The following is a 57,671-nucleotide window of genomic DNA, read 5'->3' on the forward strand; positions in this document are numbered from 1 at the left end:
CTACGGCAACCCGGACTTCGTCAAGTATGCCGAAGCCTACGGCGCCAACGGCCACCGCGTGGAAAGCGCCGAAGGCCTGCTGCCGCTGCTGGAGCACTGCATCAAGACCCCAGGTGTGCACGTGATCGACTGCCCGGTCGATTACAGCGAGAACGACCGCATTCTCAACAGCGAGCTGCGTGAGCGCGCGCTGGCGGTGTAAGCCCTGACAGGCCGGCGCCGTCTTTTGGCCGGCGCGGCCTGGTGCTGCAAAGAGGCCCGTATAGCCGACGGTAATGTGTCGGCTTTACGGGCCTTTTCGCAATACAAGGCTGCTTCTGTATCCCATTCACCCCAGCTCAAGCAGACCTTGCAGGCTGGCCAGAATGGCATTGGCGTCATAAGGCTTGCGGGTGATGGGCACATGCTGCAAGTGCTCGGGAATGCTGAGGCCGTCGCCATAGCCGGTGGCAAAGAGGAACGGGACCTGCCGGCGAACCAGTTCATCTGCTACGGAAATGGATGTTCCGGTGCCCAGGTTGACATCCAGTATTGCCGCGTCCGGTTTGTGGCTACCAAGCAGTTGCATGGCTTGGTCCTCGGAGCTGGCGGTGATCACGTCCTCGATTTGCGCATCGTTGAGAATTTGCTCCAGGCCTACTGCAATCACCAGTTGATCCTCGAGTATCAGCACACACAAGCCCGAGCGCGCTGCAAGCGCACCGTTTGCACGGGCCAGAGGCGTGGCCGGGAGAGCGGTTTCTGCCGTTTCGGCTACGGAAAGGTGCTTGGCCGGGATTCTGAAAAAGCCTTGCAGGCCTTCGGGGTGATATTCCACTGCGCTGGTGCCACCCAGGTCGAATGGGATGCTGCGGTCGATCAGCACCGTGCCGAAGCCGCTGCGGCTGGGCGGGCGTACCGTTGGCCCACCCATTTCCCGCCAACTGATGGCACAGGCGTTGCTGGCGTCGATTGCCCAGCTCACCGAAAGCTTGCCGCCAGCCCGCGATAGCGCACCATACTTGGCCGCGTTGGTGGCCAGTTCATGCAGCACCAGCGCCATGACCGAGTACGCGCGCGCATCGAGGATGACGTTCGGGCCCTGCAACTCGATCACGTCGGCAGCCGTGCGATAGGGAGAAAGCTCGGCCTCCAGCAGCTTCGCCAGGCGCCCGCCACCGTCACCGCGCACCACCTGGTCATGGGCCAACGACAAGGCCTGGATACGCCCTTTGAGCGTTGCCACATAGTCCTGCAGGGTCTGGCTCTCCGGGGTCGGATGGGCAACCAGTGCACCAATCAGCGACAGGATGTTCTTGACCCTGTGGTTGAGCTCTTCGTTGAGCATGCGCTGGCGCACGTCGGCTTTGGCGCGTTCACTGGCGAGCAGTTCGCTGTTGTGCAGTACCACTTCGACGATAGCGGTACGGATGGCATCGCCAAACTGGCGGTCCTGCTCGGTCCAGGGTAGCGACTGCTGGTGAACGGTTTCTTTCCAGATGGCGAAGCTCTTGCGGGGCGTCAGGCGGTCGCCCAACGCGCCGCTGTCATAGGTCTTGTTCGGGTCCCCGGCCCAATCGAGTGTCTCGACCACCTCCTTGCGGAAGAAGATCAAGTAATCCCTTGGGTGTTGCGACATCGGGACGATCAGCACACCCGACACATCATTAAAATACGCCTGGGCCGACGGAAGCACCGTCGACAGGCGATTGGACGCCCAGATTCGGCCTTCGCTGACCATGTCTGCCAGGCGCAGCAGATCAGGCACGGCCGTTTGGGGCGGCGCGAGCCCTGCGCACGACCAGCGGCCTAGCAGCGACATGCCGATGCCGTCGCAGGGAATCAGCGACATCAACCGGGGCAGGCGTGCGTGGAAGAACCCATCAATGTCCGCCGCCTGGTTGGCGTCGCGCAGCAGGCTGTCCAGGGCTTTGTGGATGCGCACGGCAGCTTCGAGTTTTTGCCGGCTACGCAGGGTCTCGATATGCAGGGAGAAGAACTCACCGAACATCTCGGCGGCCACACGTTGCCCCATGGCCAGCGTGCGCGGTGCGTAGTGATGGCAGGCAATCATTCCCCACAGCTCGCCATTGACGATGACGGAAATCGACATCGAGGCGCCCACGCCCATGTTGCACAGGTATTCGCAATGGATCGGCGAGACGCTGCGCAGGTGCGCGTAGGACAGGTCGAGCGGTTCGCCCGAGGGGTCGAGCACCGGGTTGATGGCGACCGTATTGAACTGGGCGTCGGAGATTACCCGGATCGGGTTGCGCAGGTAGAGCGCGCGGGCCTGCTGGGGGATATCGGAGGCGGGGAAGTATTGGCCCATGAAGCTTTCGAGGTCGCTACGCTTGGACTCGGCAACCACCTTGCCGGCACCGTCGGCTCCCAGCTGGTAGATCATCACCCGGTCGTAACCGAGCACCGCCCTGACAAAGCGGGCGGCGTCGCGGAACAGCTTGTGGGTCTGGTCGATTTCGCGCAGTTGGGCAATCAGTGTGCGGGCCAGCTCGATCGGTTCGGCGATGCTCGCCCCGGCGGGCTCGAATTCGAGGATTGCCGTGCCTTTGTACAAGTGGGCGGCGATGTCGACGGCCGCGCCGTTGGGCAACGTCACGCCGAAACTGAGCGCGGGCCGCGAGGCATCCCGGGTACGGGCAAGTGCGTTGCGAAGCGTATGCGTGACCTCGTCACCCAGCACCGCGTGCAGTTTCTGACCATTGATATCGTTTGCTACACCCAGCATCTGTGGGGCGTTGACCGAATGGCGCAGCACCACGGTCGCCGAGGCATCACAGGCCAGCAGGCAGCCATGGGGCTGGATGCTCCCGGGAATCTGGATGGGCTCCCGGTCGCAGTTGGTCAGGTTAACGTGGGGGTTGTAGGTCATTGGCCCGTGCCTGTGGGTAAGGGGAGGCGGGCTGCAGGTCCGCCATCGTCCGTCAGCCTAGCAGGCATTGCACGCCTTGGGGATGGCGGGTCGGGCAATGCCGGTCCATTCCCAAGGCAATGCTTTGATCACAGCATGGAGTACGGATGTACTCCCGTCGAGAATCGCTTGAACGCAGCTACGATCAATGGTCTTATCCCGCGCTTGAGCCAACTGGTATTGCAAGATGAACCGCCCGCTGTTTATTTCCATCGATGGGCCCAAGGGTACCGGCAAGACCACGCTGCTGGAGGCTGTCACTCAAGCGTTACGGCTGGACGGGAACAAGGTGATCCGCCTTTGCGAAAGAAAGAATGATCCTCACCGGGGCGAGACCATGGCCCTGGTCAACCAGCTTTCCAGAAGCCCTTGCCAGGACCTAGAGTTCAAGGTTTGCGAACGCTTCGCTGAAAGCCGAGCCTGGATTTCCCGACATGTACTGCCCAGGCAGCCCGCTGACAGCATCATCCTGATTGACCGCTGGTACCCCTCTGACGCTGCGTTTCGCCGCACAGTGCCGTTTGACAAGATCCTGCGCCTGAACCTCGAACGAAACGTGCAAGTGCCCGATTTGCATGTCGGGGTTGTCACAACGCCTGAAACCTCGTGGGCGAGGGCCGCGGCGCGCACGCGTGGGCTGGGCAGTACGGTGATCCATAACCTGGATGAACAGGTTGCCTGTACCGAGGCGTTCGAGCGTGCGGTTGCGGAGCAAGGCTGGGTGCTGTGCCGTAATGAAGGGACCGTCGACGAGGCAACGCGGCAGGTCGTTCGCGAGATTCAGGGCGTGCTTCGACACCTGTGAGGCTTGGGTGAGTATGGCCTGTCTACTGCCTCTGCAGGTATCAGGCGCCCTGGCGGTCGATATCACGGCGCAGGACTACCGACGTGGTAATGTCATCCACTGATTCGTGACGTGCCACGTTGTCGCGTACCTGGTTGAGGTCGTCGATCGTTCGGGTCTCCACTTCAACCACCAGGTCGAGCTGACCGCTCACCGACGACACCCGCCGTACGCGCGCGTCCGTTGCCAACTGGTCGAGCAGCCCCATGGCAGGCGTGCGCTGCAACGTCACCAGCAAGATCGCGCGTATCACGTTGGCGTCTATTTCGCCGATGTCAGCGCGATAACCGCGAATGACTCCGCTGCGTTCAAGGTTGGCGACACGCTCGGTGGTGGCACTTCGGGAAAGGCCTATGCGGCCGGCTAACGCCTTGAGCGCAATACGCGCGTCCTTCGAAAGTACCTCAAGAATCTCACGATCTTTAGCGTCCAGGTCACGCATTGCAGCCCCTTGATAAGCTTGCCGTCATTATGCCGGTCGGAACCGGCATAATGCCTGTTGCGCCCGACCGTATGCAGGGTGTCCGTTTCGGCGGCGCATGACAAGCTATTGAAAAACAATCAGCGCGCTCGGAACCTGATGATATGACAGACCTTTCCCACCCGGCACCTCGGTTTTCGGCAAGCGATGCAGAGGGCCTTGCAAAAGATTTCTTCAATGTCACCGGCACTGCAACGCCCCTGGATGGGGAGCGTGATCGCAATTATCGCCTGGAGACTGGCGTAGATGCAGGCTGGATACTGAAAATCGTCAATGCCAGCGAGCCCAGGGTAGAAAGCGAGTTTCAAACCGCGCTACTCGACCACCTGGGCGTGCATGGCGCGCATTTGGGCGTACCACACCTGCGGGCCAGCGTGACGGGCGACTACCTGCCGTCTGTGGCCAGCAGCACCGGTGAACAGCACGCTGTGCGCCTGGTCAGCTGGCTGGCCGGCACGCCACTTGCCAAGGCCAGACGCTCCCTGGCGCTGATGAGAAACTTCGGCCAGGCACTCGGTGAACTTGACCGTGCGCTGCAGGGCTTCATGCACCCGGGCGCAGTCCGCGACCTGGACTGGGACTTACGCCATGCTGCGCGCTCCCGTTCGCGGCTGCACTGCATCAAGGACCCTGATCGCCGGGCCGTTGCCGAGCGCTTCATCACCCGGTTCGAGCAGACGGTACAGCCTGAACTGGCGTCCCTTCGGGCCCAGGTGATCCACAACGATGCCAACGACTGGAACATCCTGGTCGATGCCGAAACGCCCCGTAACGTGACTGGCTTCATCGATTTTGGCGATGCCGTGCACACCGTTCTGATTGCCGAGGTCGCAATCGCCAGCGCCTACGCCATTCTCGACATGGACGACCCGATCGGCGCTGCTGCTGCGCTGGTGGCCGGCTTCCATGAGAAGTACCCGTTGCAAGCGCAAGAGCTTGATGTGTTGTTCAACCTGATTGCCATGCGCTTGGTCATTAGCGTCACGTTCTCCGCTTCCCGGCAGGACCAGACCGACGACAACCCTTACCTGGCGATCAGTGAAGCGCCTGCCTGGCGTCTACTGGAACAGCTCGATTCGATGAACCCACGGTTGGCCACCGGCATTCTGCGCAAGGCCTGTGGTTTCGATGCCATCGAAGGTGCGGGGGAAGTCCGCCGCTGGATTGCTGACAACCACAAGTCGTTTGCCGATCTGGTGCGCCCGTCAGCCGCCATTCTGGACAAGGTCATCGCGCCGTTTGGCGATGCCAGCCATGAGATGACCATTGCCTCGGCCCAGCAGCGCCCTGCAGATGCGACGCGGTGGTGGAATGAATGCTCTGCCGCGCACAAGGCCCCGCTGGGCATCGGGCCATGGGGCGAGGTACGTGCCGTCTATACCGACAGCGCCTTTGAGTCTCGCTTCATCAAGGGGCAGCACCGGACCCTGCATGTGGGGGTAGATTTGCTGATGCCAGCGGGTACGCCGTTGTACGCACCGATCGCCGGCACCGTCAGAAGCGTCGAGGTTGAGCAAGACCCTCTGGGTTATGGCGGCCTGGTGATGCTCGAGCATACCCCGCCCGGTTGCCCGCCATTTCTGACACTGTGGGGGCACATGGCCCACGAGGCGCTCAGCCGTTTGAAGGCCGGTGACAAGCTCGAAGCGGGCGACCTCGTCGGTTACATGGGCAGCGATCACGAGAACGGCGGCTGGATTCCCCACCTGCATCTGCAGTTGGTCACCGATACCCAGTTGCGCGCGTGCGAGGTCATTGGCGTGGGTGAGCCCGCATACCGCGAAGCGTGGGCCGACCTGTTCCCCGATGCCTCGGCCCTGGCCGGTATCCCGCCAGAGACCTATAGCCAGCAGGGGATGACCAAGGCCCAGATCATTGCCAGGCGCAAGGAACTGCTGCTACCCAACCTGTCCATTTCGTACACCGACCCGATCAAGTTCGTGCGCGGTGATGGCGTATGGCTGATCGACAACTTCGGGCGGGCCTACCTGGACTGCTTCAACAACGTGTGCCACCTGGGCCATAGTCATCCCGACGTGGTCGAAGCCATGACCCGCCAGGCTGCGCTGCTCAACACCAATACCCGCTACCTGCACGACAACATCGTCGAATACGCCGAACGCCTGACCGGCACTTTGCCCAAGGGCCTTTGCGTAGCGTCCTTTGGCTGCTCGGGGAGTGAGGCCAACAGCCTGATGCTGCGTATGGCGCGCAACTACACAGGCAGTGATCAGGCGATCGTGCTGGACTGGGCCTACCACGGCACCACTCAGGAACTGATCGATCTGAGCCCTTACAAGTACAAGCGCAAGGCGGGCAAGGGCAGGGCGTCGCATGTTTACGAGGCCGTGGTCCCGGACAGCTACTACGCGCCTGCGCACTGGCCCGTGGAAGCGCACGGGAAGCGCTTTGCCGAGTCGGTGGCAGAGCAGTTGGATGCCATGCGCAAGGCAGGCAAGCGCCCCGGGTTTTTCATTGCCGAATCGATCCCCAGCGTGGCGGGGCAGGTGTTTTTGCCCGAACACTACCTTGAGGAGGTGTACGCCATGGTGCGCGCCGAAGGTGGTCTGTGCCTGGCCGATGAGGTTCAGGTCGGGTTTGGCCGGGTCGGCAGCCACTGGTGGGCATTCGAGACCCAGGGCGTGGTCCCGGATGCCGTCAGCATGGGCAAACCCATTGGTAACGGCCACCCGATGTCGGCGGTAGTGACCACGCGCGAGGTTGCCGATGCTTTCAACAACGGTATGGAGTATTTCAATACCTTCGCCGGTAACCCAGTGTCATGCGCGGTAGGCCTGGCGGTACTCAATGCAATCGAGCGCGACCAGTTGAAAGAAAACGCCTTGAGTGTCGGCCATTACCTGCTCGAGGGTTTGCGCAAGCTTCAGCAGCAGTTCGACGTGATTGGTGATGTGCGTGGGTTGGGCCTGTTTCTCGGCGTCGTGCTGGTTACCGACCGCCAGTCGAAGGCGCCAGCCACGGCCCTGGCCAGAAAAGTGGCTGATGGTGCCCGGGAGCGCGGCGTGTTGATCGGCACCGAAGGCCCGCATGACAACGTGCTGAAAATGCGCCCTTCGATGATTTTCAGCCGGGCCAATGCAGACTTCCTTCTCGAGGTGCTGAAAGACAGCTTCATCGCCGCGCTGAAATAGCGTTTCAGCGCGGGCAGGGCGTGCGCATGTGCACGCCCTGCGGCGCACCTATCTGAAGGCCCGGGCAGGTTACCAGCATCAAGCGCCTCTGATGCTCAGGCCTTCGCGAGCCTGGCCATGCAGGCCGGAGGCCTCTGGCAATGCCGTGACCTTGATCGCGCGCACCGGCACGGCGAACTTGGCGCCGATTTGCGAGAACCGCTCCAGCAGCCTGAAGTTGATCGCCTGCTGAATGTCCATGTAAAGGTTGTAGCCTGGGTCCCGGACAATGTAGACACACTCGAACTCCAGCGCCTCTTTGCCGAAGCCGCGCAGGTGAGCGCGATCGAAACGCGCCTGCTCCTGGGCCTTGATGGCGTCTTCTACGATGCCTGGCGCTTTCTTCACGGCCTCGGTGGGCGTGTCGTAGGAAAGCCCGAACTCGAACACGATGCGACGCTCTTGCAGGCGCTTGTAATTCTGGATGGTGCTGCTGATCATGCTGGCGTTGGCCATGACGATCTGTTCGCCGCCGAGGCTGCGGATGCGTGTGGTTTTGAGGCCAACGTGCTCAACGGTGCCCGCCAGGGGCCCGATGACGATGAAGTCACCGATCTCGAACGGCTTGTCCACGGCGATCGACAACGAAGCGAACAGGTCGCCAAGGATATTCTGCACAGCCAGCGCCACCGCGATGCCACCCACGCCAAGGCTGGCGACGAAGGCGGTGATGTTCACCCCCAGGTTCGACAGCATCGCCAGCACTACGACTGACCACAGCAGGACCCGCGCGCCCCAGGCCGAAAGGGTTGCCAGTGCGCTGCCCTGGTTCAGGCCGTCGGTACGGTGGCGGGCGAAGTAGCGGCTCAGGCCCAGGCCGATGGCGCGGTTGGCCCACAGGCCAATCTGCAAGGCAGCGACCACGAACCACAGGCTGCTGACCCTGCTCAGCCAGCGCTCGGGCAGGTCGAGCATGCTCAGGCCCACCAGCAAGGAGGCCAGCAACAACAGAACGTTGCTGGTGCCGGAAAGCACCTTGGCCATTATCTGGCTCAGTGGGCCTTCGTGTTCGGACCAGCGCCGTACCCGGCGCATCAGGAAACTGATGGCGGCACGGGCGACCAGGAAGACTATGGTGGCGACTGTCAGCGCCACCAGCAGATTGAGAATGGAGATGCCGAATAGGGTGGTTTCGGTGAAAAACGCGATGATGCGGTCGTTCATGAGTACCTCGCCTCTGGGGTGATTTGCCAAGGTGCTCTCTTGGGACGTCAAAGAGGCGCTACAGGTCGATCGGATTTCACCACGCTAGGCAGACGGAGTCAGTCTCGGTAGATTTTCTTCAATAACCGCAACAACTTGTTCAGCATTGGCACGACTTGCGGGGTTCGATTGCCAACGCACGCTTGCCGCAACGGCTGCAGGCCCATGCCAACCTACACCTGTTCGACGATGCCGTGCGCACGCTGCGCCCAGCGCCGGGTGACGCCGTGGCCCAGGACCCTGCATAGCACTTCCTTGAAGGAGCTAGTGCTGCTTGTGCAATGCCTCCTGCTCCGGTTCGGCGACCGTGACCCGGTTACGGCCCGATACCTTGGAAAGGTACATGGCGCTGTCTGCACTGCTGAGCAATGCGCTGAGCTCAGTGGCAGGGGCGTTCGCGAACGCTAAACCTATGCTTGCGGTGACCGGGTGTTCATCATTCACACGCAGTTTGGCTATCAGGGCCCGCAGGCGCTCGGCAACCTCAATCGCCGTGTCTGGCGGCGTATTGGGCAGCAGGATGGCGAACTCCTCGCCGCCCAGCCTGCCGGCAATGTCGTTGTCACGCAGGCTGGCACTGATCGCTGCACCGATGCGTTGCAGCACCTGGTCGCCTGCGGCATGCCCGAACGTGTCGTTGATCTGTTTGAAATGGTCGACGTCCAGCATCAACACGGCCATGAATGTACCCGCATCCCTGCACTGGACGTGCTGCGCCGAAGCGTTGTCGAAAAAAGCACGTCGGTTGTTCAGGCCGGTCAGTTCGTCCGTGCACGAGGCCACCATGGCAAGCCGATGCGCGCGGTGCATTTCGTGTTTCAGGCGCCAGGCCGTCGTCAATGCCGAGGACAGGCTTTGCGTCGCGCTGACCACGAACCAGGCGAACACCAGCACCGCCAAGGCTATCCCTTGTTGCAGCGTGGAAGGTTGCAACAGTAGCCAGCCTGTAGAAGGCAGCAAGACCAGGCCCATCGACACCAGGGTCATGTTGCGGTAGGAGGAGTAACACGACACCGCGCTGACAGACATGCCGACGGCAAACAACATGATCAGCGTCTGCCCCAGCGCGTCGTCGGTGGGCATTACGGCAAAGGCGCCCCAGCCCCAGATAGCCGCCGACAGCATCAGCGTGACCCAGTAACGCCACTCCCAGCGTTCGGCCGTGCGCTGGTTGGCCGGTGCTCGCAGATAGGCGAAGAACATGGCGGTACGCACGCCGGTCGACAGGCCCAATAACGTCATCCAGACCATGACCCTTTGCGGGTCGAAACGCTCCCAGCCCAACCAGCACAGCATGACGGCGGCCAGGAAGCTGCCAAGCACAGCGGGCGCCGACTGGACAAACAGCTGTTCAAGCCGATCCCTCCGTACGGAGTAGGCTATTTCATCGCCGGGATCAAGGTTTGTCATGGCTGGCGCCGCCGCGTGTGACCGGTAGCGGATTCTGGCACTTTGACGGCGTCCTGGAAAAGCCTCCTGGCGTTCACATGTGATGCCCTTTGCCCTGTTCGATTGCTGGATTCAGAAAGCGTTGCGGTAAGTAGTGGCAGTGCAGCACGGGTTATCGCCACGGTTACGGCACCTGCGACGTTTCCCGTATTTCACGTCGTTGCGCGGATCCTTTACTTGATCGAAGGCTGCCTTGGCTGCACAGTTTCCCCTCGCAAGTTCAATCACGAACATAGCGTGTTTTCCGGCACTTCGAAAGCCAATTGATCGCGACGGCCAACAAGCGGTCGAGCAAGCCAAGGCCACTGAGGGCGTTGCCCGAGCCACTGGCGCCGACCAACGTGCAGACTTTCAGAAGTCGAACGTCACGCCGGCATACAGTGCTCGACCGTCACCCGGGGCGTGCAGGGAAGCCTCCGCACCATCCGGGTCGTACCACACGTACTCATAGTCGCGGTTGGTGAGGTTCTTCAACTGCAGGTCGACACTCATCGCTTCGGTGACCTTGTACGTCGCGCCAAGGTTCGTGAGTACGTAACCGCCATACCGGCCCTGGGTATTCTCGCGTTCCAGGTAGTAGTGGGTCTGGCCATTCATCCAGGCTGTCAATTGCAGGGCAGGGGTGGCCTGGTAGCTGATGCCGGTGTTCCACAGGTGATGCGGCACGTGGTCGATTTCCTTGCCTTTGCTGGCTGGCAAGGCACTGCTGGGCTCAAGGATTTTCGAGTACTGCCAGGAATACGACATCCACATCTCGGTGCGTGCGTCCGGGTGCAGGTTAACCTGCAGGTCATAGCCCCAGCGGCGTGTCTCGCCGACGTTGTCCGACTCGCCGCTGGGGTCGTTCAGACGGCGGCTGACCTCGCCCGTGGCGTCCTGGCGCCAATAGGCGAAGCGGCCATCGACCCAACCGGCTGGCGTGAACTTGACACCGGTTTCCCAGCCTTCGTTGATCGACGGAGAAAGGTCTTCGTTGCGCGGTGGTACTTTGTAGGCGGCCGCGCCCGTACCCACCTGGAACGTTCTGCCCCAATTGGCATAGACGCTGGCGACCTTCCAGGGTGAATAGACCACGCTGAGCTTGGGCTGTTTGATCAGGCCGTAGTCGTTGATGTCGTAATCCTGGCCGGTCATCTCGTTGGTGAAGTCACCGCTGATCCTGTCCACACGGTACGCCGGGACAATCTTCAGCGATTCGACCGGTTCGATCTCCGCCTGCACATAGGCCCCCACGGTGTTGAAGTCGTAACGCTGGTCGCGGGTTTGCGCCTGCCGCACGCGGTTGAGCGTGCGGTAACGTTCGCTGCGGTTTTCCTGCTTCTGGATATCGCTGCCGCCTTCCAGGGCGAAGGCATGCAGCCAGTCGACCTGCGGGCGCCAGGTGAGCGAGGTAATGGCGCCGTACTGGGTTTCGTACGTGTCGCGTTCCTGCTGCGAACTGCTGCTCCAGTACTGGGTCCAGCGCCGGTCGTCAAAGGTGTTGACGTAGGTCCTGGCGGACCAGGACAGGGTCTGCGCCAGTTCGGTATCGAAATGCAGGCTGACCTGGTTCATCCGCCGCGTGCCCTTGTCCGTGGCGTTGTAGTCGTTGCTCATGCGCGGGTGGTGGCGGGCGTTGTCCTCGGTCAGGTAGCCGGCCTCCTGCGCTTCGGACTCGTAATGGCGGGCGATCAGGCCCACGCGGTAGTTGCCATCGTCCGGGGTGTAGAACCATTTACCGCCGAAGCTGTAGCGTTCGGTGTCGGCATGGTCGCGGTAGCCGTCGACCTGCTGGCGGGCGAAGAAGTAGTTCTGCGTCCAGTTACTGGTCTCGATGCCCTTGGCCAGTTGCACCTCGCGGGTGTTGAAGCTGCCATAACGCATGCGCGCTTTGTTGTAGTTGCCGCCGGTACGGGTATTGATGTTGACGTTGCCCGCAATGTTGTTCAGGCCATAGCGCGGATCGCTGGTGCCACGCACCACCTCGATGCTGTCGATGTCCATGGGGAACACCGAGTCGATGAAGGGCATGTTGCCGTCATTGGTGTTGCTGGGAATGCCGTCGATCAACAGTTTCACGGCGTTGATTTCGCCTTCGCCATTGAAACCGCGGAACGAAAGCTTGCCGGAGGTGGTGCCTTGGTTGAACTCGGTGAGCATCACCCCCGGTGCCCGGCGGAACAGCTCCCAGCTGTAGGCAACTGGCATCTTCTCGAGGATGTCACCGCCCAGAATATCCACCGAACTGAGCACGCTGGTTGTGGCCAGGGGGCCGCTGTCGGTGCCGGTCACATTGACCGCGCCGAGGGTGAGTACCGAGTTTTCGGCAGGCAGTGTTTCAGCGATGGCAAGTGACAGTGGGTTGAGGCCGAACAAGGCGAGCACGGGCAATACGGCGCGTGCGGTGCAACGGGACGCAGGCATGGGTGGTTTCCTGGCAAAACGGTCGGGCAAGGTCAGGCGTCGTGCAGCGCACGCCATGACCACAAGACAGCAGCGACGGTTCAGGCCAGGGGCGAGGCGCGGGGTTCAGCCGAGGCCACTGGTCCCGTGGCAGCGGCAAGGCATGACGGCCCGAACGAACGTGGAGCGAATTGAGCCGCATCCGTTGCGGGCTGTATACGTTCCGTGGCAGGCCATTTTGTCGCAGGTGCACCACGCTGAGGGCTCAATGACTGCGCATGCTGGCGGCCACCCTGAACACCCGCATCAGCCAGGCGAACAGGTGTAGCGCCTTCAGCGGCTGTTGCGCCCAATGGTCGGGCAACTCGGCGCAGCACCCCGCCGGCAAAGCCGGCTGGTGGGCAAGGCGCTCGGTCGGTGTCAGCTTGGGGTAGCCGACATACAGCATGGCAACCCCAGAGACGAACCACCGCGCCATGCACAGGCAGGCGACGATGCCCAGCCAGCGGTGCCACAGGTACAGCTGGCTCCACGCTCATCAGTAGCGCCACTGCACAGCGACTTCCAGGCTGCGCGGTTCACCCAGGTAGTACTGGGTGTTGGTCTGGTGGATGAAGCGGGCATACACCTCGTCGGTGAGGTTGCGCAGCCGCGCGCTGACTTGCACGTGCTTGTCCAGGTCGTGGGTCATGGACAGCCCGTAGACGGTGTACGACGGTACCCATGCGGTGTTGGCGGTGTTGGCGTACACCGATGAGACATAGCGGGCATCGGCCCCGACCTGCCAGCCGGGCGCCAGGTCGTAGGTCAACCAGAGGTTGGCCACGCGGTCGGGGATATTGACCGGGTGCTTGCCCTTGCGCGAGTACACCACGCCGCCGATGGTCTCGTTGAACTCATCGTATTCGGCATTCACCCAACTGAAGTTGCCCGCCGCCAGCAGCTTGGACGTGACCTTGAACGAGGCTGCCAGCTCGATGCCGGTGGAGGTCTGCTGGCCCGCCTGCTCGGTGGTGTTGGGCACGGTCGAGGAGGGCACGGAGATATCCTTGCGCACGATGCGATACGCCGCTGCCGTCGCCGAGCCGCGGCCGTCGAGGAAGTCGAACTTGCTGCCTACCTCGACCTGACGGCCGGTGCTCAGGTCGAAGTCGCCGACCTGGCTGATCGAGGCGCTGGTCAGGGTACCGCCTGGTGGTTCGGCCGAGGTGCTGTATTGGGTGTACAGGCTGACGTTGGAGGTCAGGTCATAGACCAGGCCCAGGCGACCGGTGATGGCGTCCCAGCGTCGGTCGAGCCTGGCTCGCGCCACATGGTCGACCACGTCGAAGTCGATATGGTCGTAGCGCAGCGCGGTGATCAATGACAGTTGATCGGTCAGGCGGGTACGGTTCTCGACGAAGGCCGAGGTGGTGTCGGTGGTGGTGGTTCTGCCCTTGGTCATGGGCGCGTCCATGCCGGGGATATCGAGGAAGTGCCCGGGTTCGAAGCTATTCGGGTCAACCGTGTCGAACGCCCCCTTGGACAGCGGGTAGTTGGTTTGCTGGTTGGTGCTGTAGTCCATGCCGAACGCCCAGTCGCTGGCCATGCCGAACAACTGGCCCTGGTGGGTCAGCTCGAGCTTGTTGCCGTTGACCTCCTGGTCGTGCCGCTGGCGATAGCCGCCGGAGCGAGCGATGGCGCTGTTGTCGGCGTTGTAGCGATACACCTCGAGATTGCGGTAATCGCGCTGGCCGTTGTAGTGGTAGAAGGTATTACGCAGTTGGGTGTTGTCGTCGACGCGGTAGTCGGTGATCGAGCGCAGCCACCGGGTGCGCTGCTCGTAGCGACCGTCTTCGACGTTGTAGTTGTTGAAACGGTTGTGCTTGTCGATGTGCAAGGTACCGACCAGTGGCTGCAATACCGGTGTGCCCCAGTAGGGGCTGTCCTCTTGCTCTTCCAGGTACTCGATGGCCAGCGTGTGCGAGAGCTGGTCGTTGATGTCGCTAAGCAGCGAGAAGGCCAGGTTGCCGGCCCCATTCTCCTGGCGATCGATATAGCCGTTGGTGCTGGTGCGGCTGTAGTCGAGGCGTGCATAGTGGCGTGGGCCGTCGCCCGTGTTCAGCGCCTTGTTGAAGGCGATCGACGTTTCCATGGTGTCGTAGCGTGCATAGCTGACGCGCCCTTCGAAGGTGTCTTCGTCACGGCTTGCCAGCCGGGTGATGAAATTGAGGCTGCCACCGACAGCGCCGCTGCCGTTGAGGAAGGAGGACGGCCCGCCGAGCAATTCGACGCGGTCGTAGATCCAGGCGCCCACCGGGCGCGCCGCGCCGCCATACTGCAAACTGATGCCATTGAACAACTGGCTGATCTGGGCACCGTTGAACCCTCGGTACGCCACATATCCCCCCCAGCCGGGCGGAGCCGAGGCGTTAACCCCGGGCAGTGCATTGGCGGCGTCCTGGAAGTTACGTGCGCCAATGCGCTCCATGGTCTTGCGGTCGGCAACGCTGACGGAGGCGGGGTTCTCCCTGGCGCTCAGGTTCAGCCGCGAGCCGCTTTCGATGGGGCGATCAAGGTCAAGGCGGGTTGCCTCCGTGGGTTGATTGGCTGTGGCCGTGACAGTGCTGGCCGGCAGGGTCAGGGTGTCATCCTGCGCCCAGGCACAGGTTGCGCTGCCAACGAGCAGCGCCAAAGTGGTCATGCGGAACATGCAAGGCTTCCTGGCTGAAATCGGTGAGCACACGCCCGCTGCCGATCAGGCGGCACGGGGACGTGGCGATGTCAGAACGCGAGAAGCGAAGCGGGAGAGGCGCGGGGATTGACCAGTGGCCAACGCTGCTTGGGCAGGCGTGGCGGAGGTTGGTTGGGTAAAGGGCTGCCCGGCTCGCCGGCGAGCAGGGTCAGTAGGCCGAAAAATACGGCCAGCAGTGTGGCGCTGAACAGGCTGGCGATCACGCAGTCACCGCCGGCAGGCAGGCTCGGATCGCTGAAGTCTTGCTCACCTTGGACCATGCCGCTGCTGTCGGCCGTGCACCAGGCGGCATCATCCATGCCAGCCAGGCGCAACCCGGCCATTTGCCCATGGCCCATGGCGCACAGCAACGAGCCGAACAAGATGCTGAAATACAGCACCCAGGCGACCTGTGATCGTGTGTGGTGGGCCAGCTTCATTGCAGGACTCGGCGTGACAACTGAATGATCAGGTTTAGAGGTTGGCGAGCGATTCTACATCTTCTGGTGCATCTGAACAGGGGGGATTTTTCAAGCACGAATAGTCAATCGGGTACTGTCGGGGGAGGGCGATCGCAGCAATGTCGGCTTCATGTACAGGCCCACCGAGACTCAGTGCTCACCGATGAGTTCGGCAGCAAGAGCGCGGAGTTCGTAAAGCACAAGTCCACTGCCCGCGTGTGCAAACAAGCGCGCGGCATGCCGGCTGCAGCCGGGTTAAAATGCGCAGGGGTAACGAGATGGGCGACACCCTCGGAGAGGTAGGCCGCCACTCCTGTTGTTGCCAGTATGGGCGTGGTGAGATCCGGCCCCGAGTCAGTTCAAGCATGATGGCTGAGGCAGTCAACGCAGCGCGTGTGTGATCGATGGGAAGCTGCAGTTATTCATAAGCTGTTCCTTCAAAGCCTCCACCGCTTTAGGCCTTCTGGGGTTGGACTTGTAAAGCAGGACTACCTGGCGCATGTAGCGGTCAGCGTCCGACACGGGTGTTGCCTGTACGTCGTCCGTTTTCAATCCCGCCCATAGCGGGACGACGGAGGCCCCCATACCTTTTGCGACCATGATGTAGATTGCATCTAGCGCATCCAGATTACAGAGGACATCGGGTTGCAGGTTATTGTCATTCAAGTACTGCTGTGCAATCTGCCCACCCCAGGCATTTGAGTCATATCGAATCAGGTTTCGACCAAGAATCGTCGAGCGGATGTCGCGCTTGTCAATCGGGTCTTTGGTCAAAAGCATCAGGGGTTCTTCTCGAAGCACCTGTACACGAATGGTTTTGGGGACGGTGAAGGGCGGACATACCATGATTCCCGCATCGAGCTCTCCGCAGGCTACTTGTTCGTAAAGTCTGCGCGAGTCCCCTGGCGTGATGCGTAGCCTCAGTTGCGGGGCAATGCTTGATAGCTGATTCATGGCCTCTGGCAATATGCCTGTCAACGCTGTAGAGATCGCACCGATCTCGAGATACCCCGACAGGCTACTGGTGTCCAGATCCTCTTTCAGCTCTGCTGCCCCCTGGATCAGATCTCGAATCTTCGGCAGCAATGACAGGCATTTCTCGGTCGGTTCGACAGCGTGTGCGCTTCGGATCAGGAGTTCGCACGCCAGTGACTTCTCGAGTGCTTGTATACGTTGGCTGACTGCAGGTGCTGTCAGGTTTTCCCGTCGAGCAGCTGCGGCAATCGAGCCAGTTTCTATTACCGCAATCAGGCTTTCGAGAAATCGAGTGTCCAAAACATTTCCTTTCGCTGAGAGATGGAAAAATGCGCTTTAGCACGTGCGCGAGGCTACGCTAACCTCCCCAAAAGTTCTATCGGAAACCAAAGAGGGTAGTTATGAAATCGTTATTTCATGTTTCATACCATGTTACAGACCTCGAAGCGTCTCGTAACTTCTACGGTAACATTCTTGGCTGCAAAGAAGGCCGCACGAGTGAAACTTATGTGGATTACGATTTCTTCGGTCACCAGATTTCGCTTCACAAAGGTGTTCCTTTTCCAACTACCCGCACCGGCAAAGTCGGCGACCATGAAGTGTTGATGCCGCATATCGGCTTGGTGCTGCATCTGGATGACTGGTTCGCGATGGCAGACCGCCTGGCGCTTTATGGTGTGCAGTTCGACATACCGCCGGTTGTACGATTCCCGGGCCAACCTGGAGAGCAGCGAACGATGTTTTTCCTGGACCCCAGTGGCAACCCGATCGAGATCAAAGGGTTCAAGGACTTTGAAGGTGTATTTGCCACCTGATTGGCATAAACCTTCGGGATGCGCCTCCCGCTTTGTCTGCGTGAGATAAGAGGCGTGTATCAATGAGTGGCCACTCAATAAAAATAACAGGCTCCAACGATGTGTTTGGCATTTTGCCGGCCAATGTACAGTCCAAATTATAATAACTGGAGGACGTATGGCAAAGACTAGTCTGGTGACTAGAATTATTGCAGGTCTTGTGCTCGGGGTTGTAGTGGGGGCACTTCTCAATTTCTTTCCCGAGTATAAAGCCTGGATAATCAGCAGCCTTTTACAACCCGTCGGCGACATTTTCATCAAGATGATGAAGATGATTGTCGTACCCCTCGTATTCGCGTGCATGGTCGGCGCGATCGCAGGCAATGGTGATAGCAAGGCGATAGGGCGGGTCGGGGTGAAAGCCCTGTTCTACTTCTTCGTCGTGACCAGCATCGCAATTGTGTGTGGCCTGCTGGTTGGCAATCTTGCGCAGCCAGGCGTAGGTGCCAACTTGACGACCCTGGCAAACACCCAAACGCTCTCGCTTCCGTCTACCTCGGAGAACACTGGGTTTGGTCAAGTCATCCTCAACATCATCCCGGACAATATCGTCGGTGTAATGGCGCAAGGAAAGCTGCTGCCTGTCCTGTTCTTCTCGGTCATGTTCGGCTTTGGGCTAAGTGCTCTGGACAAAGAGAAGAAAATGCCGTTGATCGCGGTAGTCAATGCCATTTCCGCGACGATGTTCAAGGTGACGCATATCGTGATGCACTACTCACCCATCGGGATCTTTGGCCTGATCGGCGTGACGGTCGCCAACTTCGGGCTTTCCGCGTTGCTGCCTCTGGCAAAACTGATTGCCGTCACCTATGTCGCGGTCATTCTGTTCGGCGTGGTTGTGCTGGGCGGCATCGCGAAGGTTGCAGGGATCAACATCTTCGACCTGATCAAGGCGATCAAGGATGAGTTGATCCTGGCGTTCAGTACCGCCGCCTCGGCGACTGTCATGCCCCAGCTGATTGAAAAGGTCGAGGCCTACGGTGCGCCGCGTTCGATTGCTACGTTGGTTATCCCTACGGGTTATTCCTTCAATCTGGATGGCGCATCGCTGTTCGTGGGCATCGGCACGCTGTTCATCGCGCAGCTCTATGAGATTCCCCTGAGCTTGGCTGACCAGGCGATGCTGATCATCATCATGGTGCTGACCTCCAAGGGCGCAGCCGGCGTCCCGGGTGCCATGTTCGTCATCTTGACCGCTACGCTGACCAGTGCCGGTCTGCCGGTGGAAGGTATTGCGTTCATCGCCGGAGTCTATCGCTTGATGGACATGCCGATCACGGCGCTGAATGTCTTGGGCAACGCACTGGCGCCTCTGGTTGTGGCGAAGTGGGAGAACCAATACCGGATGCCTGCTGCCCCGGTGGTAGCGCCCGAGGAGCGCCCGCAAGTGTTGACCTCTTCAATTAGCGCTGGGAGCTCGGCAAACGCGACCTAGTGTGTTCATCGACATGATCGCCCTGCATGTGATACAAGTGCCCATCATGCAGGTAATCGACATGCCCATCGTGTTCGATTGCCGTGTGGCCGCAGCTGGGCTTGTGCCAATGGTCATGGTGCGGATGCTGGTTGCAGGCACTCATTCCGAACGCCTCCAACTGCCATACCTCGGCCGTCATGGCCGAGGTAGGTCGCTTAGTTTACTCGTGGTGCGGCTCACCCAGGAACGACAGTGAACTGAACAGGCTCTGCTGGGCCACGGGGCTGCCGTCTGCCATTGGCAGGGTAGCCTGGGCCGCGATGATGTTGAGTCCTTCATTGCGTACGGTGATACGTGCCCGGCCTTGCTTGTCGGTGGTGGCGCTGACCTGGTGAGGGGCGCCCCGGTAATCACCCTGCAGCGGTATATCCGCAGCCGGCTTGCCATCGAGCAGCACCTGCACTTCCAGCGTCTTGCCTGGCCCGACTTGCAGAGGGTCGCTCAGGGGGATAATCGCCAAACGCAGCATGTTCAGTTTCGGCAGGCGAGCACCGCGCTGGTAGATTGCCAGGCTGTACTTCAAGCTGTGGGTGGAGGCGATCGCATCCTTGACGTGGGTGCGATCCTGATTGACCCATTGCCTGTCCGGGCGCTGCGACCAAGGCCCGTTGTCCAGCAGCACGGCAAGTGCCGCAGGCGGGGTAAGTGGTTGCAGCACGGCATGATCCGCCAGGCGCTTGACCGTGACCGGGACCATGTTCCCGGTCGCGTCGAACGCCCAGGCGCGCTTGATCTTTTCCGCCTTGTAGGCGTTATCCTCGGCGCCGTGGCCGTATACGGCCTCGATATTGCCACGTCGCTCCTCGGTCCACAGGCCGTGGGCGCCTGCGTTGACGCTGACCATCAGGGTCAGCAGGGAAGCGACTTTCAACGATGGATGCATGATGGTTCCTCGGTTCAAAGGCTCAGGGTCAGGCTTACACTGAAGTTGCGTGGCTCCCCGGGCAGCACCCAAGCGCTGTTGTACGAGCGTTCGTAGTACTTGCGGTCGAACAGGTTGTTGAGGTTAAGGCCGACGGTGACCTGTTCGCTGGCTTTGTAGTGCGCCAACAGGTCGACCGTGCTGTAGGCGTCCAGGGTGAAGTCGCTGCCGGCCTGGCCGGAGCGTTCGCCGACGTAGTTCACCGCCGCGCCCACATCCGAGCCGCGCAGGGCACCGTCCTGGAATTCGTACACGCCCATCAGGCTGCCGCTGTTACGGGCGATGCCGAGCAAGTCGCTGCCTTTGGGCAGGGCTGCGTCGCCCTTGGTGACCTCGGCGTCGATGTAGGCGTAGGCGCCGATCACTCGCAACGCGTCGGTCAGCTGGCCGCTGAACTGCAGGTCCAGGCCTTGGCTGCGCGCTTCGCCCGCCGCCACGCTCTCGCCAAGGGCGTCGGTGGTGATGACGTTCTCCTTGTCGATATGGAACAAGGCGATGGTCGCGCCCAGGCGGCTGTCGAGAAGGTCGAGCTTGACCCCGGTCTCGTAACCCAAGCCCTTTTCAGGCTTGTACACCTGGCCCTGGGTGCCGATGGTGTTGGGTTTGAACGAAGTGGATGCGTTGGCGAACACGCCGACTTGCGGGGTCAGTTGATACAACACCCCAATGCGCGGTGTGGCAACGTCCTTTTCCTGGCTGTTGCTCAGACCCATGGTGCGGTTCTGCGAGGTCTGCTCGAAGCGCTCCAGGCGTATGCCCAGCAACCCGCGCAAGCGCTCGGTGAAGGCGATCTGGTCTTGCAGGTTGATCGCATAGCTTTCAGTGTGCTCGAAGAAGTCGTTGGCACGGGTGATGGCCGGCTTCGGCTTGCTGTATACCGGGTTGTAGATATCCAGCCCATACGCTGCGGAGGTGGCGCTTTGCGGGTACTTCTGGCTGTTGCGGTAGTTTTCGTACTCCAGCCCGACCAGGGTCTGATGCTGCCAGCCACCCAGCTCGAACTGCCCGTGCAGCTCAGCCTGGGTGATGTTGTCGTTCCATTCGAAGTCGCGTTCGCGATAGAAGCGCGTGATGGTGGTGCCCACCAGGGCCTGGGGCTCGGAGCTGTTGCCCTTGAGCGTACCCTGGGTGTAGTGGTTGGCCAGGCGCAGCGTCCAGTTGTCGTTGAGCACGTGTTCCAGCGCCACGTCGAGGGTCTGGTTGTCGTTGCGGATCTCGCCGTCATTCGGCTCGCCAAGGAAGGTCGAGCGCTTGACCGACCCCATTTCGCCGTTGACCGCCGGAATGCCGCGGTCGAACACCGACTCGGTGCGGGAGAACTCGGTGTCGATCATCAGTCGGGTGTCGGGTGACAGTTGCCAGCTCAGGGAGGGGCTGACGATACGGCGCTCGCTGCCGACATGATCGCGGAAGCTGTCGTTGTCTTCGACGGCGAGGTTGATCCGGCCCAGCAGATTCCCCTCGCTGTCCAGCGGCGAGTTGGCGTCCAGGGCGGTGCGGTAGCGGTCCCAGCTGCCTGCGCTGAGGGTGAGGGTACTGAAGGCTTCGGCCTGGGGGCGCTTGGTGACGATGTTGACCAGTCCGCCAGGGTCGCCACGGCCGTACAGGCTGGCCGCCGGGCCTTTGAGCACTTCGATGCGTTCGATGTTGGACGTGTCCGGCGCGCTGTAGCTGCCGCGGTTGATGGCGAAACCGTTCTTGTACAGCTCGCCCGTGGTGAAGCCGCGCACACTGTAGTTGAGGAAAGTCAGGCCGCCGAAGTTGTTCTGCCGCGACACGCCACCCGCAAAGTCCAGGGCGCGGTCGATGCGGGTGGTGTTGAGGTCCTTGATCACCTGTGCGGGCACCACGTCGATGCTCTGCGGCGTGTCGCGCAGGTCGGTATCGGTGCGGGTGGCGGTGGCAGAGCGGTTGGCACGATAGCCTTGCACCGGCCCGTCGGCGCGCTCTTCGAGGTAGGCGTCGGTGATGGAGGTTTCGTTCAGCAGCAAGGGTTGTGCCGCTGAAATCGGCTGGCCGAACAAGCCCAGCGTCAGGCCGGCCAGAAGGGGGGCACGAGGGTTCACGTAAAGTCTCCGTTTTTCACGCTATAACGTTGCATTTTTTGGTGCGTCCTGACTTGGGCACTGTCCACGAGCTCGAAGGGGATCACAACGGATACACCATCAGGCTGCACTCGATGCCAACATCGATGCCGCGCGCTGCTTCGGGCGGTGCTGCATCAAAGATGACTAGAAACCCTTACGAGTAGAGGGGCCGCCTTGCGTCAGGCCTGACAAATGAATCCTGATGAGGAAATGTTCATGTGTTGGGATACGCATGTTATTAGATGTAATAACGTAACACCAGTGGTTAGCGCTCATTACCGGTTGCAAATGATTCTTGTTGGTCAGGCGCAGATGCCTGCGGGGCGGACCAGGCCGAGGCATCGTGCGGGTGCAGGCTTTCCAGGTGGCGAACGTGCACTTGGCTATCGCGGTAACCGCGCAGGCTTGCCTGAATACGCCGCGCAGCGTCTTCGACGAACATCAGGTTCTGCCCGTTGAGCGCTGCGAAAGCCTGTTCGTCAGCCCGTTTTACGGCGGTCTGAACCGGCGTGCGCAAAGCGCCTTCGACTTGGTCGATCAGGGCCAGCAACCCGAGATCCGGGGCATCGGAAGGTACCGTGACGCGCACTCGAGCTTCGCTGCGTTGGCTATGTGGCGTCGCCAGCGACGCGTTGCTGCGCAGCCACTGCGCGACGGCGCTGGCTTCGAGCAGCGGCTGGTCCTTGAAGGTTCGCAGGAAGCCGTCCTCAATCAATTGTCGGGAGAGAGCGGCCGAGCACGGGCAGGTCGAGGAATAGCCGATCCTGACCTCGATACTCAGGTTCAGTGCCCCGCCGACCTTCGTGGCGAGCACGTGAACCGGGTACGACTTCCAGCCAGAGAGGCCCTCGGTCACCAGCGCAGGGCGGCGAACCAGCAAATCGAAATCCAGGCGCAACCTGGCATTGCGGCTTCCGCAATCCTGATGGCTGTCGATCATCTCCTGCAACAGCGCGAAGAGGCTTGCCGGCGACACCGCCGCAGCCTGCCCCCAAGCGTCCAGCAGGCAATACAGCCTGGACATGTGAATGCCTTTGACGTGCGGCGCCGGCAGGTCGACCTGGACATCCGCCCGGGCGTGTAGCTCGCGCTGGTAGGTCGGTTCTTCGATCCTTACCGGCAGGTCGATACCCTGCATGCCGACCCATTGCAACGGGCTTAGGCTGTGGGCCAGGTCGGTGACGGAAACGTCGGGTAATGCTGAGCTCATCATGTCTATCCAGTGGTGGGAGCCTTGCACGTAGCAGCAAGGGGTATGAATCAGTTCCAGCCGGGGAAGGGGTTGGTCAGCTTCATCCAGCCTTCCGTTCCCTGGGCCCTTTCCTCATCGGTCAGCAGCGCGCGACGGGCCCGGCCTGGGACCGGTTGCCGGCCATGGACGGTTCGCAGTCGAGCCAGAGGTAACGTTTAATTTAGTTAGTTATAACATAACATTTAGGTTAGATTGCAAATCATGTCCGTGTTCTTGACCAGGTAGAGGCAGGAAGCCGCTTCGCGTGTGGCTGCTGGAGTGGGAGAAAACTGCTGGACAAGATCAACGCTGACCTAGAATGCGTTGCCTGGGGCGAGCTGAAACGTAGTCGCTGGGGTCGAAGGCCATAAGCAGGCGGTCGCGAGCGGGCATTTTGTGCACGTTTTCGTTGACCGCCATAATCGGCGACCAGTGCCGGTGGGGCTGAGGGACCTACTGGAGAGATTTGTCGAGTTGAGTTAGCTCATGTGCGCTGAGTGCTGTGTGGTACCTTTCGTTTGGCATACCACGCGAACAGCATGATTGCTAGCAAGCACACTGCAGTTTGGGTCGTTCCCAGTATGGCAACAGTGGGAAACTTCGGCGTTGAAACCATCCAGGTCGACACTGCTCCGATTGCCATGGTGAGGAATCCCAAAAGGGCTGAGGCCAGTCCTGCTTCTTTCCCGAACGGTGTCATGGTCAAGGCCGTTCCCAGCGGATTGGCAATACCCATACCCCATAGGAAAAGCACCATCGACAATGAGTACCAGCCCAAGCTTGGATTGCTCGGGCCTACCAGCAGCAATGCACCCGCCAAACACGCAGTCGCTAGGCCTGATAAGGTGATGGCTCGGCTACCCCAACGGTGAGCCAGGCGAGGAGCAGCCAAGCCAGCGGCAAAGACTACGAAGACAGTTGCCGCGAAATACAGACCCACTTGGAGCGAGTTAAGCCCCATACCGTCCATCAAGATGGACGGCGCAGCGGCGAACGAGGCGAATAAGCCGCTCATCAGCAGGCTGGTCGCCAGTGCGGGCAAAATGAAGAGACGGTTGGACGCCAGTTTGACGTATGCGATCAGGACCGCAGGTACTGATTGAGTCACCCGACGACGGCCAGGAAGGGTTTCACCTATCCCTCTGGCGTAGAACAGCGCGATAAGGATTGCCGACATGCCGACGACTACAAAAAGTGCACGCCAACCCAAAGTGGTGTTCAGCATACTGCCGATCAAAGGTGAGAAGCCTGGTGCTGTGGCGGCAGCGATCATCGTCAGCGATAACGCGCGTGCCAGGTTCTCACCCTCATAAAGATCGCGAGCGATGGCTCTGGCCAGAACCGCGGCGGCACACACGCCAATTGCCTGGATTACTCGTCCGAGGATCAGCATGTCGAATGTGGCGGCGTTAGCCGCCCAAAACGTACCCACCACGAAAATCATCAGCCCACCCACTACCAGCCGCTTGCGGCCATAGCGATCGGCAAGCGGCCCTACCAATAATTGGGCGAAGGCGAAGGTGATGAAAAAGCTGGAGAGCGTCAGCCCGAGTTTCTGGGATGAGACGTTGAACTGTCGAGCCATTTCAGGAAAAGCGGGCAGGATGATATTGGTGGACAAGTTGCTGATGGCAGCGAGTGCTGCCAGTAGAAGGATGACCTTGGCCGTCAGAACGTTGGCCCTCTGAGTCTCGCCGTCAGCTTCGTTGGCGTGGGTTTCGAGTTGGCTGTTCATACGTTGGCCTCCCAGCGGCGGAACAGCACGCTGGCGTTCACACCACCGAATCCGAAACCGTTGGACAAGGCGTATTCGATGGGCATTTCACGGGCTGTTCCTGCAACCAGGTCAAGGCCAAGCGCAGCATCATCGACTTGAGTCAGGTTGAGCGTGGGGGGAACGATCTGGTCTTGCAGCGCCAACACCGTGAAAATGGCTTCGATACCGCCTGCCGCCCCCAAGAGGTGGCCGGTGGCCGATTTGGTCGATGTAATCGCCACGCCGCTGCCGCTACCGAATACGGCGCGAATCGCTGAAAGTTCACCCTTGTCGCCAACCTGGGTAGAAGTCGCATGCGCATTGATATGGTCCACGTCCCCAGGCGCTACCGACGCCTGTTGCAGCGCGAGTTGCATGGCACGCCTGGCACCGCTTCCGTCTTCGGGACCAGCGGTCAGATGGTAGGCATCAGCGCTCGTTCCGTAGCCGACCAGCTCGGCCAGGGGCTTGGCGCCACGGGCCAGCGCATGTTCCAGCGACTCGATCACCAGCAAGCCAGCCCCTTCAGCCATGACAAACCCGTCCCGTTGGCTATCGAAAGGACGGGAGGCTTGCTCAGGGCTATCCGAAAAGCCCGTGCTGAGCGCTCGTGCAGCCGCAAAGCAGCCTAGCGTCACGCGATCGATTGCCGCTTCGGCGCCACCGCAGATCGCGATATCCGCTTCGCCGCTTCTGATGAGCCGAGCGGCATCGCCGATGGCCTGCACCCCCGCAGCGCACGCTGTGACGGGTGCCCCAAGTGGGCCTTCGAAACCGTAGCGTATGGAGACATGACCCGCTGCCATATTGGCCAGGAACGATGGCGCCGTGAAGGGCGACAACTTGCGAGGGCCACGTGTGTCAGTGGTGCGCACCGCCTCTGCGATGGCGCCGAAGCCACCGACTCCGGAAGCGATGACGGTGGCGGTTCGCGCGCGTTCCGCCTGACGCTCGGGATGCCAGCCGGCTTGCTGCAATGCTTCATCCGCTGCTACCAGCGCAAACTCGATGAATCGATCCATTTTCTTGCGTTCCTTGGCGTGGATGACCTGCTCGGGTTGATAGCCTGCCACGGCATCCTCGGCCAATGTGGGCACGCTGCCGCCCACTGACACGCCAGTGCCTTCGACGATATCGGCAGCAAGCGCGCGAATCCCGGACTGGCCAGCCAGCAATCGACGCCATACTTCCGTTACGCCACAGCCCAGCGGGCTGACAACGCCGGTGCCGGTCACCACGATGCGCTTTTGAATAACGTTGTGAGCCATTTCGACCTCTCGTTGGATCATGAGCGCGCCACGAATGACACCGGGCGCGCACGGGTTGCAGGCAATGTTCAATCAGGCGCGGCGTGCAGCTGCTGGCTTGGCAATGCGGCTATCTGGGTGGATCTTGAACCAGATGGAATACATCGCCGGCAGGAACACCAAGGTCATGATCGTGCCCACGAACGTGCCTCCGATCAGGGTGTAGGCCAAGGTGCCCCAGAACACCGAGTGGGTGAGGGGGATGAAGGCCAGGATGGCTGCCAATGCCGTAAGCAAGACCGGGCGTGCGCGTTGCACTGTGGCCTCGACCACAGCGTCGAAGGGGGCAAGTCCTTCAAGCTGGTTGTGGTCAATCTGCCCGATCAGGATGAGGGTGTTGCGCATCAGAATCCCGGAGAGCGCGATCAAGCCGACTAACGCGTTGATGCCGAACGGTTGGCCGAACAGCAGCAATACGGGTACTACGCCGATCAACCCCAGCGGTGAAGTCAGAAACACCATGACCATCGCCGAGATAGAGCGCACCTGCAGTATGATGATCAACAACGTCAGGGCAATCATGATCGGCAGGAGAGGGACGATAGCCTGGCTGGCCCTGGCCGACTCCTCGATAGAGCCTGCCATTTCGATTTTGTAGCCCGCAGGCAGCTGCCTGACGATGGGCTGGAGGTCTTTCCAGATCGCCGTGGATACATCAGGCGGCTGCAGCCCTTCGGCGATGTCACCCCGCACTGTCATGGTGGGCGTTCGGTCGCGGCGGCGGAGGATGGGATCCTCCATACGAATACTCACATCACCGATCTGCGAAACAGGAACGCGCTGACCGTTCGAGCCTACCAGGGTGAAATTCTCGATCTGGGCGGGATCGAGTCTGATCTGGCCAGCGGCACGCCCTACAACCTGCACAGAGCGGATATCTTCCCTGATCGACGTGATCGGCACACCGGTCAGCAGGAATTGAAGCTGCTGCGACACCGAGGCGGACGTCAGGCCAACCGCCTGCAGGCGATCTTGATTCAGGGAGAAGTGAAGCGTGGGAACAAGCGGGCCCCAGTCGGTATTGACGGTCTTCATCATGGAGCTCGCCTGCAGCACGCTTTGGACGCGTGCTGCAATCTGGCGCAGTTGCGAGGCATCCGGGCCCATCACCCGATAGGCGACCGGGTAGGGGGAGTAGGGCCCGAATACCAGTTGTGTTACCCGCACTTGAGCGCCGGGTGCCAGACCTTCGGAGGCCGCCTCCCGAAGACGATGCTTGAGGGCCTCACGAGCGCCCTGGTTTTCGGTCAGGACCACAATCTTGACAAAGGACGGGTCGGGCAACTCAGGGGCCATTGCCAGGAAGAAGCGGGGCGGGCCTTGGCCGATGTAAGTGGTGACAATCTTTGCCTCCTCTTGCTGACGTAGCCAGGACTCAACCCTGATTGCAGTGGCGTTTGTCTGTTCGATGGAGGTGCCATAAGGCATCTGCAGCTCCACAAGCACTTCGGGGCGGTCGGAGGTCGGGAAGAACTGCTTCTTTACCAATCCCATGCCAAGCACGGCGGCCACAAATGTCGAAACCACGGTGCCTGCCACGAGCCATTTATGTGCGATCACCCAGCCCAACAAAGTGCGGAATCGGTTGTAATGACGGGTGTTGTAAATAGCGGCATGACCACCTTCAATCGCCTTGATCTGAGGCAACAGCTTCACGCCCAGGTAGGGGGTGAACGCTACCGCCACCACCCAGGATGCGATCAGGGCGATGCCGACAATCCAGAACATGTTGCTGGTGTATTCGCCGGCAGTGGACTGGGCGAAACCGTTAGGCATGAATCCGATGGCGGTAACCAGTGTGCCGGACAGCATGGGGGCTGCCGTGTGGCTCCAGGCATATGCCGAAGCCTTGATGCGGTCGTAACCTTCCTCCATCTTCACGACCATCATTTCGATGGCGATGATCGCGTCGTCGACCAGCAACCCTAAGGCCAGGATGAGCGAACCCAGCGTAATCCGGTCGAAATTCTTGCCTGTTGCTGCCATCACCACGAATACGATCGCCAGTGTCAATGGCACCGCGGCTGCGACGACAACGCCGACATGCCAGCCCATGCTGAGGAAGCAGACGAGCATCACGACCAGCAGGGCAACAAAAAACTTGATCATGAACTCGTCGACGGAGGACGTAATGTTTACTGCCTGATCGGTGACCTTGCTGAGCGTCATGCCCAAAGGCATGCTTTCGTTGATTTTGGCTGTTTCGGCCTCCAGGGCTTTGCCTAGGTCGAGGCCGTTCCAGCCTTCGCGCATGACAATGCCAAGCAGCAAGGCTGGCTCGCCATCGTTGCGTACCAGGAACGTCGCGGGATCTTCATAGCCGCGTTCAACGTCAGCCACATCCGACAGTTTCAGGGCGCGGCCCTGAGCGACCACAGGGGTTTCGCGAATCTTTGTCAGTTGATCGAAGGCGCCGTCAACCCTGACCACCACGTGTGGCCCCTGCGTTTCCACCGAACCCGCCGGTGACAGGGCATTCTGGTTGTCCAGGGCCGAGAAAATGTCCTGTGGCGTGATGCCGAGTGTGGCCAGGCGGTCATGAGAAAAGGACACGAATATCCGTTCAGCCTGTTCCCCGATGATGTTGACCTTCTTGACGCCCGGCACGTGCAGCAGCTGCTGGCGCAGTGTTTCGGCGTCGCGTACCAGCTGGCGCTGCGGTTCGCCTTTGGCTTTGAGCGCGTAGACTGCAAATGTCACGTCCGAGAATTCATCATTGAGCATTGGGCCAATCACGCCCGCTGGCATGAGCTTGGCCTGATCACCCGCTTTCTTGCGGGCCTGGTAGAACTCCTCCTGAACCGCCGAAGGCGGGGTCTTGTCTTGCAGCGAAACCATCGTGAATGCCAACCCGGGCCGGGTGTAGGTTTCGGTACGGTCATACCAACGCAGCTCCTGCATGCGTTTTTCCAACGGTTCGGCCACCAGATCTTGCATCTCTTGTGCAGTGGCGCCGGGCCAGGCAGTGATAATCGTCATCTGCTTGACGGTGAAGGGCGGATCTTCTGCACGGCCCAGTTTGAAGAAGGCCAGCGTTCCGGCGAAGGCGATCAGCACAATCAGGAAGAGGGTGATTGATCGCTCGCGTACTGCGAGCGCGGACAGGTTGAAACGAAGCTGGCTCATGGCTGGTGCTCCGTGACCTGAGCTGTTTGAGCCTGTTCCATGACCTCAACACCATCGCGCAGCAGATGCGCACCCAGTCCCACGATCCGATCGCCAGCGTTCAGATCACTCTTCACGACAGCTTTTTCGTCACTGACACTTAGCACTTCCACCGCGCGCCACGACACCTTGGCCGGCTGGCCAGCTATCACCCAGACCCCGGCTCCGTTACCCGGGTCAAAGAGTGCGCCGATGGGTATCTGCTTTGCGTCAAAATGCGTATCAGTATTTGGAATATCAAGCGTAATGGTTGCACCTAATGGCGCGCTCGCCAAAGGCCCAGTGAGCACGTACCTGGCCTCGAATGTGCGCGTAATCGGGTCTGCAGCATCTGAAAGTAAGCGCAGATGAGCAGGTACGGCCTGTGCAGGCTTGCCAAATAGCGTGGCGAGTGCAGTCGAGCCAGGCGCCGGTCGAAGCGTTTCTGGCAAGTAGACGACAGCTTCTCGTTGCCCAGCCCTGGCCAGCTTTACAACTGCTTGGCCAGCACTGACGACCTGGCCCGGTTCGGCCAGCGTGTCCATCACTACACCGTCGGCGTCGGCTAGCAAGACCGCATATTCAGTGGCGTTCCTGGCAACGTCAGCCTGAGCATGCGCGGCACTGAGTTGCGCCTTGGCGGCATCAGCCGCAGCTTTGATCTGGTCGTAAGACGATGCCGAGACCGCGCCCTCGGCCACCAGCCCTCGATAGCGAGCTTCGTCGTCACTGGTCTGCTTGGCCCGTGCCCGAGCAGCAGTTACTGCCTCTTGCTGCGCGCGCGCCTGCAGATTCAGATCCACCGGATCCAGGCGCATCAAGGGCTGACCGCGTTCGACTGTTTGTCCGGTATCGACCAGGCGCTGCAAGATCTTTCCGGATACTCGGAAGCCGAGGTCACTCTGCGTGCGAGCTACCACAACCCCGGAAAACGAACGTGCAAGTTCTGACGCGTCCTGCACTGAGACCGCTTTCACGACTGGCGGTTTATCTCTCGGGTCCTTTCCAGGTGAAGAGTCCCCGCAAGCTACGAGGGCGAGTGGCAGTAAGCAACCGACTAAGGCGGCAGGACGCAGGCGCATGGGATCCCTTTCTCAAAAGGCGATGTAGGAATCCCATTTTTCTACTGGTGACCAATATTGTCAATGGTCACAATCTGCTAGGGGGCGAGGCTTCTGAGTATCAAGGCCGGCAGTTGGATGACCGCATCCTCAAGCGTGTCCAGGTTATGCTGAAGGAGCGCGGCATTTACGTAGGGCCTCATGATCAGAAAGATGGCCAGCGTCGCCTCATCCACTGGTGTCTTGCGTTCGAATTCTCCCGCGCTGCGGCCCTGTATCAGGATCTCTTGAATTAACCTGCTGATATTGGCTTCATGGGATTTGACCGACGACCACTGGTCACGCGATGCCACTGCGGCTATGTCGTAGAGTTTTCGCTCCTGGAAGAAAAGATCAGCCCCAGCCTCTGCGATATTACGGAATAGACGCCTTAGCTTCTCCGAGGCACTGGGGGCATTGCCAGTGGCCGCCTCGACGCGTTGCATGATGAGCGCCAGCCGACTGGAGCAGATCACCTCGCCGATCGCTTGCTTGGATTCAAAAAATTTGTAGATGTAGGCCTTTGAGAAGCCGATTGATTTTGCCAGATCCGAGACAGTGGTTTTGTCATACCCATAGTGGGCGAAGTGCTCCATCGCAGCCTGGATGATCTGATCCCTCACATCGTGGTCAGCAGGCCCTCGCGCCGGCGAGGGTGGAGAAGGTTTAGTCATTGGAAGCGTCCTGGAACGGGTTGACAGGCTGTGACCAAAACATGATATGGTCACTGCCGCTCTTGGTCTACGAGAATCATCATGCTTCCCTACCGAACTATTGCTCTGCTGCTGAGTTCCAGCCTCTCTGCAGGGTGCATGGTTGGCCCGGATTATAAACAGCCAAACGCACCGCTGGCCCATCATTACATCAGTAGTGCCGGGCTGGCTGCCACGCCAGGCGCGAGGGCCGACAAACTCGATAATTGGTGGGATGGGTTTGGAGATCCGCTGCTGAGCACACTCGTGACTGAAGCGATAGGGCAAAATCTTGAGCTTGCCCAAGCCCAGGCCCGCGTTGTGCAAGCTCGGGCAACCCTCGGTTCCGCTACCGCAGCACTCGTGCCTTCGGCGAGCGTGAATGGCCAAGCAGCTCGTTCACGTCAATCGATCGAGACACCGTTAGGTCAGGTCTTGAATTCAACACCGGGCTACGACCGCTACGGGAGCAGTTACGAGCTGAATCTCGATGCAAGCTGGGAAATCGATCTGTTTGGAGGGCTGCGACGCAATCGTGAGGCAGCTATGGCGCAGTACCAAGCGTACGAGGCCGGTGCGGTCGCGACGCGTCTTGCCATTGCAGCCCAGACTGCCGACATCTATATCACCGTTCGAGGTCTTCAGGCTCGTCTCGCCATTGCTCAAGCTCAGGCAAGAACACAGAGGGAGCTTTTGGGCAAAGTCAAACTGCTCAATCAAAAGGGGCTGGCGGCAGACTATGAGGTTCGCCAAACCGAAGGCGAGCTCTCGCAAGTTGACGCAACAATCCCAGGCTTGCGAGCAAACCTTGATGCTGCACTCAATGCCTTGGACGTTGTGCTTGGCAGCAGTCCAGGCACCCATCGAACTCAAATGGCAGCACCCTCGCACATTCCGAAGGCCCCTCAGTTATCTGACATCGGCGAGCCGGCCCAATTGCTGCGCCGCAGGCCTGATCTGATCGCTGCCGAGCGAAGAGTCATGTCTGCAAACGCGCTTATTGGCAGTGCAATCAGTGAGTATTATCCAACGTTTTCGCTGGGAGCACTCGTTGGCACTGCTTCGACCTCTGGCGGTCAGTTTTTCACCGGTGGGGCAAGCCAGGCGGCTGCGTTTCTTGGCTTGCGATGGAGACTTTTTGATTTTGGCCGGATCAATGCAGAAATCCAGCAGGCGAAAGGGCGTGAGGCTGAAGCTTTGGCCTATTATCGACAGGCCGTGCTGGGAGCTTCGCAAGACGTCGAGACCGCATTATCTGCACTGGTCAACCGCCAGCAGCAGGCACAGTTCCTGGGCGAGGGGGAGGCATCCCTTGCGCAAGCGCGACAATCGTCATTTGCGGCCTACCAGAAGGGCGCTGCAAGTCTATTGAACGTCCTGAACGCTGATCAACAACTGCTTAGGGCTTCAGATTCACGAGCGGTCGCGCAAACAGAGGCGGCCCGTGCTGCAATCGCTACGTATCGCGCATTGGGAGGAGGGTGGTCCCCCTCTTCAATGGCAGCGATACGAGAAAGAAAAACTTGATGTCGCTCCGTTGGTTAGCGCCGTAGACGTATCCCTCAGGTGCGCCCCCCACGCAGATAATGGACCGGTCGGGTCAGTCTGTAGAGGTCGCCCTCGTGCATGACTTGTGCTCGCGCTCATCAGCGGCGCCTGCGTTGCGTGCGAGTAATGACTAGCCCGGCAATAATGCCCAGGACAGCTGCACCCACCCACAACGGTGTGTTGTTTTTGCGGCTTCGCCAGCCACCGTCCACGCGGCGTCGGCCACTCGGCGGTTCGAACAGATTGCCCGAGGAAATGGTTGCACGGGGACTGCGGTGTATGCCCCAGCGTGTCAGCCATCCCGAAACCTGCGGTAGACCTGGAACGAGGAAGCTGGCCAGGTGGGCAAGGCGGGCGGCGGTGCCGACCGTGGTGTGTGCACGAGGGGAAATGGCGCATGCGACCATGGCCTTTGCCACCCGTTCTGGATCGTAGATCGGCCCAGGCGGGGTGAGGGCATGGCCGGTGTAGTTACCGCCATCCCTGAACCCTGGCGTGTCCATGACCGCTGGATAGATATCGCAGACATGGATATCGGCAAATTCCGTCAACTCTCCCCGCAGCGCATCGGTCAGGCCACGCAGGCCGAATTTGCTTGCCGAGTAGGCCGCTGCATAGGGCTGGGCAACCCAGCTGCCCAGTGACAGCGTGTTGATCAGGATGCCGCTGCGCTGCGCCTTGAAGTAGGGCAGGGCCACATGAGCGCCGCGCAGGTAACCGACCAGGTCGGTTTGAATGACCTGTTCATGGGCTTCCAGCGGCGTTTTCTCGAAGCTGCCGACCACACCAACGCCGGCGTTGTTGACCCAGATATCGATCCGGCCATGGCCAAATTCGGCAGCCTGTGCGGCCAGCGCTCGCATTTGATCGCTGCTGGTAACGTCGGTGGTGATTGCCACGGCGTCCGTCCCGCAATCGGTGCACTCGTCCAGCACCTCGAACAACGCTTCTTCATCCCGTGCGGCCAGGACCAGGCGAGCACCTTTGCAGGCAAACGCATGCGCGGTGGCCCTCCCTATGCCACTTGAAGCGCCGGTGATGACCACGACCTTGCCGCGCAACGGGCCTTTTACCTGTGCTGAGCATGAAGGCTCGGCCGGCGGTGAATCTTGCTCGAACGCGTCAGTCGCAGATTCGAGGAAAACACGGGCTTCTATCCTCGAGAGCTCCAGGGCGGTGCCGTCGACCAGCACCAATTTCAGCCCCTCGATGGTGCCGGCCACCCGATCGGGGAATACCGGCTCACCCTCCGCATCCAGGCTGTCATAAATGAACTTCGTGCCTTCAAGCCAGCCGACAGCCGTCAGCAGTTCGGGGCCAAGGTAATATCTACCGTCCAGAAAAAAGCCGGGGAATTGATGGGCGCGCTCGACGTTCTCCACGCGGTAACGTTCGCCTGGTTTCATGCCTGTCGCTTGATCGATCATGGTAATGACCCCTTTCGATGTGCGTTGCAAAACGTTCAACCTTTGCTGTGTTCGTCGGATGTCGGCCCGGTTCCGCGCTTGATACCGCGCGGCCCGGCAACGCCCCAGATGGCCAGGCCCACGATCGGAAGCACGACGATCACCAAGGTCCATAGCACTTTGCAGGCGTCGGACTGGTCGCTTCTGAACACACTCACGATGGCCCATAAGTCGATGAGCAACAGAATGGCCGCCACTGCAATCCAGAAATACATGGCAAGGTCGTTCATGGGCTTGTCTCCTGTGGCTTACACGTATTCGGGGCCTAAGGTGCCGGATGCCGCGCCGGGAACCAGAATGACCTTGCGGCAGTTGTCCTGTTTCTGGTCGAACATCCTGTAGCCCATGGTCGCTTCCTCCAGGGCGAGGCGGTGGGTGACGATGCGCTCGGGTTGCAGACGACCGGCCTCGATGTGCTCAAGCAGCTCTGGCAGGTATTTCTGCACATGTGTCTGGCCCATCTTGAACGTGAGGCCTTTGTCGAATGCGTCGCCGAACATGAAGGCGTGGATGAAGCCGGCATACACGCCGGGGACACTGACAATGCCTCCGCGGCGCACAGCTGAAATGCTCTGGCGCAAGGCCTTGCCACTGCTGCCTTCGATCTTCAATGCCGTCATGACTGTTTCGGCGGTGCTGCCCTTGGCCTCGAAGCCAACGGCATCGATGACCGCGTCGACACCGCGCATGCCTGGTGTCTGGCGGATGATGCTGTCGGCAGGGTCGTCATCCTGCTCGAAGTTGATCGCGGTGACACCGTAAGCGTCCTGGGCATAGGTCAGACGGTAGTCGTTGTCATCGACCATGAAGATGGTCTGGGCACCGAGCATTCGCGCGCAGGCGGCAGTCAGCAGACCCACCGGCCCCGCGCCATAAATGGCTAATGAAGAGCCCTGGCCGATCTCGGCGTTGAGGACTGCCTGCCAGGCGGTTGGCAGGATATCGGAGAGAAACAGCACCTTGTCATCAGCCAGCGCGGTTGGCACCTTGAACGGGCCAACATTGGCTTTCGGCACTCGAACGTAATCAGCTTGCCCTCCGGGGATGCCTCCATACAGATGGCTATATCCGAAGAGTGCGGCTCCGGGCGGGATGCCTTTTTTGTTGATGAGTGACCCGCGACCGGTGTTGGTGGTTTCGCAGGCGGCGAACAAGTCGTGTTGGCAGAAAAAGCAACTGCCGCAGGCAATGACGAAAGGAACCACCACGCGGTCGCCGATCTGCAGGTTGGTAACGGCCCTGCCGGTATCCTCGACGACCCCATGAACTCATGGCCAAAAATATCACCCGCCTCGGTCTGCGGGATCTTGCCCCGATAAAGGTGTAGATCCGAGCCGCAAATGGCGGTTGCGGTTACCCGAAGGATGATATCGTCCGGATCTTGAATGATGGGGTCTGGGACAGTATCGACCCTGACATCGTTTGCGCCGTGGTAGGTCAATGCTCTCATGGAATTTGCTCCTGCAGCCGTGTATTTCCGTGATGGGTATGCAGGGGAAGCCAAGAGGGAGGGAAAAGTTCAAGCGATCAGCCCGGTTGCATCGCGGCGTTTTTCTTCCAGCCCCGCAGGTTCATGGCGCACAGGAAAACCTGCAGGATGATCAGTGCCCAGGCCTGCGCCTGCCATCCCCAGATTGCCCACAGCACATTGCTGGCAATGAAGCAGCAGAAGCCCAGTTTGCGCCGGCCTGGGCGCCCTGAGCCGATGCACCAGGCAGCGAGCACAGTCAGGACCATGGCAGGCCATTCGAGAAAGTCGATCCAGTCATTCATCACGCGTACCCAACTGATTGCGTTTGGAAGTAGGACTGGCGAGCACATAACCTGGTTCAGAACGCTTGGCCGAGACTCGCGGCCGCCGGAATTATGGAGCGTCGCGCCCATCCGCCTTGCCACTCCCGGGTGGGCGCGCGGGTGTGTATCAGGCTGCGCGCTGTCTTTAGTCGACCATCCTGGCTTATCGATTGGGCGTCGCTCAACGGGTCATTACCGACAGCCCGGCCAAAGCCAGCAGGACAATGATCACCCGCACATACCAACCTACACGCTCGAAGCGCCAAACTCGCTTTTGCATGGGTATGTCTTCCCGGATGGGATAACGTCTGGAAATCAGCTCGTCGTCCGCTTTTCACTTGCCCTCAGGCGCGTTCGCCGCGAAGCCAGCGTTGGTGGTAATGGGCCAGGCGCGTCAGCCCGAATAGCGCACCCTGCCGCATCACGTCCGACCTTTCCCCAAAGAATCGTTGGGTACGTGTAAATACAGCTACAGGCTCGCCGGCGAAGGCCCAGGCAAAGCACATCGTCCCCGGGGGCACCCCGGATTCAGGGTTGGGCCCTGCAACACCTGTCGTTGCAATCACCACGTTCGCACTGCTGTCTCTCAACGCGCCCAAAGCCATCTCCCAGGCCACGGCTTCGCTGGTGAGACCGTATCGCTCGATTGTCTCGGCGCTGACCCCCAGCAAGCGTTTTTTCGCACAGGGCGAATAGACGACATAGCCACTTTCCAGCACTTCTCCAGTGCCGGGCACCGCCGCCAACAAGGCGACCATGCAACCTGCGGTACATGATTCGGCGGTGGAAAGGATCAACCGGTTCTCTTTGAGGTAGCCGAGCGCAGCTAATACAGGTTCGGTCGCCATAAGGGTATCGACTCGCGTGTTCTTTTGCGGTGGACGCAATCCTGGGACATTTGGTTCAGCGCATGGCTTGTCCGCCTGTCCCTTCCCTGAAACCTGTCTGAACTTTGTTCAGTTCCCAGCCCTCCTTCATGGAGAGGGGCAGCAGCGATGACGTGTTGGCGCACTGGGCCGAGCTCTCCTGATCACAGCGAAGAGTAGGAACATCATGACCAAAGAAGTCCTTTCAAAAAAGTCAGGTTCACAGAAATCCCACGGCGAGGAAGAACGGGACAACGATGCGCATCGCCCGGATGGATCCACGGGAACATCGCATGATTCCACCGCGCAAAAAGCGGCACGTGATCAGGATCGTCGCCAGCGGTGAATCTCTGAAGGCTGCCTGGTGCGGATTACCGTTACGTTTAAAGCCGTTGCACCGGTTTAAACGTTGAACGTTTATCGCGCTGTTTCCTTTGGTAGTCCGGGTAAACGTTATAGATCATAAGGGCTGAACTTCTGCCTTCACCCGTGCGTCCCCCGAATGAATGCCCAACCAATAAGGCATTCGCTGACCCATCAGGCTCGAGGGCATAACGATGGACAACACCAATCAAAGCTCGACCGCTCAACCTGGCAGCACCCAGGATCATATACAGGCCATCAGGAGCGCCTGGGCCCTTGTTAGATGGTCGACCGCGTGGGCCTGGTCTGGCTGGGCCTGAACCAGAACCGCCCGTTCAACCCTGGGCCTGCCCGCCAAGGACCTGGAGTTGGCGAAAAGCAGTCGGTATGCGATCAGCCTAAAGAGCCCGTCTCGACGCAGGCAGCGAGCGGGGCCTTGGCCCCGCCGGATCACAGCACCTTGTCGAGCGTGATCGGAAACTCCCTCACACGCTTGCCCGTGGCATGGTAGACCGCATTGGCCACGGCGGCTGCCACCCCAACGACGCCGATTTCGCCCACACCCTTGGACCCCAGCTCGTTGACGATATCGTCGTGCTCTTCAACGAAGATCACCTCGATATCCCCGCTGTCTGCGTTGACCGGGATGTGGTACTCCGCCAGGTTGTGGTTGACGATGCGGCCCAACCGATGATCGGTCAACGCGGCTTCGTGGAGGGCCATACCCACCCCCCACACCACGCCTCCCAAAATCTGACTGCGCGCGGTTTTCGGGTTGATTACCCGTCCGGCCGCCACGGCACTGACTACCCGTGCAACCTTGATTGTGCCAAGGTCCTCGTCGACGTGGACTTCCACGAATACTGCCGAATGGGTAGCGGTGGAGAACGGTTGGCGTCTGGCGCCGGGCTCGGCGTCGATTTGCACTTCGAACTCACCTTCAGGGGCGCTGGCGATGATGTCCGCCAAGGCCAGGCGATGGCTGCCCGCGTGCAGGTAGCCATCGGCGAAAATGATCTGCTCCCGGGCCGTGCTGGCCACTTGGGGGTACATCCTGCGCGCATGTTCCAGCACTTTGGTGCGCAGTACCTGGCAGGCCTGGCGCACGGCCGAACCGACCGACGACACCGTAAACGATCCGCCCTGAAGGGGGGCGGTGGGCAGTGAAGAGTCTCCCAGCACGAAGGTGACATCCTGCACCCTGGCGCCAGCCGCGTCGGCTGCGATCTGCGTCATGACGGTATAGGTGCCGGTCCCGATATCGGTGGTGGCACTGCAGACGGTGAGGTGGCCTTGGGCATCGAAGCGTGCTTTGGCGCTGGCCTTCATCTGCATGGCTTCCCAAACGCCGCCGGCCATCCCCCAGCCGACCAGTTGGTTGCCATGGCGCATGCTGCGCGGTTGCGGATTACGGTTTTGCCAGCCAAAACGTTCGGCACCTTGACGATAGCACGCCAGCAGTTCCTTGCTGGAGTAGGGTTTGCCCTCGTTGGCATTGTTGGCGGTGAAATTGCGCCGGCGCAGTTCAAGCGGGTCTATCTGCGCTGCACAGGCGAGTTCATCCATGGCGCACTCCAGGGCAATCATCCCCGACGCGGCACCAGGCGCACGCATGTCCAGCGGGGTGTACACGTCGAGCGAGGCCAGGCGATAGCTGAGGGCAACGTTGTCGCACTGGTAGAGCATGCCACTCCATTCCACCACGTGCTCGGTGAAGTCCTCGAAGCGGGAGGTTTGGCCAAGTGCATCGTGGGCGATCGCCAGCAACTGCCCGTTTACGTCCGCGCCCAAGCGCAGGCGTTGCTCGGTGCGCGGCCGGTAGCCAAAGGTGAACATTTGCTGGCGAGTCAGCGTGACGCGCACCGAGCGCTGCAGGTGCAATGCCGCCATCACTGCCAGCGGCAACTGGTACTGCGGACGCAAGCCCGAGCCGAAGGCACCGCCGACGAACGCCGCGCGCACGCGGATGCTTGCCTTGGGCAGGCCGAACACCTTGTGCAGGTAGTCCTGGCAGTTCTGCGTGCCTTGGGTCTTGTCGTGAATTTCCAGTGTGCCGTCGGCCTTGTAGAGCACGGTCGATGCATGCGGCTCCATGGGGTTGTGGTACTCGTTGGCAGTCAGGTAGGTGGCATCCACCTGCACCGGGGCCCTGGCAAACTGCGCGGCAAAGTCGCCACGCGGCGCCGGTGTTTCGGCGGGTGCCGCATGCGACTGCTGGCATGCGCCCAGGTCTGTCTGGTGGGGCTCCTCGGCGTACTCGATCCTGATCAGCGAACCTGCATACCGGGCCAGCTCGAGGGTCTGGGCGACCACCAGCGCCAGCGGTTGCCCGTTGTAGAGCACTCGATCATTGAACAAGGGCCGAAACGGCGCCCCCTTCGCGGAATCGGCGTCGCTGTAGTCGTCGTCATAACTGGAAATATGCGGACGTTGGTCATGGTCGAGCACGGCGACGACCCCGGGCACGCGCATCGCCTGCGCACTGTCGATGTTGAGTACCCGACCTCGGGCGATGGTACTGGACACAACGCTGCCATGGAGCAGGTCCACCTCGGGGTATTCGCCCGCGTAACGCGCGTGCCCGGTGACCTTCGCCACGCCGTCTACGCGGTCCAGGGACGTGCCGGATACCGGTGTGGGTTTGATCATGGTCGTGTCCCCCCGTTAGCGGCGCCGCGCGCCGCGTCATCCAATGCCCGCACAATGGCGCGCTGGGCGAGCGTGACCTTGAAACCGTTGTGGCTCAGAGGTTTTGCACCTTGCAGCAACGTTTTTGCGGCCCGGGTGAAAAGCGCTTCGCAAGGCGCCTGGCCGGCCAGCATGCGCTCCACAACCGGATCTCGCCACGGTTTGTGGGCAACGCCGCCCAGCGCCAGGCGAGCTTGCCGGATCACCTGGCCATCGAAGCTCAAGGCTGCGGCGACCGACACCAGCGCGAACGCGTAGGAGGCGCGGTCGCGAATTTTCAGATAACGGTAATGTTGTTCAAACACCGGAGGCGGCAGCTCGATGGCGACCACCAGTTCATCGACTGCCAGCTGATTGTCTCGCTCCGGGGTGTCCTCGGGGAGGCGATGAAACACCGCAAAAGGTATTTGGCGCTCTGCGCGCGGCCCCTGCACATGCACCACGGCTTCGAGCGCTGCCAATGCCACGCACATATCCGAGGGGTGGGTCGCGACACAGGCATCACTGGCACCGAGAATCGCGTGGATACGGTTCAAGCCGGTACGCGCCGGGCATCCGCTGCCGGGCTCACGTTTGTTGCAGGGGGTGCCGGTATCGTAGAAGTAGTAGCAACGAGTACGTTGCAGCAAGTTGCCACCGGTGCTGGCCATGTTCCTCAATTGCGGTGATGCCCCTGCCAGGATCGCGTCCGACAGCAATGGATAGTGCTGCTCGATCATCGGGTGCCAGGCCAGGTCGGCGTTGCTCACCAATGCGCCGATCAACAAGCCTCCGTTTGGCGTGGGTTGGATGCGGTTCAGCCCAAGCCCGGAAATGTCGATCAGGCGCTGGGGGCGAACCACGTTTTCTTTCATCAGGTCGACGAGGTTGGTGCCCCCGGCAATGAAGTGCGAGCTAGCGTCAGCAAGGCTCACGGCTTCGCTGATGGATGCGGGCTTGTGGTAGCTGAAAGGCGTCATGGATTCGGCCCTCGTGGTGGCTGGGCCAGATCCGTCATCATCGGGAGGGCTTCTTCCACCGCCGCGACGATGTTGCCGTATGCACCGCACCTGCAAAGGTTGCCGCTCATCTGTTCGCGAATGGCCTCACGAGTGTAGGCATGGCCTTCGCGGGCAAGCCCGACTGCGGAGCAGATCTGCCCCGGGGTGCAGTAACCGCACTGGAAAGCATCGTGGGTGATGAATGCACGCTGCATGGGGTGCAGAACGTCGCCGCTGGCCAGCCCTTCGATGGTCACCAGTTCGGCCCCGTCGCACATGATGGCCAAGGTCAGGCAGGCATTGATGCGCTTGCCATCGCGCAGCACCGTGCAGGCCCCGCACTGGCCATGGTCGCAACCCTTCTTGGTGCCGACCAGGTCCAACTGCTCGCGCAGAAGGTCGAGGAGTGTGGTCCAGGGATTCACCTGCAGTGTCAGTCGCTGACCATTCAGGGTCAGGCCGATGGGGTGTTCTTCAACCCCATTGGGAGAGATCGCGCTCATGGTAGGTCCTCACGGTCAGGGTTTGCGCAGTCGGCTGCGTCTCTGTTGTGCGACCGGGCCGGCTGAGTAAACGTTCAGCCGGCTCGCCGATGTGCCGATCATTTCTTGCCCGGCAGCACCGAGCCGAGCACCTGCTTGGCTGTCTGCACGATAATGCCCGCCTGGTCGGGATCACCCTTGAGCAAGGTACTGGCAAACTTCTTCGCTTGGCCCAGGTTGATGTGGGGTGGCAGGGGCGGCACGTTCGGGTCGGTCTTGAACTCGATCAGTACTGGCCGATCAGCAGCTAGCGCGCGCTCCCACCCGGCGGCAACGTCCTCTTCGCGATCGACATAGATACCTTGCAGGCCAATGGAAATGGCGAACAAATGATAGGGCACGTCAGGAATCGACTGCGAAGCGTCGAACTTGGGGTCGCCCTCCATGACCCGTTGCTCCCAGGTCACCTGGTTGAGGTCTTCATTATTGAACACTGCACAGATCCATTGCGGGTTCTCCCACTGTTGCCAGTACTTGGCCACGGTGATCAGTTCGGCCAGGTTGTTCATCTGCATCGCCCCATCGCCCACCAGGGCAAGCACGGCGCTCTGCGGGTGGGCGAACTTGGCCGCAATCGCATAGGGCACGGCTGCGCCCATGCAGGCCAGGCCACCGGACAGCGAGCACTGCATACCCTGGCGAATCTGCAGGTCGCGGGCAAACCAGTTGGCACAGGAGCCGGAATCGCTGGTGATGATGGCGCGGTCGGGCAGGCGAGGGGACAGCTCATGGACCACGCGTTGCGGATTGATCGGGTCAGCCTTGACCAGTGCGCGTTTGGTCACGGTCTTGTCCCACTGCGCGCGCCAGGTCTCGACCTTTTCGCGCCAGCGCCGTTCGGTCTTGTGCTCGAGCAAGGGCAACAGGGCACGCAGTGTCTCGCTGGCGTCGCCGACCAGGTTGACCTCCATCGGGTAGCGCAAGCTGAGCATGTCTGGTTGCAGGTCGATCTGCACACCACGCGCCTGGCCTTCCTTGGGCAAAAACTCGGAATAGGGGAAGCCGGAGCCGATCATCAGCAATGTGTCGCATTGGGTCATCAGCTGATAACTGGGTTCGGTACCGAGCAGGCCGATAGACCCGGTGACCCAAGGGAGATCGTCCGGCAGCACAGCCTTGCCCAGCAATGCTTTGGCCACCCCTGCGCCGAGCTTTTCGGCGATCGCAATGACCTGCTCTGTCGCCTGCAGCGCACCGGCACCCACCAGTATCGCCACCTTGTGCCCGGTGTTGAGTATATCGGCGGCGCGCTGCAGGTCTTCGTCGAACGGCAACACCCTGGGCTTGCTGTAGCCGATGCCCGAATGCACGGTACCGTGAGCCCTCGGTGGCTCGTTGTAGGGGAGGTCCTGCAGGTCGTTCGGCAGGATGACGGCAGTGACGCGGCGTTCGCCGATGGCCGTACGAACAGCGCGATCTAGCAGGTGGCGCACCTGCTCCGGTGTAGAGGCCTGCTGGACGAACGCGCCGGCTACATCTTTGAACATCGACAGCAGGTCCAGCTCCTGCTGGTAGTGCCCACCCAGTGCGGCACGGGCCTGTTGGCCGACGATGGCCAGCACCGGCTGATGGTCCATGCGTGCATCGTACAGGCCGGTAAGCAGGTGCGAGGCGCCTGGGCCAGAGGTGGCGATGCAAACGCCAAGCTCGCCGGTGAACTTGGCATGGGCGCTGGCCATGAAAGCGGCCATTTCCTCATGGCGGGCCTGGATGAACTCAATCTTGCCATTGGCCCGACCCAGCGCGCCAAACATCCCATTGATGCCATCGCCGGGGTAACCGAAGATGCGCCGCACTCCCCATTGATACAGACGCTCCACCAAAAAGTCGCCTACCGTGCCGGTCATTACCTGCTCCCGTTCAGTTGTTGATAGGCGTCTGGACTTGGCACGTGCGGCGAAAGTTTCAACGGTATGTGCACCGATCTGCCAGTTGGAACCCGACGACAGGCGACGGGTTCGAAAGTGAACCGATGACATGATCAGGGTGCGCACTATGACGCTCATGGATACAGCGGATGTCAGCCTGCAGGCCTTGTATTTCGAAGACGACGGCGCGACGCCCAATAGCCGTTTTCCCGTACTGTTCTACCGGCTGCCGCTTGTTCCCTCGGGGGCCAGTGCCTTCGAGGTCCTGTTTGCAGCGCACGAATGGACCCCGCTCTGGCGCGAGGGGATCTTCGATTATCACCATTTTCACCCTAACGCCCATGAGGCACTGGGCATTGCTTGCGGGTGGGCCCGGTTGACGCTGGGCGGAGAGTGCGGGCAGAGCGTGAGCGTGAAACGTGGGGACGTGCTGGTACTGCCGGCAGGCACTGGTCATCGCCGCATCGAATGCAGCGATGACTTCCTGGTGGTTGGCGCCTATCCTCATGGGCAGGAGGACTATGACATTCAGCGGCCCGACAGTGCCGCGCACAATCGCGCGTTGGCGCGCATCGCCAAGGTTCCGCTCCCCGAGCAAGACCCGGTCAGCGGCATCAGGGGCGCGTTAATGACGCATTGGCGATGAGTGCGCGGCTCGCGGGCCTTGCGCTATGACGATTCTCTGCAGTCACCCGTGTTTCTGCAGGGCTTCAATCAGCTGTGCCTTGGTCATGGTCGAGCGCCCCTTGATGTCTTTGCTGCGTGCCTCTTTCATAAGGCTTTCCTTGCTTTGCGATTCCAGCGACGCGTGCGACGTCCGCGAATGCCCCTGGCGAGATTCAGCGGCGCGCTTGGCCGAATCCGAGCGTGCGGTCTTCTTCGCGTGCGACGGTGTCCTGCTTCCCGAGCCTGCGTGTTTTTCACCGCCTCCGGATTGCTTGTTGACGGTGGCCCAGGCGCGTGCTTCGGCTACATCCTTGCCCACGCCCTTGTCCTCGTAAGATTGCTCGATGTGCTCGGCCTTGCGTTTTTGCTTGTCCGTGTACTTGTCTTTGTCCCCGCGTGGCATGGTATTTACTCCTGCATGGGTTGCATGAACGGTTGAAAACCAGGGTAGAACTGACGCTCCGGGTGATGGACAGGTGATCCCTGGCGATCGGCCCTATCAGCTAAGTGCCGGAACCTGCGCGTGATCCACTTCCGTTTGAGCCACTGCCACCAACCCCCGCGTCTGTGCCGTTACTACCAGCGCCATGACTGCCGGTTCCCGAATCGCTGTCGGTACCGTCACCTCCGGTATTGTTCGTCCCATTGTCGTCAGTGCCGCCATCACCCGTACCCATTCCATCGGCGGGTGCTCCCGAGCCAGTCGCTCCGCCTTGGTCGTTCATTTGTCCACTGTCGTTCGATTGCATGCCAGGGGCGCGCTGATGGTTCAGGTCTGTGGCGGCCGAAGCAAGTGGTGAAGCGCAGCCCAGGCAGAGTGCAAGCAGTAACGTAAAAGGTTTTGCTGGTGTCATGGTGAAATGCCTTTTTGGATTGTTCACCCAATGTTCGGCACTGGCGTGCGTAGCGGGTGCCCGCTGAGCGACGGAAGGCGCTGCATCGGGTTGACCGTGAAGTGGCGCTTGATCGCGAGCAAATGCCGCTTTGCTCCAATGAAGCGCTGATAACGTGCGGGGCATCATTGAGCCGGGTGCTATCAGGTGTCCGAAATGAGTTTTCCACTACATGCGTTTTAGCTTGTCATGGACATGATTTGTAAATGTTTTCTACTTGCAGCCTACTCGCGCCCGATAAATTCTTTCTTCGTGACGCCGGGCCCCTCTGACGGTTATACCGCCATGTCGGAGTCATAGTTGTTGAACTACGACTATACAGGAGGGGCTCATGTCTGCCCTTAATGCGTATCTCAATCAAGACGTTCTTGGTACTGACCTCTGGCTTTGGCTTTCCTTTTTCGCTGTTGTGCTAACACTGTTGGCGCTTGACTTAGGTGTGCTCCATCGCGGCAATCGGGAAATTGGAGTCAAAGAGAGCTTGTTGCTGTCTGCGGGCTACATCAGTATGGGCCTTCTGTTCGCGGTCTGGGTGTATTTCCAGAAAGGCAGCGACGCCAGCATGGACTATGTGACAGGTTTCTTGATTGAAAAATCCCTGTCAATGGATAACGTTTTCGTTATTGCGCTGATCTTCAGTTTTCTGGCCATTCCTCGGGAGTTCCAGCACCGAGTATTGTTTTGGGGGATCATGGGGGTCATCGTCTTGAGGGCTATCATGATCGGCCTCGGGGCTGCGCTCATCGCCCAGTTTAGTTGGATACTTTACTGCTTCGGCGCGTTCCTGGTCTTCACCGGGGTAAAGATGCTATTCGCTCGCGTCGATCATGCGCCTGACTTGGAAAACAACCGTTTCGTCAGATACCTGCGCACACACCTACGCATTACCAAAGAATTGCACGGTCAACGCTTTGTGGTTCGCTTGCCTGACATATCAGGAAAAAGAACGCTATGGGTGACGCCACTATTCCTTGCACTTGTCCTGATTGAATGTGCAGATTTAGTGTTTGCTGTTGACAGCGTGCCTGCAATATTTGCAATCACACAGGACCCGTTCATCGTTTATACGTCGAACATCTTTGCTATTCTCGGCTTGCGAGCGCTCTATTTTGCATTGGCTGCGATGATCAGTCGCTTTGTTTACCTTAAGTACGCGCTGGCTCTGGTGCTTGTCTTTATCGGCGCTAAAATCTTCCTTCATGACGTGGTGGGTAAAGTACCCGCCGAAATATCGTTGAGCGTTACCATCGGCCTTCTGATTGGCGGCGTGTTGCTTTCGCTTTGGAAAACCCGAGCGTCCGCTAACGCTCATTGAATAATTACGTTCGCTGAACGGCTGGGCAAGGACACGCTCCGCAAGCATGGCATCGTGGCCTGCGCGTCCGATTACGAACGCCATGGGGACTCGTCCGAGAGGGTGATGTCAGTGGTCGAGGCAATCCAGTAACGACCGCCTCTTGGGCCTTCACACTCGGTCAGTTGTCCCCGCAGGTTCAGTTTGTACGCGCTGGCCTAGCGCTCAGGTGCAGCTTTCTGCGTTGTGGCGCTCACGATGACCCTGAACGAACAGAGCATTATGTGTTGTCCTATGGGACAGCGGCGCAGTCTGTGATAATGGGGAATGAAAAGGGCCCTATCATGTTGACCATCTCCAACAACGTGCATCTGTCGGATGCCGAAATCGAACTCACCTACATCCGCGCGCAAGGCGCGGGCGGGCAGAACGTCAACAAGGTGTCCAGCGCCGTGCACCTGCGCTTCGACATCCCGTCTTCATCGTTGCCCGAGTTTTACAAGGCGCGGCTGCTGGCGCTGCATGACAGTCGAATCACCGGCGCCGGCGTATTGATCATCAAGGGCCAGCAGTACCGCACACAGGAGCAGAACCGTGCGGACGCTTTGGCGCGTCTTGCCGAGTTGATCATCACCGCTGGCAAGACCGATAAGAAACGTCGCCCCACCAAGCCGACCCTGGGCTCCAAGACCCGCCGCCTCGAAGGAAAAGCCAGGCGCAGCGCTGTCAAGGCGGGTCGGGGGAGGGTGGAGTTCTAGGCTCTGTCAGTTGCGGTAGTCGTAATGTCGGCTGAGTGGACCATGCAGCGCTGGCGCGTGTCAGCGTAGATAACTTTCTACTCGCCAAGGTCAGGCTGGAGGGTTTCAAATTCAGGCATCTCTAAATGAGAAATTGGCGGTGTGGCGCTTGCTCTGCAGCAGGCAAGTGGGGCAGGTGGCCCTGATTTTCATTTCGGTTTGAATTTAAACTGCGTTAGGATGCACTAAAGGTCACCTGTCCAACTTCGGAGTATCCCCATGTCGCGTCTGGCAGAATTTAGACAACTTGAGCAAAAATTGGCCGCCCAGTTGGCCGAACTGGAGGCCATGAAAGGCAGCCGTGAGCTTCAGAAAGAAATCGAGTTTGAGACCAAACTCCGCGATCTGCTGGGCAAATATGGCTATAGCCTTCGTGACATCATCAACCTTCTGGATCCACAGGCCAGTCGCCGTGCCGCACCTGCTGCCGCAGAGAAAGCACCTCGTCGCGCTCGTCAGGTTAAGCAGTACAAGAACCCGCACAACGGCGAGATCATCGAGACCAAAGGTGGCAACCACAAACTGCTGAAGGAGTGGAAGGCTCAATATGGATCTGATGTGGTCGAGTCTTGGGTTTCCTAAGTTCGATCAAAGACGCAAAAAAAGAAACGACCTCAAAGGCCGTTTCTTTGCCTGTGGATGAGCAGGCTGAATCCCCCATGGTTTCCTCGACACTTGCCGCGCTCAGGAAATGGCGTATCTGCTACTGACCTGCGGCCAAGGTTAGCGTCTGTATGAAAAGCCTTGAGACGGCTTTTCATGCAGTGCCTGGAAGGCTGCTCGCAGACGGCCTGTAGCGATGGATGTCACTCGGGCAACGCATACACCCTGAACAATTTTTTCACGATATCGTTGGTCCCTCCCAAGTATTTGTCGTAGTCCTTTTCAATGGAGCCCGAACGATAGGCTTCGCTCAAGGCCGTATCGACCAGCAGGCGGAAGTCTTCGTCATTGCGCTCCACCATCATCGCCACCGGCGAGTACTCGAATATGCGGTCCATGAGCATCAGGTTTTTGGGAGCCCCTTCCTTGGCTATTTGGTTTTTCAGCAACATACGCTCGGCAAAGAACGCGTCCGCCTTGCCGTCGGCGACCAGCTTGATGCCCTCATCGTTGTTGGCCACTGTAACCAGTGAAGCGATTACACCAAGCAGGCGCATCCTTTCGCGAATCCAGTCTTCGGTTATACCGCCCTCAATGGTGGCGTATGTGTGGTTGGCCAGACCACTGTTGATGCTTGCTCGCCAGGTCGGTCCGCTATTGGCGACTTTGCCATTGAGTACATTAAGCAGCGATTCGGGGGCATCCTTGCGCACCACGACAGAGAGACCGGCGGTGTAGATCGGTATGGCGTAACTGATCGTCTTGCGCCGTTCCAGAGTGGGCGGAGTCGGCGTGCAGAGAATATCGACTTTCCCCTGGCTCACCGCACTGACCTGGTCGTAAACCGTAACCGGCTGGTAGCGCACTTGCAGGTCCGGCAGGCCAAGTTCGCGCTTGAGCTTGTCTGCAACTTTAAGGCATTGCTCGATGGCATAGCCGCTGGCTTTGTCGCCTTCCTGCGTGCTGAAGGGAGCCAGGTCTGGCAGGTAGCCCATGGTGAAGCTGTGGCTGCTGCGCACGCGTTCAAGTGTGGAGGCACTGGCCATCAAAGGCAGCGCCAAAAACGCCAGAGCGAGCAAAAAACGGGTGGTTTTGATGAATGGTACGTTCATGTCCGGTTTCCCCGTATGCAGATGTCTGTGCAGTCCTGGCTGCCGCGCCTAAGGATTGCCGGCCCCGGCCTGTTCGGCTGGCAGCGTGTCGGTGAAACGCTTGGCGAGGAAACCGTAGAGCAGATAACCGAAGGCCAGTACCAGGGTGCCGCCCATGACCGCATCCTTGCCGCAGGCATACAGGGCATACAAGGAGTACGTCACCGCAACCAGCAGCACTACCAGGTTGCGCGCGTAGATCGTCGTTGAGACACCGGCCTTGTACATGATGACCAGCAGACCAGTCAGCGCGGTTAAATATGGGATGAGGTTAGTCACCGCCGCCAGGTTGACCAGCTTGCTGAACTGGGCGGCGGCATCCGGTGAAATGGTCGACAGGGCCATCAAGGTTTGCAGCACGCCACAGACGATCATGCCGACGACAGGGGCGTTCATGGCATTGACCTTGCTGAAGAACTTGAGGAACAGGTTCTGGTCGGCGGTCATCTTGGCAGTTTGTGCCAAGGTAAATTGCCACCCCAGCAGCGAGCCGACACACGCCATGACCGCCAGGGCCATGACGATATGGCCTACCAACGGATTGAACATCGTGGCGTAGACCAGCGCGAAGGGCGCCGTGGACTTGGCCAGATCGGCATTGGGAATGATGCCCTGGATGACGGTGGTCGACAGTATGTAGACACCGGCAGCCCCCAAGGTGCCGAACAGGCAGGCCAGTGGCACGTTGCGCTTGGGGTTTTCCACGGCATCGGTGGCTTGGGCCGCCGACTCCATGCCCAGGAACGCCCACAGGGTCAGAGGAATGGCTTTGGCGATGGACTCGGAAATCGGCAGATCGTTAGGGTTCCAGGCGGCGACCAGTACATCGGGCTTGAACCAGAACCAGCCGATGATGCAAAGGCCCGCTACCGGAATGATCACGCCCCAGACCGTGAAAGCACCGATCTTGCCGGTGATGCCGGGGCCGCCGAAGTTGGCGAAGGTGGTCAGCCAGATTAGCCCGATGGTGCCTATGCACAACGGGATGGCACCACTACCCAGCCAGGGCAAGAAAGCGGTCATGTAGCCCACCGCAGAGATGGCCACGGCTACGTTGGCGATGGCCAGAGACAGGAAGTACAGGTACGAGCAGAGGAAAAAACCCGACTTCGCGTGAGCCTCTTCGGTGTAGGCGGACAACCCGCCAGAGCGTGAGCAGAAGACGCCGCACTGGGCAAAACAATAAGCGATGGCCATCGAGCCGATTGCCGTGAAAAGCCACGACAACAGCGAGACGGCACCCAGTTGAGCCATGTTGGTAGGCAACATGATGATCCCCGAACCCATCATGTTGACTGTCACCAGCGTCGTGAGCCCGACCAGGCTCATTTTTTTGCTTGAATCAGCCATCGCAAACTCCTTGCCGCGTTCAATGTTTTGAACCTTGGTCCGGCAACGTGCAACGCGTGGCCGAATAGGGGGCTAATGTTCAATGCTTGACTACGTAAACTCTGCAGGGTGGGCGCACCTGGCAGTCTCGCTTGATCTTGACAGCAGGTTGGCAGGTTCAAAGCCCGGGAAAGGGCCATCGAACAGTGCTATCGCCAACTGGTAATCGACGATGGATTGCTTACGGCGGGTACGCCGTGGCGGTGCGGCGTTGCGTCGTTATCAGCGTGAACTCGATTAACCGTTAACAATTGATAAAGATCAATGATCCTTGCCTATTTCACTTCGTCCAACCGGCAGCGCCTTTGATATGACCTTGGCGGGTTATGGATAATGACTGTCACATCAGTTAGCGGGTACGGTGATCACAGGGGCTTGCGGCGCCACGCCTGTTTCGGCAAGAGAGAACAGTACCAGTATGAACAAAAACTCCGATGTGTAGGTTAGCGGAAACAGACACGGGCCGCGCATCGATCTGACATAACATTCGATTTAACATAATATGCATTATGCATAACTGCGTATTAGTCACCGGTACCGCTGGGTGGGCAGATTTAAAGCCAGGTACATGAAGTACACGGAAGCCTTTCTGACCCTAATTTCGGAAGTAAATCGACCTACGCCGTTTTTCTGCCTCATTCCGATCCATCTTGCTGCTCGGATTGCTCTCGCAGCCGCTAGATCCATTCAATACATCTGTCAACTGATGCCATGGGTACAAGCTTGCTTCTTAGCGCAACGAGCCTCGTCTGTGAGGTGCTGATTGCGTCTCTGCGTTGCAGCAGTCCCGCGTTGAGCAACTGTGCCTGGGGCTTTGCTATTTCTGAAAACTTGCGAAGCCTAAGTAGGCTCACTCATTGATGAAAACACAAACACCGTCGCGGACTCCTTTTTCCTGACCAGAGGTCGGATCTGTGAAATCAGAAGAAACTTTGAACTCACAGCATCAAGAAGAAATTTAGACGCGATGGTTTCCAGTGACTGAGATTGCTCCGTAATCCTGTACGGTTCCCAACAGGCAATATCAGTGAAATCCGTTTCAGGCAGCTCATGATTATCCAAGGGAAAATAAAGCATGAGATTATTGTTTAGCTGGGTTTGCCAATCGCATTAGGCTCTGATTTGCACAGGCGCCACGAGCATTCAGTATGCCTAAGTGCCCAGATCAATCCCAATAGATGCTTTCATCTAACTTTGACAACCCCTCAGCCCGGCGCGTTTTGCTCATTCAATAAACGAGAAAATCAGTCAAGATCATCGCGCCGTATGGCTCTGCCTCAGTCATTCCGCCCCCTGAATCTGGCTGGAGCAGCAGGTTCACGCCGAGCACTCTGTGCCCTCAAAGCCCAATTCCAGGCCGCCTGACCGCTTGAGTGTGTCACCATCCACCATCCACCCGATAACTCAAGGAATCAGAAATCCCTTAGATAGAACCAGCCGGTTGCGTTGCCGAGCAATAAGTACCAAACTACCCTTCTTTTTTTGGGAGTGCGCGACCCAACTCAACTAAATGAATATTTAGTTGAGTTATTTGTTCTCCGCACTGATAGCGGCCCCACCTACCTTTGATTTTTCTTTCGCTTGAAATAGTCAGCATCAAGTAACAGGATGATTTCCCTCGCCGTTACATTATGCTGTTTTGCCAACCTGTCCAGGTCTGCCAAGAAACGCACCATGCTGGCAACCCTAGGCTCCGCTAGCTCTGCACATGCATTACCGTATTCCTTGGCAATTGCACCGTTGATGTCGAACAGGCGCGCAACGCTTTCTACGTCGAAAAAGCCCTCTTTTACCAGCCCATTCAGAGCTCGGTTGCGCTTACTGGACATTGACGTTCACCCATCCCCTTATCCGGAAAGGCTTTTCCGAGCTGTGAGACGCCTCCACGTCCAGCAGGCCTAGGATGTAATGGAGCTTGAGCACGGTGGTCAAGCTGAGCGCACGTTGATCCAGATCCCCCCTGACCATCAGAAGCGCAATCACCTCCTCCGCTCTGACCCCGTATCTCTTCATCAGCTTGGCGAGCTGTTCTGAGAAACCTGACTCCGGCGTGTCACCCTCACCTTTCTGAAGGACGCTTATTTCCTGCTCCAGTTCGCTTATGCGCTGCTGAGCGAGGCGGATTGCTTCTAGGCGGTTCACGGCATTCATCGCTGAGTCGACTCCTCATGTGCCACTTCGAATTGTAGCGCACCAAGCGAGCACACCCTGCCGCCTGTCAGCTCTTAAGACCGATTGTTGAATCAGATGCAACTGCCCCATTTCTGGCCCCAGAGCGGCTGCAGTGGCTTATAGCAGCAGCTCATAAAGGCTGAAACAGCTCACGCAAGACCATAGTGCAGGGTTATGAGGCGTCGGCTGACTCCACCTATCATCACAAAATCTGCAACAATCGTCGTTTTAGTCATCTATTGGTGGTTTCTTGCACGACTAAATGTCTAGCATCTAGGCCCGAATACCTGAATGAGAAGAAATACCCTCCAGCTCCACCAATTTATGCATAAATCCAGCTTCTTTGGTTCAGTACTGCTCGTTCCGGGCTGTCTGCGACCTACATCGCTAGGCTTAATCCAACCTTGCTAGGCTCTACGCATCAGCTTCCCGGATCGGTAAAATATGGCGTCCAATCACCGTTGCGAACCAAGCATGGCCAAGGCTCCAAGGAAACAGCCCCCACGGGTAGCGTCAGCCCAAGAAAATCCGGCAAGCACAGCAGACCAAAAACCGGCGAAATCCCAAGAAAAGCCGGAAAAGCCGGAAAAGCCAGTCAAGAATCGCAGGAAACAGGTAGCAAGCCCCGTATCAACCGGCGATCGCGGTGGTTCATTCGAGCGCCGCGTGCAGGCTGTTCGCCTGCTCGCTTTATGCCTGGGCTGGCAGTGTCCGGGTGCCCGCGATGGCTACGTGATCACCCGCCTGCTCTTCCAGGGACGTCTTTTCGATCACGACACCGATGACCTGGTAATCGATCTCTGGAATCCGGATACCGGCCAAGTCGCCACCCAGCGGTTGCAGATGAAGCGATCGCTGAAGCCGACGGACAACCCCATTTTCAATGAGACCGTGGGTCTGGCCTGGGAAGACTTCTGCAAGTCGGGCTTCCGGCGCAACGTTGATGACATCCTGATCGTCTACCACGCCTCCAGCAACACCGCCATGCACGCTGCCCAGGAAGTGGTGCGTTTTGCGGTGAGTTCCGGGACGCCAGATGACTGGTACAAGCGCGTGCATGCCGAAGGCTTCAGCAACGAAAGCAACCGCAAGGCCTACGCCGCGATTCGGCGCGCTGTTGAGTTACAAAAAGGCGCCGAGGTGGACAAGGTTGAGCTGTTTCCGTTTGCACTGCACCTCAAGTTTTTATCGCATGACCTGGATTCTGACCGCACCGTTGAAGTCGACAACCAGAAGCAACTGATCAGCAAGTTCGTCCCTTCGCGCGACAGCAAAGATGTCTGGGCCGCGCTCCAGCTTGCCTGCGCCGAGCTGAACGGGGTGGCCGGTGAGATTACCTTGGACTCGGCGGAGCGACATTTGGGGGCACTTGCCCTTGAGTTCAGCCAAGCGCGAGCGCTCTGGGAGGGGTACCAGGCGGTTCAAGTTGCGAAACGTAATAACCTCGGCCCCGGCTCGCTGGTCGACCAAACGGGCGCCCTCCCCTTGACCGCCGAGACCCACCGCAAGCTGCAACCGCTCTTGGACGCGCTCAGACCTTTACTTGGGGATGGAGAAAATTCGCAGAAAGTGCTGCTCGCGGATGAGCTGCCTTCGGCGCGCGACACGACTTCTGTCTCGCCTTACTCGCGACAGCTCGACCGGATTACCGAATGGCAACGGGCCCACCGGTTCCAGGACTGCCTCAAGCAACTGGAGCTTCTGGAGAGCGATCTTCACGAGTTCGATGATCACCAGAAGGCCAGATGGTATCTGCTTCGCGGATTATCGAAGTGGCACCTGGGTGAGGACGAAGACGCGGCGGACGATTTTGACGAAGCTGCCAAGCTTTGTGATTCCGATGATCGTATTGCCGCTGCGGCGATACGTGCCCACATGCTTCGAGGTCAGGTTACGCAGGCGGTTGCGGTCGGAGAAACGTTGAGCGAGCGTTTTCCTGAATCCTTAATCGTCTGGGCTGCGATGGCCAACGCTCGCATCATCGCGGGTGAACAGCTGAACGAAGCCGATGTGCCCAGCGCCTTCATTGATAAGGCCGCGGCGTGGCAACTGGTGGCGTCCTCGTATGCTGGACGTGACGATGATGCAGGCGCTATTCGCGTCATACGCATTGCACTGAGCAAGACAGATAGCTCGTTCTTTATCGACGAAAGCTACCTTCGTTACGCCATTCGACTGGCCACGGCTGATGCCGTGCGGGTCAATTGCCGTTCGATGTTGCCTGAGCACGTAGAGGTGTTGCAGGACGCCATGGCGCGTTTTGATGATCGCGCCACCACGCTCTGGGCTGCGCAGAGTCCCAAGACGGTGACTGATGTGGTCGCTCACCTGGCCTATGCAATGGTACTGCTTCAGCGCGCTGATGAAGCCCTGCAGCTGATTCAAGAGGCCCACCATAAAGGCGTATTCGCTTCGGACATCATGGTTCGTGTCGAGATCGAAGCCCTGTGTGATTTGAGCCGTTGGGAGGAGGTCACGAAACGATTCCTGGCTCACCTTGCTGACTTGCCGGTCGAGGCCCTGCTGCGATTTGGCCACGCTTGCATGGCGCAGTCGCGGACGGATCTGCTACAGCTTGCTCGTGAGGAAGTCGCGCGACGGACGCACTCGGACGTCGCGGCCCGAATCGCCACCATGCTGCAGCATTTGCACTGGGATCTGGCACTGCAAGCTGGCGACTGCGAGACGGTTCGCAAGGAACTGGAGCACGCAGGTGTCACGCCCCAGAGCAGCGACATCATTGACCTGTATTTTGCCAGTCGCGCTTATGAGAGCGATGCCGAGCTTGCCAATCGCTTTGTGGATCGGGTAGCCCAGCTAGCACCTGACGCCACAGATCCTCAAGAGCTTTCCCTCGGTGCGCGGGCGATGATTAGAGCTCAGCGCCATGGTGAAGCGGTTGTTATCCTTGAAAGGCTGCTTCCCGTTGACGCCTTCACGCCCTTGCATGTCGATTTACTCCATTGCTACAGCTTGACTGGTCGGCAGGCTAAAGCACGTGATCTTCTGCAATCCATGCCTGCCACTTGGCGCAGCTCAGCTGATGCCCGTGAGCAGGCGCTGTTCCTCTACAACAGCGCGGGTGACTGGGCGCGAATGCGCGAAGTCATGGAACTCAACGTTGCAGAGTCTCCTGAGAGTGCCCGGTTTCAGTTGATGTTCCTGCGCGTGGCTGCGTGTGAAGGTGTCATGGACTTCAAGGCCTTGGTAGCGGAACTCCCCGTATTGCTCGAAGGCAGCGCCAAGACGCTTCTGCAACTGGCCGGCATTGAACTGCGATACGGCCAGGTTCAGAAAGGGCTGGATCGGATCACTCTGGCCATGCGCTGCGCTCAGGGTGACGTCGAAGCTGCGGCTACCCACGTTCAAGTGATGCTGACGCTCTCCCAAGAGATGGCAGAGGAACTTCGCGATATCGAGCGCGCGCCGGCAGTCATCGCGCCAGGGACGTCGATTGTGTTGGTCGATCAGCAAGGCAGCCCTCGACGGGTCACCCTCGATCTGAAGGGCTTCAGCTATCCAAACAGTTCAACCGAATTTATTCCCGCAGACTCTGCGCTCGCCGAGAGTTTAATCGGATTGCGTACTGGCGAGACCGCTAGCGTAGAGAACCTGCTGGGTACTCAGTATTTTGAGATCAAGCAGATTTCTTCCATCCAGCAACGTCTGCTGGAAATTTCGCACAGCGTGATAAGGAATTCGCTCGCACCTAGCAAAAGCCTTGTGTCCATGACCCTTCCCGAGGACGAGAACGGTGACATGGATTTCTCCGCCTTTATCGAGCAGCTCGAACATCAGCGAACGGAAGTCACCGAGCTACTGGCAATCTACGAGGAACACCCTATCACCCTGGGTGCGGTGGCAAAGCAACTGGGGCGCGACTTTGTTGATGTTGTGCGGGGATGGATTCCTGATGGGCCTTGGCTGCAGGTCTCTTCTGATGCGGGCTTTGCCCATGATGTCTTTCCTGGGCAGCTCGCAGCGTCGACTTGGGTCGTAGATCTCACGATGCTGACAGAGCTGGCGACGCATGGGCTGCTAGATGTCTTGGGCAACCTCTCCCAGGTGTATGTCAGTACCTATACCCATCAGGCGTTGCGTGCCAAGATCGAGGCGGCGGCTGTGTTCCGTAAAAGCGGCACCTTGTACTCACACGAAGGGCAGCTGGGTTTCCATGAAGAAAGCGAGGAGGCTCATGCCCGGGAATTAGCGTTCCTTGAAGGCATGGATGTCGCCATCTCGAATTTTTGCACTGTCGTACCGGCGTATGGCCCTGTTGATCCGACGCCTGTCCTGCAACGACTGGAAGATGTGCTCGATCCTCAAGAGCACGCTTGCCTGACACTCTGCCATGAGTATCAGGCGGGGCTGCTTTCACTCGATGGCAGGCTTCGCCAGCTTGCTCAAACACTCGATATACCGTCTGCTTCGCCTCAAATGTTACTAAAGAGCATGGTTGGCCAAGGGGTGTTGAGCTCCGTTGAGTATTCACGCGCGCTCATCCGGATGATCATGGCCCGGCGTCACTTCATTTCGATCAGCTCTTCGGATCTTGTCGCCATGATGGATCAGGGGGTGGCCTTCGCGAACGCCGGGATCAACAGTCTGCGTCAGTACCTTGTGTTCCCTGGGGTGGTGTTCGGCCTGGCAGCGATAACGGTTATGGAGTTTGTCAGCAAGATGTTCAGCACAGGGCGCTGTACATTCGTCGCCATGCTGGAGCTCATCAAATGCCTGGTCGAACCGCTGTTCCAACACGCTCACTGTCCAGCGAATTTCGTTGAGTGGTGCCTGAAGTGTTTGAGCGAGCGTATCCCGGGGTTTGGCGCGCCACATTTGTCGTGTATCAAGCAGCAACTGGTAGCGGCTAAAGCCGCTGCCGAGCACCCTCTCCAGCAGGTCACGTTGGAAATTCATGACGTCTGCGCCAGATTAGCTCCGACGTACCGGCATGATGACAACCGTAGCTACCTGACGGCGCTTATGAAGCTTGAAACTGTCACAGACGAAGCAGGCATTTTGGTCGAGGCAACCGGTAATGTAAGGCTTGAGGCGCCGTCAGGTGATGATCCCATGGATCCGGCAGGCCACATCAAAACCGGAGATCGCTAAGCCTTTGATGTGTCGCGCTCTTGACCGATGGATCGAGGGCTGCGACCGAGGCAGACCGGGAAGTAGCGCATGACCAAGACATAATCGTGCTTCTCTATGCTGTGCCGGACATTCAAGCTCGCATGGGTATTCTCGCTGGAAATCATAATCTCAGACACAAGACACATTAATTTCAGGGTGCTTGAAACTTGCGCTCACATAACTTATTGACAATTAAGCTCACTTCAAATAGGAAAGATCCAGCTGGAGTCCGCAACAGAATCACACCCGCCCCATACACTGAGCCTGCCATTAAAAGT

At 59.5% G+C, this 57,671-nt stretch carries 42 protein-coding genes and 2 pseudogenes; 13 read left to right on the forward strand and 31 right to left on the reverse strand.

The genetic code is table 11. The annotated features are described in order from the left end of the window. A partial coding sequence (locus I8746_RS05910) for a thiamine pyrophosphate-dependent enzyme (protein ID WP_256817661.1) occupies nucleotides 1-202 on the forward strand: 202 nt, incomplete at its 5' end. A gap of 126 nt (nucleotides 203-328) precedes the next feature. Here I8746_RS05910 and I8746_RS05915 read toward each other — a convergent pair. Next, on the reverse strand, nucleotides 329-2,872 hold the full coding sequence (locus I8746_RS05915) for an HWE histidine kinase domain-containing protein (protein WP_221100295.1): 2,544 nt from the start codon (nucleotides 2,870-2,872) through the stop codon (nucleotides 329-331). A gap of 226 nt (nucleotides 2,873-3,098) precedes the next feature. Here I8746_RS05915 and I8746_RS05920 point away from each other — a divergent pair, with 226 nt between their 5' ends. Then, nucleotides 3,099-3,716 carry a dTMP kinase gene (locus I8746_RS05920; protein ID WP_012052227.1) on the forward strand — a complete coding sequence of 206 codons (618 nt, stop codon included), beginning with the start codon at nucleotides 3,099-3,101 and terminating at the stop codon, nucleotides 3,714-3,716. Nucleotides 3,717-3,756: 40 nt separating this feature from the next. Here I8746_RS05920 and I8746_RS05925 read toward each other — a convergent pair whose 3' ends face one another. Further along, nucleotides 3,757-4,197 carry an Lrp/AsnC family transcriptional regulator gene (locus tag I8746_RS05925; protein ID WP_004374903.1) on the reverse strand — a complete coding sequence of 147 codons (441 nt, stop codon included), beginning with the start codon at nucleotides 4,195-4,197 and terminating at the stop codon, nucleotides 3,757-3,759. Between the two features lie 143 nt (nucleotides 4,198-4,340). Here I8746_RS05925 and I8746_RS05930 point away from each other — a divergent pair, with 143 nt between their 5' ends. Beyond that, complete coding sequence (locus tag I8746_RS05930) at nucleotides 4,341-7,388, forward strand: aminotransferase class III-fold pyridoxal phosphate-dependent enzyme (protein ID WP_221100296.1); 3,048 nt, start codon at nucleotides 4,341-4,343, stop codon at nucleotides 7,386-7,388. Between the two features lie 78 nt (nucleotides 7,389-7,466). Here I8746_RS05930 and I8746_RS05935 read toward each other — a convergent pair whose 3' ends face one another. After that, nucleotides 7,467-8,591, reverse strand: coding sequence for a mechanosensitive ion channel family protein (locus I8746_RS05935; RefSeq protein ID WP_221100297.1), 1,125 nt, complete (start codon nucleotides 8,589-8,591; stop codon nucleotides 7,467-7,469). A gap of 155 nt (nucleotides 8,592-8,746) precedes the next feature. Between I8746_RS05935 and I8746_RS27090 the strand changes: the two genes are divergently transcribed. Then, nucleotides 8,747-8,878, forward strand: coding sequence for a hypothetical protein (locus I8746_RS27090; protein WP_256559582.1), 132 nt, complete (start codon nucleotides 8,747-8,749; stop codon nucleotides 8,876-8,878). A 16-nt stretch (nucleotides 8,879-8,894) separates the two neighbouring features. Here the strand turns inward: I8746_RS27090 and I8746_RS05940 are convergent, their stop codons facing one another. The 6 genes and pseudogenes from I8746_RS05940 to I8746_RS05965 form a co-directional block, all read right to left on the reverse strand. Beyond that, complete coding sequence (locus I8746_RS05940) at nucleotides 8,895-9,953, reverse strand: diguanylate cyclase (RefSeq protein ID WP_221100400.1); 1,059 nt, start codon at nucleotides 9,951-9,953, stop codon at nucleotides 8,895-8,897. Between the two features lie 477 nt (nucleotides 9,954-10,430). Further along, nucleotides 10,431-12,482, reverse strand: a complete 2,052-nt coding sequence (locus tag I8746_RS05945) for a TonB-dependent receptor (protein WP_012052240.1) — start codon at nucleotides 12,480-12,482, stop codon at nucleotides 10,431-10,433. 278 nt (nucleotides 12,483-12,760) lie between these two features. Further along, a pseudogene (locus I8746_RS05950) lies at nucleotides 12,761-12,939 on the reverse strand (PepSY domain-containing protein); the annotation flags it as partial. 60 nt (nucleotides 12,940-12,999) lie between these two features. Further along, nucleotides 13,000-15,153 (reverse strand): TonB-dependent siderophore receptor, encoded by a 2,154-nt coding sequence (locus tag I8746_RS05955; protein WP_012052242.1) that lies wholly within the window; start codon nucleotides 15,151-15,153, stop codon nucleotides 13,000-13,002. Nucleotides 15,154-15,224: 71 nt separating this feature from the next. Further along, complete coding sequence (locus I8746_RS05960; protein WP_012052243.1) at nucleotides 15,225-15,614, reverse strand: DUF2946 family protein; 390 nt, start codon at nucleotides 15,612-15,614, stop codon at nucleotides 15,225-15,227. Nucleotides 15,615-16,016: 402 nt separating this feature from the next. Then, complete coding sequence (locus I8746_RS05965; RefSeq protein ID WP_221100299.1) at nucleotides 16,017-16,910, reverse strand: LysR family transcriptional regulator; 894 nt, start codon at nucleotides 16,908-16,910, stop codon at nucleotides 16,017-16,019. 101 nt (nucleotides 16,911-17,011) lie between these two features. Between I8746_RS05965 and I8746_RS05970 the strand changes: the two genes are divergently transcribed. Further along, complete coding sequence (locus I8746_RS05970; protein WP_012052245.1) at nucleotides 17,012-17,425, forward strand: VOC family protein; 414 nt, start codon at nucleotides 17,012-17,014, stop codon at nucleotides 17,423-17,425. Between the two features lie 157 nt (nucleotides 17,426-17,582). Next, complete coding sequence (locus tag I8746_RS05975; protein ID WP_012052246.1) at nucleotides 17,583-18,899, forward strand: cation:dicarboxylate symporter family transporter; 1,317 nt, start codon at nucleotides 17,583-17,585, stop codon at nucleotides 18,897-18,899. Nucleotides 18,900-19,101: 202 nt separating this feature from the next. On the opposite strand, the gene I8746_RS05980 is transcribed toward I8746_RS05975, so the two are convergent. The 8 genes from I8746_RS05980 to I8746_RS06015 all read right to left on the reverse strand — a co-directional run bounded on the left by I8746_RS05980 (nucleotide 19,102) and on the right by I8746_RS06015 (nucleotide 31,162). Further along, nucleotides 19,102-19,824 (reverse strand): DUF4198 domain-containing protein, encoded by a 723-nt coding sequence (locus tag I8746_RS05980; RefSeq protein ID WP_221100300.1) that lies wholly within the window; start codon nucleotides 19,822-19,824, stop codon nucleotides 19,102-19,104. Nucleotides 19,825-19,838: 14 nt separating this feature from the next. After that, nucleotides 19,839-21,929 carry a TonB-dependent siderophore receptor gene (locus I8746_RS05985; RefSeq protein WP_221100301.1) on the reverse strand — a complete coding sequence of 697 codons (2,091 nt, stop codon included), beginning with the start codon at nucleotides 21,927-21,929 and terminating at the stop codon, nucleotides 19,839-19,841. Nucleotides 21,930-22,215: 286 nt separating this feature from the next. Then, nucleotides 22,216-23,160 (reverse strand): GTP cyclohydrolase FolE2, encoded by a 945-nt coding sequence (gene folE2 / locus I8746_RS05990; RefSeq protein WP_017148335.1) that lies wholly within the window; start codon nucleotides 23,158-23,160, stop codon nucleotides 22,216-22,218. A 505-nt stretch (nucleotides 23,161-23,665) separates the two neighbouring features. Further along, nucleotides 23,666-24,916 carry a multidrug effflux MFS transporter gene (locus I8746_RS05995; RefSeq protein ID WP_014756849.1) on the reverse strand — a complete coding sequence of 417 codons (1,251 nt, stop codon included), beginning with the start codon at nucleotides 24,914-24,916 and terminating at the stop codon, nucleotides 23,666-23,668. Continuing rightward, nucleotides 24,913-26,205 (reverse strand): beta-ketoacyl-ACP synthase II, encoded by a 1,293-nt coding sequence (gene fabF / locus I8746_RS06000; RefSeq protein WP_017148336.1) that lies wholly within the window; start codon nucleotides 26,203-26,205, stop codon nucleotides 24,913-24,915. The genes I8746_RS05995 and fabF overlap by 4 nt, the downstream gene beginning before the upstream one ends. 72 nt (nucleotides 26,206-26,277) lie before the next feature. Next, a complete protein-coding gene (locus I8746_RS06005; protein WP_221100302.1) occupies nucleotides 26,278-29,370 on the reverse strand; it encodes an efflux RND transporter permease subunit in 3,093 nt (1,030 codons plus the stop codon). Next, complete coding sequence (locus tag I8746_RS06010) at nucleotides 29,367-30,470, reverse strand: efflux RND transporter periplasmic adaptor subunit (protein WP_221100303.1); 1,104 nt, start codon at nucleotides 30,468-30,470, stop codon at nucleotides 29,367-29,369. The genes I8746_RS06005 and I8746_RS06010 overlap by 4 nt, the downstream gene beginning before the upstream one ends. 77 nt (nucleotides 30,471-30,547) lie before the next feature. Next, on the reverse strand, nucleotides 30,548-31,162 hold the full coding sequence (locus I8746_RS06015) for a TetR/AcrR family transcriptional regulator (RefSeq protein ID WP_012052254.1): 615 nt from the start codon (nucleotides 31,160-31,162) through the stop codon (nucleotides 30,548-30,550). An 81-nt stretch (nucleotides 31,163-31,243) separates the two neighbouring features. Here I8746_RS06015 and I8746_RS06020 point away from each other — a divergent pair, with 81 nt between their 5' ends. Continuing rightward, the gene (locus I8746_RS06020; protein WP_221100304.1) at nucleotides 31,244-32,707 is read left to right on the forward strand and encodes an efflux transporter outer membrane subunit; all 1,464 of its coding nucleotides are present in this window, start codon (nucleotides 31,244-31,246) and stop codon (nucleotides 32,705-32,707) included. 119 nt (nucleotides 32,708-32,826) lie between these two features. Here I8746_RS06020 and I8746_RS06025 read toward each other — a convergent pair whose 3' ends face one another. From I8746_RS06025 to I8746_RS06045, 5 genes and pseudogenes are all read right to left on the reverse strand, one after another. Continuing rightward, complete coding sequence (locus I8746_RS06025; protein WP_221100305.1) at nucleotides 32,827-34,155, reverse strand: SDR family oxidoreductase; 1,329 nt, start codon at nucleotides 34,153-34,155, stop codon at nucleotides 32,827-32,829. Nucleotides 34,156-34,190: 35 nt separating this feature from the next. Further along, on the reverse strand, nucleotides 34,191-34,424 hold the full coding sequence (locus tag I8746_RS06030) for a PLD nuclease N-terminal domain-containing protein (RefSeq protein ID WP_221100306.1): 234 nt from the start codon (nucleotides 34,422-34,424) through the stop codon (nucleotides 34,191-34,193). An 18-nt stretch (nucleotides 34,425-34,442) separates the two neighbouring features. Next, nucleotides 34,443-35,644, reverse strand: a pseudogene (locus I8746_RS06035) (zinc-dependent alcohol dehydrogenase). 77 nt (nucleotides 35,645-35,721) lie between these two features. Further along, on the reverse strand, nucleotides 35,722-35,967 hold the full coding sequence (locus I8746_RS06040; protein ID WP_041168594.1) for a hypothetical protein: 246 nt from the start codon (nucleotides 35,965-35,967) through the stop codon (nucleotides 35,722-35,724). Between the two features lie 365 nt (nucleotides 35,968-36,332). Continuing rightward, complete coding sequence (locus tag I8746_RS06045; RefSeq protein WP_012052260.1) at nucleotides 36,333-36,836, reverse strand: CinA family protein; 504 nt, start codon at nucleotides 36,834-36,836, stop codon at nucleotides 36,333-36,335. A 205-nt stretch (nucleotides 36,837-37,041) separates the two neighbouring features. On the opposite strand from I8746_RS06045, the gene I8746_RS06050 reads away from it, so the two are divergent. Then, nucleotides 37,042-37,200 carry a hypothetical protein gene (locus tag I8746_RS06050; RefSeq protein ID WP_012052261.1) on the forward strand — a complete coding sequence of 53 codons (159 nt, stop codon included), beginning with the start codon at nucleotides 37,042-37,044 and terminating at the stop codon, nucleotides 37,198-37,200. A 467-nt stretch (nucleotides 37,201-37,667) separates the two neighbouring features. On the opposite strand, the gene I8746_RS06055 is transcribed toward I8746_RS06050, so the two are convergent. The 4 genes from I8746_RS06055 to I8746_RS06070 all read right to left on the reverse strand — a co-directional run bounded on the left by I8746_RS06055 (nucleotide 37,668) and on the right by I8746_RS06070 (nucleotide 43,274). Then, nucleotides 37,668-39,866 (reverse strand): xanthine dehydrogenase family protein molybdopterin-binding subunit, encoded by a 2,199-nt coding sequence (locus I8746_RS06055; RefSeq protein WP_088513154.1) that lies wholly within the window; start codon nucleotides 39,864-39,866, stop codon nucleotides 37,668-37,670. Then, nucleotides 39,863-40,864 carry a xanthine dehydrogenase family protein subunit M gene (locus I8746_RS06060; protein WP_221100307.1) on the reverse strand — a complete coding sequence of 334 codons (1,002 nt, stop codon included), beginning with the start codon at nucleotides 40,862-40,864 and terminating at the stop codon, nucleotides 39,863-39,865. Before I8746_RS06060 ends, I8746_RS06055 begins: the two co-directional genes overlap by 4 nt. Next, nucleotides 40,861-41,388, reverse strand: a complete 528-nt coding sequence (locus I8746_RS06065; protein WP_192907407.1) for a (2Fe-2S)-binding protein — start codon at nucleotides 41,386-41,388, stop codon at nucleotides 40,861-40,863. The genes I8746_RS06060 and I8746_RS06065 overlap by 4 nt, the downstream gene beginning before the upstream one ends. A 98-nt stretch (nucleotides 41,389-41,486) precedes the next feature. Continuing rightward, nucleotides 41,487-43,274 carry a thiamine pyrophosphate-requiring protein gene (locus tag I8746_RS06070; RefSeq protein WP_012052265.1) on the reverse strand — a complete coding sequence of 596 codons (1,788 nt, stop codon included), beginning with the start codon at nucleotides 43,272-43,274 and terminating at the stop codon, nucleotides 41,487-41,489. Between the two features lie 148 nt (nucleotides 43,275-43,422). Between I8746_RS06070 and I8746_RS06075 the strand changes: the two genes are divergently transcribed. Beyond that, on the forward strand, nucleotides 43,423-43,941 hold the full coding sequence (locus I8746_RS06075; RefSeq protein WP_012052266.1) for a hypothetical protein: 519 nt from the start codon (nucleotides 43,423-43,425) through the stop codon (nucleotides 43,939-43,941). Nucleotides 43,942-43,983: 42 nt separating this feature from the next. Here I8746_RS06075 and I8746_RS06080 read toward each other — a convergent pair whose 3' ends face one another. After that, nucleotides 43,984-44,364 carry a hypothetical protein gene (locus tag I8746_RS06080; RefSeq protein ID WP_012052267.1) on the reverse strand — a complete coding sequence of 127 codons (381 nt, stop codon included), beginning with the start codon at nucleotides 44,362-44,364 and terminating at the stop codon, nucleotides 43,984-43,986. 821 nt (nucleotides 44,365-45,185) lie between these two features. On the opposite strand from I8746_RS06080, the gene I8746_RS06085 reads away from it, so the two are divergent. The 3 genes from I8746_RS06085 (at nucleotide 45,186) to I8746_RS06095 (ending at nucleotide 47,527) form a co-directional block, all read left to right on the forward strand. Next, nucleotides 45,186-46,169, forward strand: a complete 984-nt coding sequence (locus I8746_RS06085; protein ID WP_012052269.1) for a TerC family protein — start codon at nucleotides 45,186-45,188, stop codon at nucleotides 46,167-46,169. A 323-nt stretch (nucleotides 46,170-46,492) separates the two neighbouring features. Beyond that, on the forward strand, nucleotides 46,493-46,906 hold the full coding sequence (arfB, locus tag I8746_RS06090; protein ID WP_012052270.1) for an alternative ribosome rescue aminoacyl-tRNA hydrolase ArfB: 414 nt from the start codon (nucleotides 46,493-46,495) through the stop codon (nucleotides 46,904-46,906). A 258-nt stretch (nucleotides 46,907-47,164) separates the two neighbouring features. Beyond that, nucleotides 47,165-47,527, forward strand: coding sequence for a histone-like nucleoid-structuring protein, MvaT/MvaU family (locus I8746_RS06095; protein ID WP_014756834.1), 363 nt, complete (start codon nucleotides 47,165-47,167; stop codon nucleotides 47,525-47,527). A 224-nt stretch (nucleotides 47,528-47,751) separates the two neighbouring features. Here I8746_RS06095 and I8746_RS06100 read toward each other — a convergent pair whose 3' ends face one another. The 4 genes from I8746_RS06100 to I8746_RS06115 form a co-directional block, all read right to left on the reverse strand. Further along, complete coding sequence (locus I8746_RS06100) at nucleotides 47,752-48,660, reverse strand: amino acid ABC transporter substrate-binding protein (RefSeq protein WP_012052272.1); 909 nt, start codon at nucleotides 48,658-48,660, stop codon at nucleotides 47,752-47,754. 48 nt (nucleotides 48,661-48,708) lie between these two features. Next, the gene (gene potE / locus I8746_RS06105; RefSeq protein WP_004374854.1) at nucleotides 48,709-50,049 is read right to left on the reverse strand and encodes a putrescine-ornithine antiporter; all 1,341 of its coding nucleotides are present in this window, start codon (nucleotides 50,047-50,049) and stop codon (nucleotides 48,709-48,711) included. A 1,598-nt stretch (nucleotides 50,050-51,647) separates the two neighbouring features. Then, complete coding sequence (locus tag I8746_RS06110) at nucleotides 51,648-51,917, reverse strand: hypothetical protein (protein WP_221100308.1); 270 nt, start codon at nucleotides 51,915-51,917, stop codon at nucleotides 51,648-51,650. Then, entirely contained in the window at nucleotides 51,907-52,239 is a 333-nt protein-coding gene (locus tag I8746_RS06115) for a hypothetical protein (RefSeq protein ID WP_221100309.1), read from the reverse strand. Before I8746_RS06115 ends, I8746_RS06110 begins: the two co-directional genes overlap by 11 nt. Before the next feature lie 495 nt (nucleotides 52,240-52,734). Between I8746_RS06115 and I8746_RS06120 the strand changes: the two genes are divergently transcribed. Next, complete coding sequence (locus tag I8746_RS06120) at nucleotides 52,735-57,372, forward strand: PIN domain-containing protein (RefSeq protein ID WP_221100310.1); 4,638 nt, start codon at nucleotides 52,735-52,737, stop codon at nucleotides 57,370-57,372. Nucleotides 57,373-57,671: the final 299 nt, after the last annotated feature.

Source organism: Pseudomonas sp. USTB-Z (assembly GCF_019691255.1).
Classification (GTDB): Bacteria; Pseudomonadota; Gammaproteobacteria; order Pseudomonadales; family Pseudomonadaceae; genus Aquipseudomonas; species Aquipseudomonas alloputida.

Bases quoted from the DNA above. Each gene is read 5' to 3' on its own strand.
- I8746_RS05915 (WP_221100295.1), bottom strand. From the start codon at position 2,872: ATGACCTACAACCCCCACGTTAACCTGACCAACTGCGACCGGGAGCCC.
- I8746_RS05920 (WP_012052227.1), top strand. From the start codon at position 3,099: ATGAACCGCCCGCTGTTTATTTCCATCGATGGGCCCAAGGGTACCGGC.
- I8746_RS05925 (WP_004374903.1), bottom strand. From the start codon at position 4,197: ATGCGTGACCTGGACGCTAAAGATCGTGAGATTCTTGAGGTACTTTCG.
- I8746_RS05930 (WP_221100296.1), top strand. From the start codon at position 4,341: ATGACAGACCTTTCCCACCCGGCACCTCGGTTTTCGGCAAGCGATGCA.
- I8746_RS05935 (WP_221100297.1), bottom strand. From the start codon at position 8,591: ATGAACGACCGCATCATCGCGTTTTTCACCGAAACCACCCTATTCGGC.
- I8746_RS05945 (WP_012052240.1), bottom strand. From the start codon at position 12,482: ATGCCTGCGTCCCGTTGCACCGCACGCGCCGTATTGCCCGTGCTCGCC.
- I8746_RS05955 (WP_012052242.1), bottom strand. From the start codon at position 15,153: ATGTTCCGCATGACCACTTTGGCGCTGCTCGTTGGCAGCGCAACCTGT.
- I8746_RS05960 (WP_012052243.1), bottom strand. From the start codon at position 15,614: ATGAAGCTGGCCCACCACACACGATCACAGGTCGCCTGGGTGCTGTAT.
- I8746_RS05970 (WP_012052245.1), top strand. From the start codon at position 17,012: ATGAAATCGTTATTTCATGTTTCATACCATGTTACAGACCTCGAAGCG.
- I8746_RS05975 (WP_012052246.1), top strand. From the start codon at position 17,583: ATGGCAAAGACTAGTCTGGTGACTAGAATTATTGCAGGTCTTGTGCTC.
- I8746_RS05980 (WP_221100300.1), bottom strand. From the start codon at position 19,824: ATGCATCCATCGTTGAAAGTCGCTTCCCTGCTGACCCTGATGGTCAGC.
- folE2 (WP_017148335.1), bottom strand. From the start codon at position 23,160: ATGAGCTCAGCATTACCCGACGTTTCCGTCACCGACCTGGCCCACAGC.
- I8746_RS05995 (WP_014756849.1), bottom strand. From the start codon at position 24,916: ATGAACAGCCAACTCGAAACCCACGCCAACGAAGCTGACGGCGAGACT.
- fabF (WP_017148336.1), bottom strand. From the start codon at position 26,205: ATGGCTCACAACGTTATTCAAAAGCGCATCGTGGTGACCGGCACCGGC.
- I8746_RS06005 (WP_221100302.1), bottom strand. From the start codon at position 29,370: ATGAGCCAGCTTCGTTTCAACCTGTCCGCGCTCGCAGTACGCGAGCGA.
- I8746_RS06010 (WP_221100303.1), bottom strand. From the start codon at position 30,470: ATGCGCCTGCGTCCTGCCGCCTTAGTCGGTTGCTTACTGCCACTCGCC.
- I8746_RS06015 (WP_012052254.1), bottom strand. From the start codon at position 31,162: ATGACTAAACCTTCTCCACCCTCGCCGGCGCGAGGGCCTGCTGACCAC.
- I8746_RS06020 (WP_221100304.1), top strand. From the start codon at position 31,244: ATGCTTCCCTACCGAACTATTGCTCTGCTGCTGAGTTCCAGCCTCTCT.
- I8746_RS06025 (WP_221100305.1), bottom strand. From the start codon at position 34,155: ATGATCGATCAAGCGACAGGCATGAAACCAGGCGAACGTTACCGCGTG.
- I8746_RS06030 (WP_221100306.1), bottom strand. From the start codon at position 34,424: ATGAACGACCTTGCCATGTATTTCTGGATTGCAGTGGCGGCCATTCTG.
- I8746_RS06040 (WP_041168594.1), bottom strand. From the start codon at position 35,967: ATGAATGACTGGATCGACTTTCTCGAATGGCCTGCCATGGTCCTGACT.
- I8746_RS06045 (WP_012052260.1), bottom strand. From the start codon at position 36,836: ATGGCGACCGAACCTGTATTAGCTGCGCTCGGCTACCTCAAAGAGAAC.
- I8746_RS06050 (WP_012052261.1), top strand. From the start codon at position 37,042: ATGACCAAAGAAGTCCTTTCAAAAAAGTCAGGTTCACAGAAATCCCAC.
- I8746_RS06055 (WP_088513154.1), bottom strand. From the start codon at position 39,866: ATGATCAAACCCACACCGGTATCCGGCACGTCCCTGGACCGCGTAGAC.
- I8746_RS06060 (WP_221100307.1), bottom strand. From the start codon at position 40,864: ATGACGCCTTTCAGCTACCACAAGCCCGCATCCATCAGCGAAGCCGTG.
- I8746_RS06065 (WP_192907407.1), bottom strand. From the start codon at position 41,388: ATGAGCGCGATCTCTCCCAATGGGGTTGAAGAACACCCCATCGGCCTG.
- I8746_RS06070 (WP_012052265.1), bottom strand. From the start codon at position 43,274: ATGACCGGCACGGTAGGCGACTTTTTGGTGGAGCGTCTGTATCAATGG.
- I8746_RS06075 (WP_012052266.1), top strand. From the start codon at position 43,423: ATGACGCTCATGGATACAGCGGATGTCAGCCTGCAGGCCTTGTATTTC.
- I8746_RS06080 (WP_012052267.1), bottom strand. From the start codon at position 44,364: ATGCCACGCGGGGACAAAGACAAGTACACGGACAAGCAAAAACGCAAG.
- I8746_RS06085 (WP_012052269.1), top strand. From the start codon at position 45,186: ATGTCTGCCCTTAATGCGTATCTCAATCAAGACGTTCTTGGTACTGAC.
- arfB (WP_012052270.1), top strand. From the start codon at position 46,493: ATGTTGACCATCTCCAACAACGTGCATCTGTCGGATGCCGAAATCGAA.
- I8746_RS06095 (WP_014756834.1), top strand. From the start codon at position 47,165: ATGTCGCGTCTGGCAGAATTTAGACAACTTGAGCAAAAATTGGCCGCC.
- I8746_RS06100 (WP_012052272.1), bottom strand. From the start codon at position 48,660: ATGAACGTACCATTCATCAAAACCACCCGTTTTTTGCTCGCTCTGGCG.
- potE (WP_004374854.1), bottom strand. From the start codon at position 50,049: ATGGCTGATTCAAGCAAAAAAATGAGCCTGGTCGGGCTCACGACGCTG.
- I8746_RS06110 (WP_221100308.1), bottom strand. From the start codon at position 51,917: ATGTCCAGTAAGCGCAACCGAGCTCTGAATGGGCTGGTAAAAGAGGGC.
- I8746_RS06115 (WP_221100309.1), bottom strand. From the start codon at position 52,239: ATGAATGCCGTGAACCGCCTAGAAGCAATCCGCCTCGCTCAGCAGCGC.
- I8746_RS06120 (WP_221100310.1), top strand. From the start codon at position 52,735: ATGGCCAAGGCTCCAAGGAAACAGCCCCCACGGGTAGCGTCAGCCCAA.